48 protein-coding genes, 16 tRNA genes and 1 riboswitch (2 of these 65 only partly in view) are annotated in these 57,671 nt (G+C 28.1%); of the genes, 55 read left to right on the top strand and 9 right to left on the bottom strand.

Features of this window, described 5'->3' with window-relative positions; genetic code table 4:
* Positions 1–293: the beginning of a LysR family transcriptional regulator gene (locus tag ACD762_RS06730; protein ID WP_423363211.1), read on the bottom strand. The gene continues 637 nt to the left of window position 1, outside the view; only the first 293 of its 930 coding nucleotides appear in the window; its start codon is at positions 291–293; the stop codon falls past the left edge of the window.
* Between the two features lie 166 nt (positions 294–459).
* On the opposite strand from ACD762_RS06730, the gene garD reads away from it, so the two are divergent.
* The 5 genes from garD to dapA are packed head-to-tail and all read left to right on the top strand — an operon-like array spanning position 460 to position 6,650.
* The gene (gene garD / locus ACD762_RS06725) at positions 460–1,992 is read left to right on the top strand and encodes a galactarate dehydratase (protein ID WP_423363210.1); all 1,533 of its coding nucleotides are present in this window, start codon (positions 460–462) and stop codon (positions 1,990–1,992) included.
* Positions 1,993–2,013: 21 nt separating this feature from the next.
* The gene (locus ACD762_RS06720; protein WP_423363209.1) at positions 2,014–3,354 is read left to right on the top strand and encodes an enolase C-terminal domain-like protein; all 1,341 of its coding nucleotides are present in this window, start codon (positions 2,014–2,016) and stop codon (positions 3,352–3,354) included.
* A gap of 38 nt (positions 3,355–3,392) precedes the next feature.
* Positions 3,393–4,808, top strand: coding sequence for a GntP family permease (locus ACD762_RS06715; protein ID WP_423363208.1), 1,416 nt, complete (start codon positions 3,393–3,395; stop codon positions 4,806–4,808).
* 42 nt (positions 4,809–4,850) lie between these two features.
* On the top strand, positions 4,851–5,735 hold the full coding sequence (garR, locus tag ACD762_RS06710) for a 2-hydroxy-3-oxopropionate reductase (protein ID WP_423363207.1): 885 nt from the start codon (positions 4,851–4,853) through the stop codon (positions 5,733–5,735).
* Between the two features lie 18 nt (positions 5,736–5,753).
* Positions 5,754–6,650 (top strand): 4-hydroxy-tetrahydrodipicolinate synthase, encoded by an 897-nt coding sequence (gene dapA / locus ACD762_RS06705; RefSeq protein WP_423363206.1) that lies wholly within the window; start codon positions 5,754–5,756, stop codon positions 6,648–6,650.
* Positions 6,651–7,806: 1,156 nt separating this feature from the next.
* On the opposite strand, the gene ACD762_RS06700 is transcribed toward dapA, so the two are convergent.
* Positions 7,807–9,447 carry a M20/M25/M40 family metallo-hydrolase gene (locus ACD762_RS06700; RefSeq protein ID WP_423363205.1) on the bottom strand — a complete coding sequence of 547 codons (1,641 nt, stop codon included), beginning with the start codon at positions 9,445–9,447 and terminating at the stop codon, positions 7,807–7,809.
* Between the two features lie 228 nt (positions 9,448–9,675).
* Between ACD762_RS06700 and ACD762_RS06695 the strand changes: the two genes are divergently transcribed.
* Positions 9,676–11,889 (top strand): S8 family serine peptidase, encoded by a 2,214-nt coding sequence (locus tag ACD762_RS06695; RefSeq protein ID WP_423363204.1) that lies wholly within the window; start codon positions 9,676–9,678, stop codon positions 11,887–11,889.
* Positions 11,890–11,955: 66 nt separating this feature from the next.
* On the opposite strand, the gene ACD762_RS06690 is transcribed toward ACD762_RS06695, so the two are convergent.
* A complete protein-coding gene (locus tag ACD762_RS06690; protein WP_423363203.1) occupies positions 11,956–12,639 on the bottom strand; it encodes a DUF3800 domain-containing protein in 684 nt (227 codons plus the stop codon).
* A gap of 219 nt (positions 12,640–12,858) precedes the next feature.
* On the opposite strand from ACD762_RS06690, the gene ACD762_RS06685 reads away from it, so the two are divergent.
* From ACD762_RS06685 to parC, 3 genes are all read left to right on the top strand, one after another.
* Positions 12,859–13,206 carry a DUF2200 domain-containing protein gene (locus tag ACD762_RS06685; RefSeq protein ID WP_423363202.1) on the top strand — a complete coding sequence of 116 codons (348 nt, stop codon included), beginning with the start codon at positions 12,859–12,861 and terminating at the stop codon, positions 13,204–13,206.
* 207 nt (positions 13,207–13,413) lie between these two features.
* Positions 13,414–15,360: a DNA topoisomerase IV subunit B gene (parE, locus tag ACD762_RS06680; RefSeq protein WP_423363201.1), complete on the top strand. Its 1,947-nt coding sequence runs from the start codon at positions 13,414–13,416 to the stop codon at positions 15,358–15,360.
* On the top strand, positions 15,360–17,879 hold the full coding sequence (gene parC / locus ACD762_RS06675; RefSeq protein ID WP_423363200.1) for a DNA topoisomerase IV subunit A: 2,520 nt from the start codon (positions 15,360–15,362) through the stop codon (positions 17,877–17,879). Before parE ends, parC begins: the two co-directional genes overlap by 1 nt.
* Positions 17,880–18,008: 129 nt before the next feature.
* Here the strand turns inward: parC and ACD762_RS06670 are convergent, their stop codons facing one another.
* Positions 18,009–19,289: an ISL3 family transposase gene (locus tag ACD762_RS06670; protein ID WP_423363199.1), complete on the bottom strand. Its 1,281-nt coding sequence runs from the start codon at positions 19,287–19,289 to the stop codon at positions 18,009–18,011.
* Between the two features lie 697 nt (positions 19,290–19,986).
* Between ACD762_RS06670 and ACD762_RS06665 the strand changes: the two genes are divergently transcribed.
* The 11 genes from ACD762_RS06665 to pepT all read left to right on the top strand — a co-directional run bounded on the left by ACD762_RS06665 (position 19,987) and on the right by pepT (position 30,890).
* Entirely contained in the window at positions 19,987–21,648 is a 1,662-nt protein-coding gene (locus tag ACD762_RS06665) for a Na/Pi cotransporter family protein (RefSeq protein ID WP_423363198.1), read from the top strand.
* 52 nt (positions 21,649–21,700) lie between these two features.
* Positions 21,701–22,405 carry a queuosine precursor transporter gene (locus ACD762_RS06660; protein ID WP_423363197.1) on the top strand — a complete coding sequence of 235 codons (705 nt, stop codon included), beginning with the start codon at positions 21,701–21,703 and terminating at the stop codon, positions 22,403–22,405.
* 218 nt (positions 22,406–22,623) lie between these two features.
* Positions 22,624–23,448, top strand: coding sequence for a phosphate ABC transporter substrate-binding protein (locus tag ACD762_RS06655; RefSeq protein ID WP_423363196.1), 825 nt, complete (start codon positions 22,624–22,626; stop codon positions 23,446–23,448).
* Positions 23,449–23,767: 319 nt separating this feature from the next.
* Entirely contained in the window at positions 23,768–24,592 is an 825-nt protein-coding gene (locus ACD762_RS06650) for a phosphate ABC transporter substrate-binding protein (protein WP_423363195.1), read from the top strand.
* A gap of 1 nt (position 24,593) precedes the next feature.
* The gene (gene pstC / locus ACD762_RS06645) at positions 24,594–25,478 is read left to right on the top strand and encodes a phosphate ABC transporter permease subunit PstC (protein WP_423363194.1); all 885 of its coding nucleotides are present in this window, start codon (positions 24,594–24,596) and stop codon (positions 25,476–25,478) included.
* The gene (gene pstA / locus ACD762_RS06640; protein WP_423363193.1) at positions 25,471–26,289 is read left to right on the top strand and encodes a phosphate ABC transporter permease PstA; all 819 of its coding nucleotides are present in this window, start codon (positions 25,471–25,473) and stop codon (positions 26,287–26,289) included. Before pstC ends, pstA begins: the two co-directional genes overlap by 8 nt.
* 2 nt (positions 26,290–26,291) lie before the next feature.
* Positions 26,292–27,053, top strand: a complete 762-nt coding sequence (gene pstB, locus ACD762_RS06635; RefSeq protein ID WP_423363192.1) for a phosphate ABC transporter ATP-binding protein PstB — start codon at positions 26,292–26,294, stop codon at positions 27,051–27,053.
* A gap of 11 nt (positions 27,054–27,064) precedes the next feature.
* Complete coding sequence (gene phoU / locus ACD762_RS06630; protein WP_423363191.1) at positions 27,065–27,715, top strand: phosphate signaling complex protein PhoU; 651 nt, start codon at positions 27,065–27,067, stop codon at positions 27,713–27,715.
* Positions 27,716–27,729: 14 nt separating this feature from the next.
* Positions 27,730–28,407 carry a response regulator transcription factor gene (locus ACD762_RS06625; RefSeq protein ID WP_423363190.1) on the top strand — a complete coding sequence of 226 codons (678 nt, stop codon included), beginning with the start codon at positions 27,730–27,732 and terminating at the stop codon, positions 28,405–28,407.
* 55 nt (positions 28,408–28,462) lie between these two features.
* Complete coding sequence (locus ACD762_RS06620) at positions 28,463–29,617, top strand: sensor histidine kinase (protein WP_423363189.1); 1,155 nt, start codon at positions 28,463–28,465, stop codon at positions 29,615–29,617.
* Positions 29,618–29,660: 43 nt separating this feature from the next.
* The gene (pepT, locus tag ACD762_RS06615; protein WP_423363188.1) at positions 29,661–30,890 is read left to right on the top strand and encodes a peptidase T; all 1,230 of its coding nucleotides are present in this window, start codon (positions 29,661–29,663) and stop codon (positions 30,888–30,890) included.
* Between the two features lie 89 nt (positions 30,891–30,979).
* Here the strand turns inward: pepT and ACD762_RS06610 are convergent, their stop codons facing one another.
* The 3 genes from ACD762_RS06610 to ACD762_RS06600 are packed head-to-tail and all read right to left on the bottom strand — an operon-like array spanning position 30,980 to position 32,160.
* A complete protein-coding gene (locus tag ACD762_RS06610) occupies positions 30,980–31,465 on the bottom strand; it encodes an NAD(P)H-dependent oxidoreductase (RefSeq protein ID WP_423363187.1) in 486 nt (161 codons plus the stop codon).
* Position 31,466: 1 nt separating this feature from the next.
* Positions 31,467–31,691, bottom strand: a complete 225-nt coding sequence (locus ACD762_RS06605; RefSeq protein ID WP_423363186.1) for a NifU family protein — start codon at positions 31,689–31,691, stop codon at positions 31,467–31,469.
* Position 31,692: 1 nt separating this feature from the next.
* A complete protein-coding gene (locus ACD762_RS06600) occupies positions 31,693–32,160 on the bottom strand; it encodes a divergent PAP2 family protein (protein WP_423363184.1) in 468 nt (155 codons plus the stop codon).
* Between the two features lie 150 nt (positions 32,161–32,310).
* Here ACD762_RS06600 and ACD762_RS06595 point away from each other — a divergent pair, with 150 nt between their 5' ends.
* The 28 genes from ACD762_RS06595 (at position 32,311) to ACD762_RS06460 (ending at position 46,281) form a co-directional block, all read left to right on the top strand.
* The gene (locus ACD762_RS06595; RefSeq protein WP_423363183.1) at positions 32,311–32,679 is read left to right on the top strand and encodes a CvfD/Ygs/GSP13 family RNA-binding post-transcriptional regulator; all 369 of its coding nucleotides are present in this window, start codon (positions 32,311–32,313) and stop codon (positions 32,677–32,679) included.
* A 1-nt stretch (position 32,680) separates the two neighbouring features.
* Positions 32,681–33,949, top strand: coding sequence for a glucose-6-phosphate isomerase (locus tag ACD762_RS06590; protein ID WP_423363182.1), 1,269 nt, complete (start codon positions 32,681–32,683; stop codon positions 33,947–33,949).
* 15 nt (positions 33,950–33,964) lie between these two features.
* Positions 33,965–34,792: an energy-coupling factor transporter ATPase gene (locus ACD762_RS06585; protein ID WP_423363181.1), complete on the top strand. Its 828-nt coding sequence runs from the start codon at positions 33,965–33,967 to the stop codon at positions 34,790–34,792.
* Positions 34,777–35,631 (top strand): energy-coupling factor transporter ATPase, encoded by an 855-nt coding sequence (locus ACD762_RS06580; protein ID WP_423363180.1) that lies wholly within the window; start codon positions 34,777–34,779, stop codon positions 35,629–35,631. The genes ACD762_RS06585 and ACD762_RS06580 overlap by 16 nt, the downstream gene beginning before the upstream one ends.
* Entirely contained in the window at positions 35,615–36,424 is an 810-nt protein-coding gene (locus tag ACD762_RS06575) for an energy-coupling factor transporter transmembrane component T family protein (RefSeq protein WP_423363179.1), read from the top strand. Before ACD762_RS06580 ends, ACD762_RS06575 begins: the two co-directional genes overlap by 17 nt.
* Positions 36,403–37,137, top strand: a complete 735-nt coding sequence (gene truA, locus ACD762_RS06570) for a tRNA pseudouridine(38-40) synthase TruA (protein ID WP_423363178.1) — start codon at positions 36,403–36,405, stop codon at positions 37,135–37,137. Before ACD762_RS06575 ends, truA begins: the two co-directional genes overlap by 22 nt.
* A gap of 10 nt (positions 37,138–37,147) precedes the next feature.
* Entirely contained in the window at positions 37,148–38,851 is a 1,704-nt protein-coding gene (locus tag ACD762_RS06565; RefSeq protein ID WP_423363177.1) for a leucine-rich repeat domain-containing protein, read from the top strand.
* A gap of 275 nt (positions 38,852–39,126) precedes the next feature.
* Positions 39,127–39,203, top strand: a tRNA-Pro gene (locus ACD762_RS06560).
* Positions 39,204–39,219: 16 nt separating this feature from the next.
* Positions 39,220–39,295 (top strand) — tRNA-Ala (locus ACD762_RS06555).
* 19 nt (positions 39,296–39,314) lie between these two features.
* Positions 39,315–39,391: transfer RNA gene (locus ACD762_RS06550), tRNA-Met, on the top strand.
* A 23-nt stretch (positions 39,392–39,414) separates the two neighbouring features.
* A tRNA-Ile gene (locus tag ACD762_RS06545) sits at positions 39,415–39,491 on the top strand.
* 13 nt (positions 39,492–39,504) lie between these two features.
* Positions 39,505–39,597, top strand: a tRNA-Ser gene (locus tag ACD762_RS06540).
* A 33-nt stretch (positions 39,598–39,630) separates the two neighbouring features.
* A tRNA-Met gene (locus ACD762_RS06535) sits at positions 39,631–39,707 on the top strand.
* A 2-nt stretch (positions 39,708–39,709) separates the two neighbouring features.
* Positions 39,710–39,785 (top strand) — tRNA-Asp (locus ACD762_RS06530).
* Positions 39,786–39,787: 2 nt separating this feature from the next.
* A tRNA-Phe gene (locus ACD762_RS06525) sits at positions 39,788–39,863 on the top strand.
* 706 nt (positions 39,864–40,569) lie between these two features.
* Positions 40,570–40,646: transfer RNA gene (locus ACD762_RS06520), tRNA-Arg, on the top strand.
* Between the two features lie 23 nt (positions 40,647–40,669).
* Positions 40,670–40,746 (top strand) — tRNA-Pro (locus tag ACD762_RS06515).
* A gap of 7 nt (positions 40,747–40,753) precedes the next feature.
* Positions 40,754–40,829, top strand: a tRNA-Ala gene (locus tag ACD762_RS06510).
* A gap of 20 nt (positions 40,830–40,849) precedes the next feature.
* Positions 40,850–40,926: transfer RNA gene (locus tag ACD762_RS06505), tRNA-Met, on the top strand.
* A 10-nt stretch (positions 40,927–40,936) separates the two neighbouring features.
* A tRNA-Ser gene (locus ACD762_RS06500) sits at positions 40,937–41,029 on the top strand.
* Between the two features lie 34 nt (positions 41,030–41,063).
* A tRNA-Met gene (locus ACD762_RS06495) sits at positions 41,064–41,140 on the top strand.
* Between the two features lie 2 nt (positions 41,141–41,142).
* Positions 41,143–41,218, top strand: a tRNA-Asp gene (locus tag ACD762_RS06490).
* Positions 41,219–41,220: 2 nt separating this feature from the next.
* A tRNA-Phe gene (locus ACD762_RS06485) sits at positions 41,221–41,296 on the top strand.
* A gap of 150 nt (positions 41,297–41,446) precedes the next feature.
* Positions 41,447–42,253, top strand: coding sequence for a ZIP family metal transporter (locus ACD762_RS06480; protein WP_423363176.1), 807 nt, complete (start codon positions 41,447–41,449; stop codon positions 42,251–42,253).
* A gap of 18 nt (positions 42,254–42,271) precedes the next feature.
* On the top strand, positions 42,272–43,147 hold the full coding sequence (gene zupT / locus ACD762_RS06475) for a zinc transporter ZupT (RefSeq protein ID WP_423363175.1): 876 nt from the start codon (positions 42,272–42,274) through the stop codon (positions 43,145–43,147).
* 307 nt (positions 43,148–43,454) lie between these two features.
* A complete protein-coding gene (locus tag ACD762_RS06470; protein ID WP_423363174.1) occupies positions 43,455–44,000 on the top strand; it encodes a hypothetical protein in 546 nt (181 codons plus the stop codon).
* A 31-nt stretch (positions 44,001–44,031) separates the two neighbouring features.
* Positions 44,032–45,204: a cation:proton antiporter gene (locus ACD762_RS06465; protein WP_423363173.1), complete on the top strand. Its 1,173-nt coding sequence runs from the start codon at positions 44,032–44,034 to the stop codon at positions 45,202–45,204.
* A gap of 81 nt (positions 45,205–45,285) precedes the next feature.
* Entirely contained in the window at positions 45,286–46,281 is a 996-nt protein-coding gene (locus tag ACD762_RS06460; protein WP_423363172.1) for an ornithine cyclodeaminase family protein, read from the top strand.
* Between the two features lie 342 nt (positions 46,282–46,623).
* On the opposite strand, the gene ACD762_RS06455 is transcribed toward ACD762_RS06460, so the two are convergent.
* Complete coding sequence (locus tag ACD762_RS06455; RefSeq protein ID WP_423363171.1) at positions 46,624–47,904, bottom strand: ISL3 family transposase; 1,281 nt, start codon at positions 47,902–47,904, stop codon at positions 46,624–46,626.
* 216 nt (positions 47,905–48,120) lie between these two features.
* On the opposite strand from ACD762_RS06455, the gene ACD762_RS06450 reads away from it, so the two are divergent.
* The 6 genes from ACD762_RS06450 (at position 48,121) to citX (ending at position 55,548) form a co-directional block, all read left to right on the top strand.
* Entirely contained in the window at positions 48,121–48,804 is a 684-nt protein-coding gene (locus ACD762_RS06450; protein WP_423363170.1) for a response regulator transcription factor, read from the top strand.
* Positions 48,794–49,759: a sensor histidine kinase gene (locus tag ACD762_RS06445; RefSeq protein WP_423363169.1), complete on the top strand. Its 966-nt coding sequence runs from the start codon at positions 48,794–48,796 to the stop codon at positions 49,757–49,759. The genes ACD762_RS06450 and ACD762_RS06445 overlap by 11 nt, the downstream gene beginning before the upstream one ends.
* A gap of 123 nt (positions 49,760–49,882) precedes the next feature.
* Positions 49,883–50,626 (top strand): ABC transporter ATP-binding protein, encoded by a 744-nt coding sequence (locus tag ACD762_RS06440; protein ID WP_423363168.1) that lies wholly within the window; start codon positions 49,883–49,885, stop codon positions 50,624–50,626.
* Positions 50,616–52,640, top strand: coding sequence for an FtsX-like permease family protein (locus tag ACD762_RS06435; RefSeq protein WP_423363167.1), 2,025 nt, complete (start codon positions 50,616–50,618; stop codon positions 52,638–52,640). Before ACD762_RS06440 ends, ACD762_RS06435 begins: the two co-directional genes overlap by 11 nt.
* A gap of 269 nt (positions 52,641–52,909) precedes the next feature.
* Positions 52,910–54,265, top strand: a complete 1,356-nt coding sequence (locus ACD762_RS06430; protein ID WP_423363166.1) for a hemolysin family protein — start codon at positions 52,910–52,912, stop codon at positions 54,263–54,265.
* Between the two features lie 23 nt (positions 54,266–54,288).
* The gene (gene citX / locus ACD762_RS06425) at positions 54,289–55,548 is read left to right on the top strand and encodes a citrate lyase holo-[acyl-carrier protein] synthase (RefSeq protein ID WP_423363165.1); all 1,260 of its coding nucleotides are present in this window, start codon (positions 54,289–54,291) and stop codon (positions 55,546–55,548) included.
* Between the two features lie 221 nt (positions 55,549–55,769).
* On the opposite strand, the gene ACD762_RS06420 is transcribed toward citX, so the two are convergent.
* Complete coding sequence (locus ACD762_RS06420) at positions 55,770–56,255, bottom strand: pyridoxamine 5'-phosphate oxidase family protein (protein WP_423363164.1); 486 nt, start codon at positions 56,253–56,255, stop codon at positions 55,770–55,772.
* 241 nt (positions 56,256–56,496) lie between these two features.
* Positions 56,497–56,675, bottom strand: a riboswitch (cobalamin riboswitch).
* A gap of 175 nt (positions 56,676–56,850) precedes the next feature.
* On the opposite strand from ACD762_RS06420, the gene ppdK reads away from it, so the two are divergent.
* Positions 56,851–57,671: the 5' end (the start) of a pyruvate, phosphate dikinase gene (gene ppdK, locus ACD762_RS06415; RefSeq protein WP_423363163.1), read on the top strand. Its footprint extends 1,828 nt past the window's final position; 821 of the gene's 2,649 nt are visible here — the first part of the coding sequence; its start codon is at positions 56,851–56,853; its stop codon lies beyond the right edge, outside the window.

The raw sequence follows: 57,671 nt of genomic DNA, 5'->3' as shown, positions 1-57,671 counted from the left end.
GTAAAACCTATTGAAAGTTCTTGTTTATGAATATTTGCTAGATCTTTAATTTCATTATACGTATCATTTTTAATTGCAATTATTTGTTTTGCAGCACTTATATAAACTTCACCTTCTTGAGTTGTAGTTAATTTATTATGCATCCTATTAAACAAAGATACTCCTATTTCTTTTTCTAATTTTAATAATTGTTGATTCAAAGCTGATTGGGTAATGTATAGTTTTGCAGCTGCTTTTGTTATACTTCCTTCATCAGCAATTTTAATAATATACTCTAAATGTTTTATATCCATTTAATGCACCTCCTATACAAAATAAGATACACCATATTAAATAAATAAGCAAATTTGTTCTTAAATATTTTAAGAGCTCTAGCAGTTTTGCGAAGTTTACTAAAGAACATAGCAAGGTTATACTTGAAGCACAAGAACAAAAAAAATTTAAAGGATGTGAGAAATTGTGAATAGTAAAGAGCAACTTTCTAGAAAATTAGTAAAAGTTAATGAAAAAGACAATGTAGCTATAGCTGTTAGTGAAATTGCAGCAGGTAGTGATGTAGGACTTGATATAGTTACTCTAAATAAAATACCACAAGCACACAAAGTAGCATTAAGTGATATTACAAAAGACCAACCAATAATTAGATATGGAGTAATTCTTGGATATGCTTTAGAAGATATAAAAAAAGGTCAATGGATTAATGAGTTCATGTTAGAGTTACCAACTCCTCCAGCAATTGATGAGTTAGAATTTGGTACTGATCTAAACTATGATCTAGCTAAACCTGAAAGAACAACATTTGAGGGTTATAAAAATCCTAATAATGGTTATGCAGGTACTCGAAATATATTAGCAATTCATACTACAGTACAATGTGTTACTGGAGTATTAAATGTTGCTGTTGAAAAAATGAAGAAAGAACTATTGCCTAAATATCCTAATGTTGATGATATTTTACCAATTAACCATGCATATGGTTGTGGTGTTGCAATCAATGCAAAAGAAGCAATTATTCCAATAAGAACCTTACAAAACATGGTTTATAATCCAAACTTTGGAATGGAAGTTATGGTTGTTGCTTTGGGATGTGAAAAGTTAACTGTTGAAATGTTAATTGAAGAAAAATATAACACACCTGAAAATGTCTTGGTATTACAAGATATTGAAGGTTTTGAAGCAATGATAGATGCTATGATGCAAATGGCAGAAAAAAAATTAAAAAAGCTTAATCAAAGAAAAAGAGAAACTTTGCCTCTTAAAGAACTATTAATTGGTATGCAGTGTGGAGGAAGTGATGCATTTTCAGGAGTTAGTGCTAATCCATCTGCTGGATATGCATCTGATTTACTTATAAGCGGTGGAGCAACTGTTATGTTTTCTGAAGTAACAGAAGTAAGAGATGGAGTGCAGTACTTAGCTTCACGAACTATTAACAAAGAAGTAAAAGACAAATTAGTTAGTGAAATGAAATGGTATGATGCCTACTTAGAAAATGCAGCAGTTGATCGTAGTGCTAATCCCACTCCAGGTAATAAAAAAGGTGGATTAAGTAACATTGTTGAAAAAGCAATGGGTTCTATTGCTAAATCGGGAACATCACCGATTGTAGAAGTTTTATCACCGGGTCAAAGACCTACAAAGCAAGGACTAATATATGCAGCTACACCTGCAAGTGATATTGTATGTGGACCTAGTCAATTAGCATCAGGAATAACTTTGCAAGTATTTATGACTGGTCGAGGAACTCCTTATGGATTAGCTGCAGCACCAGTAATAAAAGTTAGTTCAAGAAATGAAATGAAAGACATGTGGAAAGATTTAATTGATGTTAATGCAGGACCGATAACAACAGGCGATGCAACTATTCAAGAAATAGGTACAGAATTATTTAATAAAATTCTTGATGTAGCAAGTGGTAAAGAACAATCATTTACTGAAAAATACAAAATTCATAATGATCTATGTATCTTTAACCCAGCACCAATTACTTAAAAATAAATAGGAGGAAAGAATATGACACCAACAATTACAAAGATGGAAGTGTTTCCAGTAGCAGGACATGATTGTATGTTACTAAATTTAAGTGGAGCACATTCTCCATACTTCACAAGAAATATTGTTATCTTAACAGATAGTAATGGAAATGAAGGAATTGGAGAAGTTCCAGGTGGAGAAAAAATTACCAAAGCATTAGAAGAAATGGCATCAAAAGTAATAGGAAGTAGTGTAGGAGCATACAAAAATACTCTATTAAAAATTCAAGGGTCTTTAGCTGATGAACAAGATGTTAGAGGAGCTCAAACATTTGATTTAAGAACAGGAGTTCATGTAGTAACTGCAGTAGAAGCAGCACTTTTAGATTTACTTGGAAAACACTTAAATGTTCCAGTAGCAACATTATTAGGTGATGGACAAGTAAGAGATAAAGTATTAATGCTTGGATATCTATTTTATGTAGGAGATCGTAAAAAAACTGATCTTGATTATTTAGTAGACAACAATCCTGCTAATGAATGGTATAAACTTAGAAGTGAAGAAGCTTTAACTCCAGAATCTATTGTAGCTTTAGCAAAAGCATCAAAAGAGAAATATGGATTTAATGATTTCAAGCTTAAAGGTGGAGTATTAAAAGGTAGTGAGGAAATGAAAGCAGTTAGAGCTTTAAAAGAAGCTTTTCCAGATGCTAGAATTACCTTAGATCCAAATGGTGCATGGTCTTTAAAAGAGGCAATTGAAATTTGTAAAGATATGCATGATGTATTGACATACTGCGAAGACCCATGTGGAGCTGAAGGAGTATATTCAGGAAGAGAAATCTTAGCCGAATTTAGAAAAGCTACTGGATTGCCAACAGCTACAAACATGATTGCAACAGACTGGCGTCAAATGCAACATGCAGTAGCATTACACTCAGTAGATATCCCACTTGCAGATCCACATTTTTGGACAATGTCTGGATCAGTAAGAGTAGGTCAAATGTGTAATGAATTTGGACTAACATGGGGATCTCATTCAAACAATCACTTTGATATATCACTAGCAATGTTTTCACATACTGCAGCAGCAGTTCCAGGAAAAGTAAATGCTATTGATACTCATTGGATTTGGCAAGAAGGAGTAGACAGATTAACAAAAAAACCACTACAAATAGTAGATGGTTATGTAGAAATTCCTAAAAAACCTGGATTAGGTATTGAAATTGATCGTGAACAGTTAATGAAAGCTAATGCTTTATATAATGAAAAATGTTTAGGAGCAAGAAATGATGCTGCAGGTATGCAATATCTAATTAAAGACTGGAAATTTGATAATAAAAGACCAGCTTTAGTAAGAGATGAAAAAGATAAACTATAATTTTTAATCAATAATATAAAGGACAGAGGATAAAAAACATGGATGATTCAACAAGAATGCTACTTGGGTTAGCTATTGGTATTATCGTAATGATACTTTTAGTAATGAAAACTAAAGTACATACATTTATTGCATTACTAATTGCAGCAATTATTGCTGGTTTAATTGGTGGAATGTCGCCTGGTGATTTAACATTAGCTGATGGAACTACTAAAACAGGATTGCTAACAGCAATTCAAGATGGGTTTGGAAGTACACTAAAAAGTACGGGTATTATTATCGGTTTAGGTGTAATGATGGGTGGTATCTTAGAAAAATCAGGTGCTGCAGAAAAAATGGCTTATACTTTTATAAAAGCAGTAGGTAGTAAAAGAGAAGAGTGGGCATTAGCAATTACTGGTTGGTTTATAGCAATTCCTGTATTTGCCGATTCAGCATTAGTAATATTTGCACCACTTTGTAAAGCTTTATCTAAAGTTACTGGTAAATCAGTAGTAGGACTTGCCTTATCTATGGCAGCTGGTTTACAGTTAACACATACAATGGTTCCACCAACTCCAGGACCGCTTACAGCAGCTGGAATGCTAGGTGTAGATGTAGGACAAATGATTATTACTGGAGCATTGATATCTGTTCCAATGTTAATTGCTGGAGTTTTATATTCTAAATGGGTTGGTAAAAAAATCTATCAAATTCCATTAGAAAATGGTGAATATGATCGTAAAGAGTTTAAAGAAGAGTACTTAAAATCAATGGAAGAGCTTGATAAATTAATGGGTGAAAAAAACTTACCACCTTTATTAAATTCAATCGCTCCAATAATTGTGCCATTAATTTTAATACTTGCAAAAACAGTTATTGATTTAATTGGCTTTAGTGGAGGAGATGTATTTGACTTCTTTGTAGCATTCTTAGGTCAACCAATAATAGCTTTAGGAATTGGTACATTACTATCAATTTATGGATTAGTAAGAAAAGATTCAAAATCAGAAGTAATTGGAACTATGGATGCTGCTATTAGAGATACAGGAATAATCATGTTAATTACAGGAGCTGGTGGTTCTTTAGGAAACGTTATTAAGGTAAGTGGAATTGGAGATGCATTAGGTGAATTAGTAATAAATACACCACTTCCAGCCATATTAATTCCAGTAATTATAGCTGCATTAATGAGAATAGCATTAGGTTCTGCAACAGTAGCAATAACAACAGCAGCTTCACTAACAGCACCATTAATGGGAGTATTAGATGTAAATGCTGTACTACTTGCACAAGCATGTTGTATAGGTTCTATTTCATTCTCATACTTTAATGATAGTGGATTCTGGGTGTTCAATGGTATGTTTGGTATTAAAGACATTAAAGATCAAGTGCTCTGCAAATTTGCAATATCAATGATAATGTCTGGTGTTGGAGTTGCAATGCTATTAGTATTACAACTGTTTATAAAATAAGTATAATAAAAATATATAAAGTTTAAGATAGGAGAATGAAAAATGAAAGTAGGATTTATAGGATTAGGAATTATGGGGAAACCTATGAGTATCAATTTATTAAAAGCTGGACATGAAGTTGTAGTTTATAGTATTGGTCAAAAAGAAATAGATGAAGTAGTAGCAGCAGGAGCTAAAGCGGCTAAAAATAATGCAGAAGTAGCAGAACAATGTGAAGTAATTATAACAATGGTACCAAATTCTCCTCAAGTGAGAGAAGTTTGTCTTGGAGAAAATGGAATTGCTTCAAAAGCAAAAGAAGGAACAGTTATTTTAGATATGAGTTCTATTGATCCAGTTGAATCAAAAGCAATTGGTGCAGAACTAGCAACAAAAGGTATTGAATTATTAGATTGCCCAGTTTCAGGTGGAGAACCAAAAGCAATTGATGGTACTTTATCAGTAATGTGTGGTGGAAATAAAGAAACATTTGATAAATATTATGATTTATTAATGAGTATGGCTGCAAGTGTTGTTTATGTTGGTGCTTTAGGAGCAGGTAATACAGCAAAACTAGCAAATCAAATAGTAGTAGCATTAAACATCGCAGCAGTTTCAGAAGCATTAACACTTGCAAAAAAAGCAGGAGCAGATCCTGAATTAGTATTTCAAGCAATTAGAGGTGGCTTAGCTGGTTCAACAGTATTAGATGCTAAAGCTCCAATGATGATTGCAGGAGACTTTGCTCCAGGATTTAGAATTGATTTACATATTAAGGATTTAACTAATGCCTTAAATGCATCTCACAATGTTAATGCAGCTTTACCATTAACAGCACAAATCATGGAAATTATGCAATCACTTAAAGCTGATGGAAATGGTCAAGATGATCATAGTGCAATAGTAAAATTTTATGAAAAAATCTCAAATGTATCAGTAAAAAAATAATAGTTAGGAGAAACATATATGTCATTTAAACCATATGGAATAGTACCACCAGTTATTACACCATTAACTGAAGATGGACAAGTAAACTACCCAGTACTAAAACAAATGATAGATCATTTAATAAATGAAGGGGTTCATGGAATCTTTTCACTAGGAACAACAGGAGAGTTTTATGCATTTGATAATGCAGAGTACAAAAAAATACTAGAATTTACAAAAGAAGTAGTAGCAAATAGAGTTCCTCTATATGCAGGTGCAAACCACATAACTACAAGAGGTGCAATAGAACTTGTAAGAATATGTGATGAAGTACAAGTAGATGCAGTTTCAGTGCTAACACCAATGTTTGTTTCACAAACACAAGAAGAATTATATAAGTATTTTAAAGATATTGCAGAAAGTACAAAACTTCCAATTATCTTATATAATAACGCACCAAAAACTAATGTTACAATTACACCTGCAACAGTTGCAAAACTTGCAGAAATTGAAAACATTGTTGGAGTTAAAGATAGTACAGGAGATATGACAAATTCAGCAGAATATATCAGATTAACAAGACATCTTGAAGATTTCCATGTAATGATGGGTAGAGATACAATTATTTATGCAGGTCTAGCTTACGGAGCAACAGGTGCAATTGCATCATGCGCTAATGTAGCACCTAGAGTAGTTGCTGACATCTATGATAAATACGTTGCAGGAGATTTAGAAGGTGCATTAGAAGCACAATTTAAATTAGCTCCACTAAGAATTGCAACGGCAATGGGAACATTCCCTGCAGTAATTAAAGAAGGATTAGTAATGCAAGGTATTCCAGTAGGAAAATGTTTAGATCCAATTGGAGAATTAACAACAGAAGAAAAAGCTAAATTAAAAGCAATTTTAGTAGATATGGATCTAGTAAAAGAATAAAACATAAATTTAAAAATATACATCAAACAAAGTCCACTACAAAATACTGGTTTTTGTTTGATGTATCAACAAAATAAATTGGCACAAAGTAATTTGCAGGTCAAAAATGAGCACTTAATTCATTTGTTAAGTGCTCATTTTAAGTTTGAAAGTATGTTGTTGTTTAAATGCTTACATTTTATTTGATAACTTTGCATATTTATCTATTCTAGGTATAGATAAGGTTAAAGAGTAATCGTAATAATTACATATAAACCTTATCTTATTAATACAAAGTATAACAAGAGTATCATTAATACTGTGATATTTTAAAGGAGCATGTTTATACTTTTTTATTTCAGGTCTGTGAAGTGACATCATTTATCGCAAGTACAAAGCTTTTTATATTAGAGTATTAGCTTTTACAATTTATATATAAAATGATATTAATGATACAAAATTAAAAGCAGATGTTAGGAGATATAAAAAATGGATCCATTTAATTGAATCCATTTTTTATGAGTGCCATTCAGTATATCTAACTAGTGGAAGTCAGCTAAGTTCATAGTAAGAAAGTAGTCAATGGTACTGAATGACGTAATCTTTGATAGTGAAGGTAGTTGGTATGTACTTGAATAGATCTAGGTGTAGAAGAATGAGCAGCGCGATGAGATTAACTGGGAAACTAGTAATTAAAGAAAATATCAAACTGGCAATAAAGAGAGTTAAAAGTAATAAAGGCGCACCTGGTATTGATAATATGAAGGTGGATAAACTATTCTAAGATTAGAAGCATAAAAGGGTATCTAGATAAATTGGGATAATGGTTAAGACTTTTATTACGATTAATCATCATGAAATAAGGTAATAAAACAACATGAATCTATATCAATTTCATGAAATTGAATAAACTACAAAAGTGTAACTTAGTGATGAAAAAATATATTAAGTGGCTAATTCAAAATTAGGACTATATCATCAATACGGAATGCATGGGGTTAATTTTCTACTAAACCTAAACATCTTATCTATAAAAAAAGGATAGGCCAGGTTTGGTCTATCCTCTTTAATAATATCTAAGTCGTTTGTGAATAATATAAATGTATTATCGTATAAAAGACTTGTACTACGGTGTAATGGAAGAAGGCAAAAGTGTAATTACTTTTCTTCTACCATATTATAAATTATTAAATAAATTTTCAATTAGCTTTTTAAGAACTACAGGTACTACTTCAAATGAGTAATCAACTAGTATTCTTTCAGTATATTTATGTGGGTCACGTCCATGAGGTCCATAGTTAATTACCGGCACATTTATTTTAGAAATATCATCTAAAGGTAAAGTATATGTTTTATCTAAAGTAGGCATATTCGGTTTTAAATATGCTAAAACATCTTCAGCATCTTCTAATGCAAAATAACTTAAATCACATAAACCTTGGAAATAGTTACATTGTTTAATATCAACACCAAATTTTTCTTTTGCATAAGCAATTGTTTCAGTGCTTGCAGCAATAACAGCCTTATGGTTAGGTTTAGAATCATCTAAGCTAACATGTGGATAGTAAGGTGGTGCAAAGAAAACTATAACTTTTGGATTTTTATTACTTGATATCTCTTGCATATATTGGATTAATGAACAAGTTAAATCTCTTTCATCTAATTGTTTTTGTTGAAGTTCTTCTATTTTTGTAGTTAATAGTTCATCAATATTACTAAATTCATTTTTAACTTCATCATAAAAATCAGCATATGTATAAACTTGAGGATTTAAATTTAGTGGAACTAATGGTAGATTAGATAATTCTTTAAATTCTTTATTCATCTCTAATACAAATTCATATGATTCATTGATAGCATCAGTTGCAATTTTAACGCATTTTTCCATATATATTTTTGGAGAATCTTTAAATGTTTGTAAATTATAGTAAATATGTCCTGATAATGGTGTTTGAACATTATATAAACGTTTATGATCTTCCATTTTTAGACTAGTAGGAGGTAGAGTAACTTCTTTTCCAACTTTTTCACAAAAATCTAAATTAAGTTCCATACGTTTAACAATATTAGCTAATATCAAATGAGTATTTAAACCAGCTAAAGACTCACCAACATGAGTTTCCTTTCCTAAAACAAAGAAACCAGCAAGTAATTTTCCAACTGTACCTAAATACATGTATTTATTATCATCATTAGGATAAGATGCAAAATCAGGTTCAGTATCTAATGCTGCAATAGGAACTAAGTCGAATTCTTCGACCATTTTAGCAACTTCACAAACTGCTGCAAGAACACCTTCAGAGTTAGTTTCTTCGTCCCCAACAAAAGAAATTAACAAATTACCATCAAATGAATCGCTATTAGAATAGTATTCTAAGTTTTGCATATGTAAAGCTACACCAGCTTTCATGTCCATTACTCCACGTCCAAATAAATATTCACCAGAAGCTAAATCTTCCTTAGAAGCTGGGTCTAAATTTAATCTACCAATCTGCTTAGTATATTCATCAGGGTTTAAAATATAATCTTTTAAAATACCAGCATCATCAATACCAACAGTGTCAAAATGACCAACACCTAATAATGTATTTTTAGAAGTACCTTTACTCATTAAAGCAACAACAGCTTTTCTTTCAAAGTTTCCTTTTACATCAACTAATCTTAAATGATCAGGATTATTTTTATAGTACTCTAAATTAGAAAGTTGTTCAAAGACATACTTTGCAGCATTCACCTCATCAACAGTAGCTGATATACTTTTAATTGCTACTAATTCTTTCATTAAAGCTAATAACTCTTCTTTTGTCTGCCATTTCATAAATAATTTCTCCTTATCGTATATATTTTCTTAATATGTTTATAAACATATCACTCATAGATATACTGTAACATATAAATGATTGAAATAAAAATATAAAAGCAATAAATAAGTAAAGATAAAATCAACTATATATTAATAGAATATTAAGAATTAAACAAAGTTAATTCGTATTTTGTATTTAAAGTTAATGTTATAATATTGTTAATATAAGTTGGAGGAAAGACAATGAAACATAACCGTATATTAACATTAATAGTATTATTGCTAATGATATTATGTCCAATAAAACTAAGTGCCTTAGATACAGACTTATTTTACGACTCATTAATAATTGAATTAGAAGATGGAATAACAAATGAACAAGAAGTCGAAGAAGAAATAAATGATGAAACAAACAATAGTGTAGAAGAAACTATAGAAATAGATGTTGAAGATGCTGAACTAGTAGAAATAATATTAGAAGATAATACAGATTTAGACAAGACAATAAAGGAATTAGAACAACTAGATACAATAAAAAGTGTAAACCCTAATTTTAAATATAAAATTAATAATTATATGACTAGTTCAACTTGCTCGATAAATAATACTTGGCATTTAAGTAGTAATTACATGAACTACAATTTATTGAGCAATGATTATAGTGGTCATAATTGGGTAGAAGTAGGTATACTTGATACAGGAGTTAATGCTTCTCATAAAGAGTTAAAAGGTTTGGTAAGTTCAAAAAGTTATGATTTTACCAAAAATTCAAAAAAAATAGTTGATAAAGATGGTCATGGTAGCCATGTTGCAAGTACTATTGGTGGTAAAAACATCGGTTTAAATAGAACAACTAAAATAGTATCATATCGAGTTTTAGATGATGATGGATATGGTAGCACTGCAAATCTAATCAGAGCTATAAACAAAGCAAAGAATGATAATATTAAAGTATTAAATCTTTCACTAGGTATTAATTATGCAAGTGGAATTGATAAACTACTCTATAATTCAATTGCTAATTATAATGGTTTAGTAGTAGCTGCTGCAGGAAACTCAAATAGTAAAAATATTGACTATCCAGCAGGCTTTAATCTACCAAATATTATATCTGTTAATTCAATAAGTAAAAATGATAATAGATCATGGTATAGTAACTATAATGCTAAAACAGTAGATATTGCTGGTTATGGAGAAAATATATGTGCTGCAAATGGTAAAAACAATAATGGTTATATTCAAAGTTCAGGAACAAGTATGTCAACACCTATGATTTCAGGCACTGCAGCTAATCTACTATCAATAAAGCCAAACTTATCATATCAATTGATGAAAAATGCGATTCTGGACAACTCTACTAAAATAAAGGCACTATCTTCAAGTAATTTAATGTCATCAAAAGTAGATATGGTTGAATCAGCTAGAGAAATTCAATATGTTAATACTAATATATTTAACTATGCAAAACATACTGCTTTTATAAGTAAAGGAAGTTTATACTTATATGGAGCAAACGACTATGGACAATTAGGAACAGGCAATAAAACAAATAGAACTAAAACAAATGCTCATAAAGTAAGCTTACCATCTAATCAAAAAGTATCAAAATATTATATAACTAGAAAGAATACATTTATTGTTACAAATACTGGAAATGTTTATGTAACTGGTGCTAATGATATAGGTCAGATAAATAATAGTGGAAAAGCTACAACAAAATTTACTAAATATCGAAAACTCAGCAGCAAACATAAAATAACTGCAATGGACTTTCGACTTTTAAATGGAAAATACAATGAAAATAATATAAAATACATATTAAAACAGGGAAAAAATGAAACATATTATAAAGTGGGTTCAAATGTTAAAAGATATAATTCAAATAAAACATATAAAACTAAAACACCAATATATGTAATATTTAAAAATAATGTAAGAGCATCAACATCATATTACACAAACTCATACAAATTAAACAAAAAAGAGACGTGGACATATTCTAGTAAAAGAACTTTAACTAAAAGGACTTTTTATGTAGCATCCAACAAAAAAAGAACACTTACATCATATTGGTATAAAAATAATAAAATATCAAGAAAACAAATTCAAACAAGAAATACAAAAAATAAAAGAATTAAAACATATGACTTAACTTATACAGTTAAGAAAGTAAAAGGATCTAATGTTTATAAAGCTTATCGTAATAAAAGACAAATCAAGAATTATAAAAACGGAACCTTAACTAAGAATACGATTACAAAATACAATAATGTTGGAAAAAGAAAAGCTAATTCAAAATCTAAATCTTATTTAGAAATAAGAACTTATAAAAAGGGTAGACTTAGATTAAGAACAAGAAGACAATATAATAAAAAGGGTAAACTAAGTAAAAGAGGTACTAGAGTTACATACACAAACAAAAGAAAAAAGGCAAATTATAATTATAAATTTGCCTAAATAAACATAAAGATAGGACTAATAAAAAGGATAATAAAATCTAAACTATAGTCCTTTTTTTGTTACCTAAGGTAAATATAGTTTAACATCTAATTTATTATTGATATCATCATATTTATTAAGTAAGAAATCACTTCTAATACTACCAACTAATAAATCAGAAGCTTGTATTAAATAATGATATTTAGAGTTTACATAATTGATATCATAATCAATATTACTTGTAATAATACTATCAACACTAGCTAATACTTCATTTAAATTATAACCTAAATTTAAACTATGAGGCATATTATCAATATCAATTGCTAAATTTAAACGATTATTACAATCAATATTATGATTGTTTAACTCATGCTCAATAACTTTAACAACGATTCTTTTCATAATATATTCTCTAAATTTAAGCTTAAACCCCTTCTCAAGTTTAAAAACCTGCTTTAATTTAGAAACATCAACAATAACAGCATAAGTAGAACAATGTTTAAATATTAGTTCTAATAATAACTGACGATGCCTTGACTCAATATTATAATTTTTAATTTCAGGACACTTTTTGTAACTACAACAACAAATATTTTTATATTGCCTACAATAATGATGTTTAATACTATCAATAATTTCAAAATATTCTTTCAAAAATTTTTTTTGCTTATTTAAATCATTAAACCATATACCACCATAAACTGAACATTTATCCTTTTTATTAATTAATCCTGATTCATCCATGAACATATTTATAACTTGCACTTAATTATTTCCTTTCTTTTATATAGAATAATATAATATGATTAGTTAATATATTTATTGAAATAACATAATATAAAAATAAAATATACCTAATTATGTAAACGTAACTTAGATAATACAGAAACAGTTAAAAAGCTACGATTAATAACAAACTTTTTTAGTTTAATCTTTGTAAATATAGTAATATGTTGATTATAATATAAATAAAGGAGATTGATTATGAGACATAAAATTGAAAATGTAAGCTTTAAAGATATATATCAAATGTATATTAATAAAGTAGAAAAGAAAAATCATACTAAGCAAGAGCTAGACCAAATAATAATTTGGTTAACAGGATATAATCAAAAAGAGCTAGAAAATATCATAACAAGCAAGGAAACAATGCAAACTTTTTTTAATAAGGCTCCTTTAATAAATCCAAATGCTAAATTAATTAAAGGTGTTATTTGTGGCCATAGAGTAGAATTGATTGAAGATGAACTTATGCAAAAAATTAGATGGTTAGACAAGTTAGTTGATGAACTAGCAAAAGGTAAAAAAATTGATAAAATATTAAGAAAATAAAATAAAATTAGAATTTCTAACATACAAGCAAATATGTTAGTTTTTTATTGTAAATAGTTATTAATATATTTAAAAGTCAATGATTATTGAGCTTTAAAATAGTATATAACAAATCTTAGATATAAAAATTATAAAATGACTTGAAATAAAATCATTCTAGATTATTAATAATTCTAATGTTATAATGTATAAGTTAGGAGTGATCAAATGGCAAAGAAAAAATATGATGAATCAACTATCCAAATATTAGAAGGGTTAGAAGCAGTTAGAAAAAGACCTGGAATGTATGTAGGTAGCACGGATTCTCGTGGATTACATCATTTAGTATGGGAAATAGTTGATAATGCAATAGATGAATCACTTGCAGGTTATGGAGATCATATTAGTGTAATTTTAAACAAAGATAATTCAGTTACAGTAATAGATAAAGGGCGTGGTGTACCTACAGGAGTTCACTCAACAGGAAAATCAACACCAGAAGTAATTTTTACAATATTACATGCCGGAGGTAAATTTGGACAAGAGGGTGGATATCAAACATCTGGAGGTTTACACGGTGTTGGATCAAGTGTTGTTAATGCACTTTCAAAAGCAATGCAAGTTACCATTGAAAGAGATGGTTCAATATATGAAATTAGTTTTGAAGATGGAGGTAAAGTTGCTAAACCATTAGAAGTAGTTGGTAAATCAAAAGAAACAGGTACGACAATCACCTTTTGGCCTGATGATAGTATTTTCTCAACAACTAAATTTAGCTTCACAACTATATCAGAAAGACTAAGAGAAAGTGCCTTTTTACTAAAAGGACTTAAAATAGAGTTAACTGATAATCGTCTAGATGAAGTGAAACATGAACTATATCATTATGATAATGGTATAGAAAGCTTTGTAACTTTTTTAAATGAAGACAAAGAAACATTTGGTGATACAGTCTATTTTGAAAATGTTGAAAATGAAATAAATATTGAAATTTCATTCCAATATAATGAAGGCTATTCAGAAAATATTTTATCTTTTGTAAACAATGTTAAAACTATAGATGGTGGAACACATGAAGTAGGTTTTAAAACGGGGCTTACAAAAGTATTTAATGAGTATGCTAAAGAACAAAAATTATTAAAAGAAAAAGATAAAAATCTTGAAGGTAGTGATATAAGAGAAGGTATAACAGCAATTATATCAATAAGAGTACCAGAAAGACTACTAGAATTTGAAGGACAAACTAAATCAAAATTAGGTACGCCTATAGCTAGAAGTAGTGTAGAAAGTACTATATATGAGAAAATGTATTTCTATTTAGAAGAAAATAAAGAATTTGCACATAAACTAGTAAAAAAAGCAATAAAAGCTTCTCAAGCAAGAGAAGCTGCTAGAAAAGCAAGAGAAGACAGTCGAAAAGGTAAAGATGGAGTAAAAAGTAGAATATTAGGTGGAAAATTAACACCGGCTCAATCTAAGAATTATGAAAAAAATGAGTTATTTATTGTCGAAGGTGATTCTGCAGGTGGAAGTGCTAAACAAGGAAGAGACCGTAAGTATCAAGCTATATTACCTTTAAGAGGAAAAGTAATAAATACTCAAAAAGCAAAGTTTGAAGAAATAATGAAAAATGAAGAAATTGCTACACTTGTCTACACTATTGGTGGAGGAGTTGGTAATGATTTTAGTGCAACAGACATAAACTATGGAAAAATAATTATTATGACCGATGCAGATACAGATGGAGCTCACATACAAGTATTGTTATTAACATTCTTCTACAGATATATGAAAGACTTATTTATGCAAGAAAAAGTCTATCTAGCTATGCCACCACTGTACAAATATAATAAAAAGAATGGTAAAAATAGCATTCTAGAATATGCTTTTGATGATGATGAATTAAATGAAATTATTGAAAGAAATGGTAAAGGCGAAATACAAAGATATAAAGGTTTAGGAGAGATGAATGCTTCTCAACTTTGGGATACAACAATGGATCCTGAACATCGCCAACTAATAAAAATAACTATTGAAGATATGGCAATTGTAGATAAAAGAATTACAACTTTAATGGGTGATAAAGTAGAACCAAGAAGAGAATGGATAGAAGAAAATGTTAGTTTCACAATGGAAGATGAGTATGCTAACATGATTAAAGGAGAGCTTAAATAATGAAAGATAATGATAAAAATATTATAGTAAAAGCTCTAGAAGATGTAGTAGGAGATGGCTTTGGTAGATACTCTAAATATATAATACAAGATAGAGCAATTCCCGATGCTAGAGATGGTTTAAAGCCAGTTCAAAGAAGAATATTATATGCTATGCATAAAGAAGGTAATGTTTCAACCAAAGCATATCGTAAATCAGCAAAATCAGTAGGGGTAATAATTGGTAATTATCACCCACATGGAGATAGTAGTGTTTACGATGCAATGGTTAGATTATCACAATCTTGGAAATTAAATTACACTCTAGTAGATATGCATGGTAACAATGGATCAGTAGATGGGGATTCAGCTGCAGCAATGCGTTATACTGAAGCAAGATTGTCACAAGTTAGTGCACTTTTATTACAAGATGTTGAAAAAAATACAGTACCTTTTGCACCAAACTTTGATGATACAGAACTAGAACCAGTAGTACTACCAGCTTATTTTCCCAATTTACTAGTAAATGGAAGCACAGGAATATCTGCTGGTTATGCAACTGACATACCACCACATAACTTAGCAGAATCAATAGATGCTGTAATCTATCGAATGAAAAAGCCAAAATGTCCTTTAGATGATTTGTTAGAAATAGTAAAAGGCCCTGACTTTCCAACAGGAGCTACAATTCAAGGAAAAGAACAAATAAAAAAAGCATATGAAACTGGAAAAGGTCGAGTAGTAGTTAGATCAAAAGTAGAAGTTAAACCAGTAAAAAATATTAAAGTAATAACAATATCACAACTACCTTATGAAGTTAATAAAGCAGAGTTAGTTAAAAAAATAGAAGAAATAAAATATGATAAAATAATTGATGGCATAATAGCAGTAAGAGATGAATCAGATAGAAATGGATTAAGTGTAGTAATAGAATTAAAAAAAGATGCAAACGAAACAACAATTCTAAACTATTTATATAAAACAACAAATTTACAGGTATATTATAACTTTAATATGGTTGCAATCGTTAACAAAACTCCAAAACTATTAGGACTAATTGGAATGCTAGATGCATATATTGAACATCAAAGAGAAGTATTAACAAATTATTCATTATATGAATTAGATACAGCAAACGCTAGAATGCATATAGTAGAAGGATTAATGAAGGCAGTAGATGTAATTGATAAAATTATAGTTATAATTAGAGCAAGTAAGAATAGATCAGAATCTATTACAAATTTAATAACAGAATTTGCTTTTACAGAAAAACAAGCTAGTGCAATAGTAGACTTAAGACTATATCGTTTAAGCAATACAGATGTTATAGTACTACAAGAAGAACAACTAAAATTACAAACATATATTGAATATTTAACAGATATTTTAGATAATGCAAAATCATTAGATAAAGTAATAATAGATCGAATGAAAAAAATAAAAAAAGATTTTGCTGAACCAAGAAAAACAATGATTATAGATGAAATAGAAGATATAAACATAACTAAAGAACAACTAATACAAGAAACAGAAGTAATGATCTCAGTATCAAAAGATGGTTATATTAAAAGATCTAGTTTAAGATCATACTCATCTAGTAATGATGCAATTATTAGAAAAGAAGATGATTTTGTCATAGCTATAACAAAAGCAACAACTCTAAATAAATTATTAGTATTCTTTGATAATGGATATTATGCATATATTCCTGTTTATGAGATAATGGAAACAAAATGGAAAGACTTTGGTAGACATATAAACAACTATGTATCAGGTTTAACTGATGCTAAAGTATTAACAGCAATGATAGTAGATAGTTTTAAATCAGATGCAACCATAGTTAGTGTAACCGAAAATGGTCAAGTAAAACAAAGTAAATTTAGTGATTTTGAAGTATCTAGATATACAAAAGCAATTAAGTATAATAATCTAAAAAAAGAAGACAAAGTTGTTTCTGTGTTCAGTGCAAGTATGTTAGATGACATAATTATGATGAGTAAAAAAGGATATACATTGAGATATCCATTAAACTCAGTATCAATAACAGGTCTTAAAAGTGCTGGAGTAAAAGGTATCAAGTTAGATAATGATCAACTAGTCTCAGCAGTTGGTACTGAATCATTTTCACAAAATCAACTATTTATGATCTTTGAAAATGGAAGCACAAAAAGAATTAGAGTCGAAGAAATAGCTATATCAACAAGAGCTAATAAAGGAACTTTAAGTGTAAAGAACAAGAAAACTAACCCAGACCTTTTAACAAAACTATTCTCAATTAATGATAATGAACAAATATTTGTTTGTGATTCAGGCTTTAATGTTGAAATGATAGAAGCATTTGATACAAAATTAAGTCATGGACATGAAGGAATAAAGAAAAGTATTAAGTTAAAAGATGGTTTAATTATTATAGAGGCATGTATAATACATGATTTACTGCATATACCTCTTATAGTAGAACAAACAAAACAATTTTTAGAAGATTCAAAATATGAAGAATTCACACCAGAACAATTAAGTATTTTTGAAGAAAATGAATAAAAAATAATATTGAAAAAAGATGTAGTGCATTGATTTGGCTCTTTGTCAAATAGGGTGGAATTTTACAATTTGATACATGAGTTAGAACAGGATATAACAGAAATGTTGTATCCTTTTTTTATGCTTTTTCTATACAATTAATAATTCTTGTATTATTATTCTAGTTTTTAATCTTTCAAATCTTCTAAACCCGCAAGATATTGTTTTTAACTTCTTGAATTTAGATATTGTACCTTCTATTATTCCATTATTATACTCAACATCGAAACTATCTTTAATATATTCAAAATACTTAATAAAGGTAGATATACAAGTTTTAATTTTATCTGAAGCTAATTTATTAGGCTGATCAATTGTTTTCTTAAACATTTCCATATTATTGTATTTTAAAGAAAATAGTAAATCTTGATATATTTCATAATTATTTTTAAAGTCCTCATTATTTTCGATTAAATAATTTAGAATTGCTTTATTGTTTGTGAACTTATAATTAAAGGTTGCATGCTTAAACATCACTTCTGAAAGATTCTCTTTTAACTGTAATATAGGTTTCCAAAAATTTTTGAACTTATTTCTGTTTTTTTCATCTGCATTCATAATTGCAACTCTAGTTTTATTAAAGGCTCTAGTTAAATTCTGATAAATATGAAATCTATCTAATATTATTTTAGCATTAGTAAAGACATTTTTAATGATTTCAATATAAGGTGTATACATATCAATTACAATATATTCAACATTATCAATAGCTTCTTTTGTATAGTAGCTAAAATAGTTCTCTAAGTAAGCTTTTTGTCTGTTTTCTACGATATCTAGTAGCTTTCTTTTTTCACCATCCATAATAACAAAGGACATATTGCCATCAGCATCTTTAGTAGATTTAAACTCATCAAAATGAAGTACTTTTGGTAAATAGGATTTAATAGTAGTAGATTTAGCAGCCTCTGCATAAGTATCTAATACTCTAAAAACAGAATGTGTAGATACATTATGATCTTTAGCAATATAAGTACAAGTAAGCATATTAGTTAATTTAAGAGCAATAAGATATTTAACTTTATTAGAAATAAAACATCCAGGATTTGTTAGAGTATTAGCAGGAATAAAAGTTTTATTACATTCCATACATTTGTAACGAGTTTTAGTAAGCTTTAAATAAGCATCAAAACCAGAAACCATAGGTAATTTAATAAGAGATACTTTTTTATTATGTACATAAAATTTATTATGAACTTTATTACATTTAGGACAAACATTATCATTAAAAAATAGAATTCCATAAAATACTTTAGAAATATTATCTTTAATTTTTTCATCTTGAAATTTATATATATTAATATTGGAGTCATTAATTCCAATAATTTCTTTTAATTCTTTATTGTTTTTATTAATTATGTTATTATTAATCATGACATTTATCTCCTTAATTTATTTTAGTCGCTTAAATTATAACAAAGATAAATGTCTTTTTCTTTATATTAACAATTTAAGGGTGGATAACATTTCAAGTAATACTTGAATTTGTTATTCCACCCTATAAATTATAGAACCTATTGATTTTAATCAAACATTACATCTTTTTATGTATATTCATTTCATCTTAATTTTAAAATTAGATAATAGCAAATATAAAAATAGCATATTATAATAAAATTAAAAAAAGACTTTTTTTATAAAAACGACTAGATAACAAGCTAAAATACTGAAAATTTAAATATTTTAGCTAATCAAATAAATGGTAATAAATATACCACTATAAATAATACAAATAAAAGATAAAAATTAATCATGAATCAACAAAATAAATAAAAATTTTTTTATCTCAGATAAGTTAAATAATTAAACTATTATAAATATATTAAGATAAAAAAACAAAAAAAGAAGTGAAAAAATAATAGAATTGATTTCAAAATCATCTCTAAGACAAGTAGGTAGCGCATACATACATATTTAATATGATTTTAGACAAATTTATATAATTAACCTAGTTATAATCAAAATGAAACTAAATTATAAAATTATCCATAATGTTTAAAAATCATCTTGTACATTTTATGGATATTGTTATATAATATTAAGGTAACTTATACATATAGGAGGATTCTCAATGCAAGAATTTATTAGCCAGGCACAAGACGTGAACTTTGATTTATTAAAAGTGTTTGCAGGTCTAGGACTATTTTTATTCGGAATTAAAATGATGGGAGACATGCTTAAGATCTTAGCAGGATCAGGTATGAAATCTCTAATTGACAAATACACAACTAATCCAGTGAAAGCTGTGTTTGTCGGTGCGGCAACAACAGCCCTAATCCAGTCAAGTTCTGGGACAACAGCTTTAACAATTAGTTTAGTTAGATCAGGTTTGATGAACCTAAAACAAGCTATTGGAATCATAATGGGTGCAAATATTGGTACAACAATAACAGCAATCCTAATTGGTTTTAATATGACAGCTTATGCCCCTTACTTTTTAGTAGTAGGAGCATTTATGATGATGTTTTCAAAAAAACCTAAAACAGAGCATATTGCTTCATTAATATTCTCATTTGGTTGTTTATTTTATGGTTTAGATGTTATGGGATCAGCATTAAAAGTACTAGCTGATATGCCATTATTCCATGAATTAACAACACAATTATCAAACCACAGTATTTCAGGAGTACTTCTTGGTGTTGCAATGACATTACTAATTCAATCATCAAGTGCAACAATTGGTATACTACAAAGTCTATACAACGATGGACTTATCGATTTAAAAGGTACATTACCAATATTATTTGGTGATAACATCGGTACAACAATAACAGCAATCTTAGCAGCAGTTGGAGGTACTATAGCAGCCAAACGTGCAGCCACAGCGCATGTTTTATTTAATGTAATAGGTACATCATTCTTTATGCTTATTTATCCATTCTTCTTAAAATATGTAGAATGGGCAGCAGATGGACTACACTTAAATAGAAAAATGCAAATAGCATTTGCCCATTCATCGTTTAACATCGCAACCACGATTGCATTACTACCCTGTATAGGAATAATTGCAGCAATAGTAAGTAAGATATGGAAAGAAAAAAATGAAGATGATTTTGTACCAACAGTTGTCTTAGATACATCTATAATTGCAGAATCACCTAACCTTGCTGTACAATTAGCAAAAAATGCTACAAAAGAAATGTCTCGCATTTGTTTAAAAATGACAAAAAGGACAAAAGAATATGTAGTTTCAAAAGATTACAAATTAGTAGAGAAAATAGAAGGGTATGAAGAAGTAGTAAACGATTTAAACAGTCGTATTTCAGATTACTTAACTGAAATTTCATCATATCCACTAAGTCCAGAAGATAATGCAACCTTAAACGATCTATTATATACATTAAAAGATTTAGAACGTATAGGAGATCACTGTATTAATATAATGGAATCATTTGAAGAAATCTATGGTGCTAAACAAGCCTTAACACCACTAGCACTTGCAGATATGTTAGAGATGTTTGATGTATGTGAAGGAATTTTAGATAACATTAATGAAATTATTGAAACATTTAATCAAGATTTCGCAAATAATGTTAGCGAAAAAGAAGATGTTTTAGATAGCCTTGAAAGAAATGCAAAACAATCTTATATGGAACGTGTTAAGAACAAAGAAAAAATGGATCCAATTCCAGTTACTTTGTATGTAGATATTTTAAGCGACCTTGAAAGAATTGGTGATTTATCATACAATATCTCTTCAAGAGGCGAAAAAAATAAATTTAATAAACATTAATAACAGAAAAAGTGTTTCTAAGTAAACACTTTTTTTAGAGGAGGAACAATAAATGAGTAATGAACTATTATTAATAATAAGTGTCTTTATCTACTTTGGACTATTTTTAGTAATGTACAAATTATTTGGAAAGTATGGATTAGTAGTATGGAATGTAGTTGCCTTATTATTAGCAAATATCGAAGTAATGTTATTAGTAAATGCTTTTGGAATGACCATGACACTTGGAAATGTAGCCTTTGCAACCTCATTTCTAGTATCAGACTTAGTATGTGAAAAGTATGATCGAAAAACTGCCGATAGAATTGTAATGCTTGGATTCATCATTTTACTAGCTTTTATAGCAGCATCACAACTATGGCTACATTTTAGCCCAGCTGAAGGTGATGTAATGATGTCGCACTTTAAACTAGTGTTTTCAAATTCACCAAGAATTATTTTTGCAGGATTGTTTGTCTATGTGATAGTACAATTAATCGATGTAAGATTATATTATATGTGGTGGGGTATTACCAAAAAATTTAATAAAGATGAAAGTAAATACTTATGGATTAGAAACAATGGCTCAACCTTAATATCACAACTATTAAATGCCATACTTTTTAATCTTGTAGCATTTTATGGTGTATTTAGTAATACTGATTTGATAAATGTTATAATTTCTACTTATATAATTTATATATTTACATCTCTAATTGACACACCTTTTCTATATTTATGCCGAAAAATTAAACCAATAAACCTATTAGACATCTAATAAACAGAAAAGAGCTATTAAAGCTCTTTTTTTATAAATTAATTCTATATCGATATAAATAATAATCAAGTTATTGTTAAAATTTAATTATATAAAGCAACTTTAAGTTAAAAATATCTATAAAAAACCATAATATCTAGTTAACTAAAAGTTAACATTTTATTTTTATATCTTTAATTTATAGAGTTTATTATATATGCGAAAAGGAGATGTAAGAAATGAAAAAATTTAAATTAGTAAAATTATTATGTTTTGGTTTAATTGTAGCAAGCATTAGTGCTTGTAGTAGCTCAGCAGCAAAATTAACTATATCTGGATCAACGTCAATGGCGCCATTGATGGAAAAGCTAACAAAAGTCTATTCAGAAAACAGTAATGAAGAAATTGTGTTATCACCTGATGGTTCAAGTGCTGGTATTAAAGCAGCGATTGAAAAAGTATCAGACATTGGTATGAGTTCAAGACCACTAACAACAGAAGAACTACAAAGTGGAGTAGTCGATTACAAAGTAGCAATAGATGCTATAGGAGTAGTGGTTAATAATAAAAACAGTGTTAAAGATTTAAGTATGCAACAATTACATGACATCTTTTCAAAAAAAATTGTGAATTGGAAAGAACTTGGAGGAGAAGATTTACAAATAGTTTTAGTCTCAAGAGAAAGTGGAAGTGGAACTAAATCAGCCTTTGAAGAGACACTAGATTTAATTAAAGAAGACAAGTCAAGTGTTGTAGATTCACTAGGCCCAATAACAGCAAATTCTACTGGTGCAGTTATTGAAAATGTAAGTCAAAAAGAAGGAGCAATAGGTTACATATCTGTTGATTCAGTTGACTCTAAAGTAAAACTTTTATCAATCGATAAAAAAATACCAGCAGAAAAAACAATAAGTGATGGAAAATATCCGTTAAGTAGAGATTTTCACTTAGTATATAAAGAGGAAAATAAAAATGTAAGTTCATTTATAGAGTATTTACAAAGCAATGATGGACAAGAAGCAATTAAAGAAGCTGGATTTGTACCAGTAAAAGCAGGAAAATAAAAGTAATGGTTCCAATAGGAACTTTTTTTGAAAATAACTCCACAAATATAATAAATAACTAAAAGTAGCTTTTATTGCTTAAAATGATTTCTATAAATCAATTTGATAAATAAGTAATAAAGCTTAATCTTTTATTATCAATTTAAATATTATATTAAAAAGTCTATGTTATAATTTCTAAAAATACTATTATATTTAATATGAGAAATCATAACTTATCTATAAGTGAACATAATATTAAATTAACTTAATATTAACTAAATATTTTTTTAAATTTTATGGATTTTAGATATTATTATGACGAAAAGGAGTTGTGTGAATGAAGAAGAAAAAGTTATTAAAATTCTTTAGTATTGCCCTATTAATAGTAGGTTTAACAGGTTGTAGTGAATCATCGATAAAAATGGAAATATCAGGTTCAACTTCAGTTGCGCCATTGATGGAAAAATTAACATCGGCATACACTAAAAAAACAGGCGAAGGAATAGTATTGGCTGCAGATGGATCTAGTGCAGGTATTAAAGCTGCAGCATCAAAAGTCTCAGATATTGGAATGAGTTCAAGACCTTTGGCCGAAGATGAGCTACAATTAGGACTAGTTGATTACAAAATTGCCATAGATGCTATAGGAGTAGTAGTAAGTAATGAAAACAGCATCTCAAATTTAACTGTAAATCAATTACACGACATCTTTTCAGGAAAAATTACAAATTGGAAAGAATTAGGCGGATTTGATGTACCAATAGTTTTAGTTTCAAGAGAAAGTGGAAGTGGTACAAAATCAGCCTTTGAAGAAACGGCTGACTTGATTCAAGAAGACAAATCAAGCATCGTAGATACATTAGGCCCAATCGTTGTGAATTCAACAGGGGCAGTAATAGAAAACATAAGCGAGAAAAAAGGAGCAATAGGTTATATATCAGTTGACTCAGTTGATGAAAAAATCAAGCTAATTGGTGTAAATGGTATTGTTCCAAATGAAGAGACAATTTCAAATAATCAGTACATATTAAGTAGAGACTTTCATCTGCTTTATATGAAAGAAAATACTGATGTCAAACAGTTCATTGAGTACTTGAAGAGTGAAGATGGACAAAAAGAGATTAGAAATTCAGGTTTCATACCTGGGAAAGTAGAGCAATAAAATGAAAAACAGACAACTTAAAGGAACGATTTTTGAAACGTTATTCAAAATAAGTGCTTTATTGGCTGCAATAATATTAATAGTAATTATTGGATTCATCTTTGTATCAGGATTTCCTGCAATGAAAGAATATGGATTCTTTCAAATGATATTAAATGGACGTTGGGCACCAGATGCCTCACCTCAATCATTTGGACTATTAAAAATGATATTAGCAACCTTTGCAACAACAATATTATCATTAGTAATTGCAGTACCAATTGGAATATTATGTTCATTATATTTATCTAAAATAGCAACACCAAAATTAAAAAGTTTTGTAATGTTTTTTGTAGAGTTATTAGCAGGAATACCATCAGTAATATTTGGTTTCTTTATTCTAAAAACCCTAGTGAAATTCATCTATGACAACTTTTATTATATACATGGAGTAGTTGGTAATAGTTTATTAGCAGCAGTAGCAGTACTAACACTAATGAGTCTACCAACAATTATATCAATCTCAGTATCAGCTTTAGATGCTGTTGATAAATCATATAAAGAAGCAAGTTTAGCTTTAGGAGCAAATGAAATTCAAACAATGTTTAAAGTTGATTTAAAAGCAGCTAAAACAGGTATCTTTTCTGCAATAGTTTTAGGAGCAGGAAAAGTTATTGGTGAAACAATGGCTGTAATGCTAGTATCAGGAAATGCGGTAAACAATCCAAGCAATCTTTTGTATCCAGTTAGAACATTAACTTCAAACATTGCAACAGAAATGGGATATGCTTCAGGACTGCATCAAAATGCCTTATATGCAACAGGAATAATCTTGTTTATACTAATAATGATATTAAACTTAATATTATTATATGTAATGAAAAAAGGTGGTGCTAAAAATGCTTAATAGCAAATTAGGAAATAACATTTTAAAAGGACTAATATATTTATGTGTTGCGATATTATTAATTAATGTTGTTGCAATAGTATACTTTGTCTTTTTACAAGGAATAACAAACCTTAATTTAGAGCTACTATTTAGATCATCAGGATTAATAGTTTCAACTTTAATGGTAATCTTAATAGCATTAGTTATTGCAGTACCAATAGGAGTATTTAGTGCAATATACATGCAGTTATATGCTAAAAAGAATAGAGCATTAGAAATAATAAGATTTTCAATTGATTCATTATCAGGAATACCTTCTATCATCTTTGGATTATTTGGATTATCATTCTTTATCTACTTTGTAGGAATGCATCGATCAATATTAGCAGGATCATTAACTGTTTCATTAGTAATATTACCATTACTAATTAAAAATACAGAAGAAGCAATTAAAACAATAGAGCGTTCTCAAATAGAAGCTTCATTAGCTTTAGGAGCTACAAGATTTGATACAGTCGTAAAAGTAGTTGTACCTGGATGCGTAGATGGTATAATAAATGGTATAGTACTAGCTATTGGTAGAATAATAGGAGAAACAGCAGCAATCTTATTTGTAATAGGAAGCTTAGCAAAATTTCCAACATCTATCATGGATCCTGGAGCAACCTTAGCAACACAATTATACTTAATATTACAAGAACCAACATATGCAGAAGGTGGAATAAATGAAGCCTACTCATTAGCATTAATATTAGTTATAATAGTAATTGTATTAAACTTAAGTATTAAACTAATGAAATCACACTTTAAGAAGAAAAGAGGGTACTAAACTTGGATAATACTTTAAAAACAGAGTTTGAAATAAAAAATTTAGATTTATATTATGGAAGTAAACATGCATTACATGGAATATCATTAGATATTTATAAGAATAAAGTCACAGCATTAATAGGATCAAGTGGGAGTGGTAAATCAACATTTCTTAGATGCTTAAATAGAATGAATGACTTAATAGATAGCGTTAGTATAACAGGAGAAATACTTTATGAAGGTAAAGATATTTCTAAAAGTGATGTTTTAAGTTTAAGAAAAAATGTTGGAATGGTATTTCAAAGACCAAACCCATTTCCAATGAACATATATGATAATGTAATTTATGGACCTAAATGTCAAGGAACAAAAGATAAAGCAACTTTAGATAAAATAGTTGAAGATAGTTTAAAAAAAGCAGCTTTATGGGATGAAGTAAAAGATAGATTACATGAATCTGCAATGTCATTATCAGGTGGTCAACAACAAAGACTTTGTATTGCAAGAACAATAGCAATGAATCCAGGAGTAATCTTAATGGATGAACCAACAAGTGCTCTTGATCCAATTGCAACAGCAAAAGTAGAAGAGCTAATTGAAAGTTTAAAAGATAACTATACTATTATAATAGTTACTCACTCAATGCAACAAGCAGCAAGAATTTCTGATTATACAGCATTTTTCTATATGGGCGATTTAATAGAGTACAACAACACTGATACAATCTTCTCAAATCCAGATAAACAAGAAACAGAAGATTATGTAACAGGTAGATTTGGATAGGAGGAAATAAAATGGTAAAAAATTTAATCGATGCAACATTAGAAGAACTACAAGAAGAAGTGTTAAGAATGTTTGAGTTAACAATTAAAAACCACAAAGAATCAGTTGAAGCATTACTACAAGCAGATAATAAAAAAGCAGTAAAGGTAATTGAAAGAGATGATATCATCAATCACTTAGAAGAACAAATCAATTATACAGTAATGGTTTCTCTTGCGAAATATCAACCGATGGCTAAAGACTTAAGAAGATTAATTGCAGCTTTAAAAATATCAAATGACTTAGAAAGAATTGGCGATTATGCAAAGAGTATAGCTAAAACAGCTATAGTAAATACCGACAAAACCTTCCTAACTGAAAGATTTTTAAAAAATACTATGAAAATGTCTAATATTGTTGTGAAAATGTTAGAGAATTGTGTTACTATAATAAATGAAGAAGATGTTAACGCTGCTTACAAGTTAGCTTCTTCAAATGAAATAGATGAAGTATTGAATGAGACTTTAAAAAGTAATCCTTTTGACTTAATAAAAGAGGACAATGTAGAGTCGTATGTCTTATTAATGGGTGTAATGAGAAATCTTGAAAGAGCAAGAGATCACATTAATAATATTTGCGAGGCAATAATATTTATCGCAAATGGTACTTTTGTCGAACTATAATGGGGGATAATACAATGAAAAAAATACTAGTAATTGAAGACGAATCAGCATTACAAATGCTACTTGAGTATGATCTAAAAGAGCAGTATGAATTAGAATTTGCCGATAATGGGCAAGAAGGATTAGAAAAGTTACAAAATAATTTTTATGATTTAGCTATTGTGGATTGGATGCTTCCACAAAGAGATGGTTTTAGTGTAATTCAAGAGATTAGAAAAACAAATGATGATCTAAAAATTATAATGTTAACAGCTAAAAATGAAGAGATGGATATTGTTAGAGCTTTAGATGCAGGTGCAGATGATTATATGACAAAACCATTCTCATCAAGAGAACTAAATGCAAGAATTAATGCACTTTTAAGAAAGACTAAAAAAGGAAATAGCCACATAATTAAATTTGACGATGTTGAAATCGATTTAGATAAACGTTCTACAACAAAAGATGGTCAAGAAATAGTACTATCTAAGATAGAATTTGATATGTTAGTTTATTTAATAGAAAATAAAAACATTGTTATAAGTCGTGAAAAAATCATGGATAAAGTATGGGGTCATGATGAATTAAATGATTTAAGAGTTATTGATGTTCACATATCATCACTAAAAAGAAAATTAGATTTAAAAAATAGAATTTCTTCAAAAAGAGGTGTAGGTTATTTATTCACTGCGTGATTATCTATCTCCGTTTAAGCTCAATAACGATGTAGACGAATTTTTTACGGATAATATAATCCCCAGGGAAACAATGATTATTGTTGTTAACCTGGTTTTTCTCTTTGTCATCATATCGTATTACTTAAGATCAAGATATATAAAAAAGAATGAAGATGATCATCAAAAATTTCAAAGAAACCTAGACGAAAAAGATAGAATCCTAGGGGATATGGTAATTAGTCTACGATCACCTGCAGTAATGATAACTTTTGATAAAAATGTTATCGCAGCAAATACAAGTTTCTTGAAATTACATGATGAAATTGATATAACTCAACAAACATTCTTACAAACAGATAAAACAATCGATGACTTTGTAAGAGGTGGCCACAACAGTATTAGAATAGATAAAATAATTGATGGTAAGGATTATTATGTCGATTTAGATAAAATAGGTCGCAATGATGAAAAAGCAATATTAATATCTTATCATGATGTTACTTCAATAAAAGATTTAAATAGACAACAACAATACTTTATATCAGATTTAAGACATGAGGTTAAAACACCCTTAACAGCAATTATAGGTTTAAGTGATTTAATTGATTCAGGTCGTATTACAGATGAAAAAGAAATAAAAAAAATAATTGGTACAATAAACTCAGAAGCAAATAGAATAAATGGATTAGTAGATAATTTAACAACTACTATGCAAACAGAAATAGATATTGATAAAATATCATTATCTAAACTATTCGATGAACTAAGATTTATTTATGAGGCACAAGAGACTAGAATACCAGTAGAATTTCATAATTATGTAGAAATTCCACTTAATTCAAACTATCAACTTCTAAAACAAATCATAATAAATTTAGTAAACAATGGAATTAAATATACTAAAGAAGGTAGTGTAAGTGTTAGTGCTATGAGAAATAACAGCAAAATTAAAATTGCTGTTGTAGATACTGGAGTAGGTATTTCAGAAGAAGATAAAGCTAAAATATTTGATCGTTTTTATAGAGTAGATAAATCAAGACATCGTGATAGTGGTGGTTTTGGTTTAGGATTAAGTATAGTTAAAAATTTAATAGAAAAACTACATGGTAATATTGAAGTAGAATCAGTAGAAGGAAAAGGATCAACTTTTACAATAGAACTTCCTATTAAAGCTGCTGATAAATTAAAAAATGAACTGAATGATAATATAGAAAATGAAAAAACTAAAATTGAACAAGATAGTTAATATCTTGTTTTTTAATATAAAAATCTAGATTAGGAGAAATAAAATGAACAATGAAAAGCTTTTACAAAGATTTATAAGTTATACCAAAGTAAATACTCAAAGCAATCCCAACTCCACAACAATTCCAAGTACAAAAGAACAGAAAGACTTAGCAAAAATATTAAAAAACCAACTACAAGAGATGAATCTTATAGTTAAAGAAGATAGTAATGGCTATTTAGTCGCAACTCTAAAAAGCAATTTAGATTATAAGGTAGATAAAATAGGATTTGTAGCACATATAGATACATCATCTGATTACAGTGGAGAAAATGTTAAGGCAATTATTCATAGAAACTATAATGGACAAGATATTGTTTTTAAAACAGGGGAAGTAATGAGTGTTGAAAGATTTAATGAATTAAAAAAGTATCAAAATCAAACACTTATAACTAGTGATGGAACTACATTACTTGGTGGTGATGATAAAGCTGGAATTGCTATAATAATGGAAATGTTAGAATACTATAGCAATAATAAAGCTATATTACATGGAGATATAATTGTAGCTTTTACCTTTGATGAAGAAATAGGTAGTGGAATAGATAACTTTGACCTTGAATATTTTAAACCAGACTATGCTTATACAGTAGATGGTGGTGAAATTGGTGAATTAAATTATGAAACATTTAATGCTGCAAGTTTAAAAGTAGAAATACAGGGATTAAACGTTCATCCAGGTAGTGCTAAAAATAAAATGATAAACTCATTAGAAAAAGCATATGAATTTCATAGTATGTTACCAAAAGCTGATAAACCAGAGCTGACAGATAACTATCAAGGCTTTTATATGTTAACTAATATGAGTGGTGATGTTGAAAAAAGTATCTTAGAATATATTATCAGAGATCATAATAGCGATATATTTGAATATCGAAAAAAGTACATATACCAGATTGTTGAACAAATGAAAAAAGAACAGAAAGATCTACAAATAGAAGTTACAATTAAAGATCAATACTATAATATGGCAATTCCAATATTAAAAAATCCAAAATGTGTTGAAATAGCTAAAAAAGCTTTTATAAAAAATGATATCACACCTAATATAAAAGCAATAAGAGGTGGAACAGATGGATCAAAGTTATCATATGATGGAATATTATGCCCTAATATATTTACAGGTGGAAATAACTTTCATGGAAGATTTGAATTTACTGTTTTAGAATCCATGGCCAAAGCAAGAGATATTATAATTGATATTGTAAAAATAGTATCTAAACAAATAGATTAAAGAAATATAATAGCAACACAAAAAAGAACATAAACAAATTGATTGTCTATGTTCTTTTACTTTTAAGATAAAAGTTTAAAGATACTATTTTATTTCACTAAATTAGAAATATTTTTATAAATATTACTATAATCATTTGATAATTCATATGAGTTAATAAATATATTTTCAAGAATATTTGCTTTAAATGAATTTTCAACATTGATTAAGGAATTAAGCGCATAATCATTAGAAAAAGGATTTTTAGTAACATTAATATTAATAATATTTTTATTATCCAACATATCTTTATTTAAACAAGATAACCACTGAAAAAAAGATAACAAAAAAGGAGAAATCATATTATTGTATATAGAAAAGCAAATTATAATATTATGATAATTGCTTAGCATATTATTAAAACCAATAATATCATATGGAATATTACCCTCATTATAAATATCAGGATTAAACAATGGTATTTCTAACATTCTAGTATCAAAAAATTCATAATTATTATTTACTGCTAGCTGAGTAGCAAATAGTTGATTAATGGAATTAATACTATTACTTCCAGCAATAACCAAAGTAGACATATTAAACTTCCTTAACTGCTACAATTCCAGGTATTTCTTCAACCATCATTTCTTCAATAGACATTAAAGTAACAGCACTAGATCCACATCCAGCACACTGACCTAACATTTTAATATAAACTATACCATCTTCAAATTTTACTACTTCAAAGTCGCCACCATCTCTTCTAAGATATGGTCTAATAGTTTCTGTAAATTCATTTATTTGTTGTTCAATTGTTTTCATTTTAAAGACCTCCATTAATAAATATAAATAAACATGTGCTAACAATTATTCCAAGAATAAAGCCACCAAAAACTTCTATTCTTTCATGACCTAATATTTCTTTTAACTTAGTTAAATAAATAGGATCATCTAATTTTAAAGTTTGTAGATTTTTTAAATCATTGATTAATTTTTGCGTTAAAGCAATATGTTTTCCTGCATAAAGTCTAACATTCATAGCATCATACATAATAATACCAGTTAAAGCTAAAGCAAGAAAAAAAACAGAGCTGTCAAAGCCATCCTTAAAACCTAAAGACAAAGTCATTGCTGACATTGTTGAGGCATGAGAACTAGGAAAGCCACCAGCAGCTAATATCTGGTAAGGATCCCAAGTCTTAGTTTTTACATATTTAGTAACAGGCTTAAGCAACTGTGCGATTACATTTGATAAAAGTGATGCAATTAATGGATAAAAAGTATATAACATATTATAACCTCCATTCATATTAATTATAACACATTTAAATATAAAATTAAAATAAGCCTTAAAAAAAATCACTTGATTTTGGTTAGTAATTATCTTTTTTAATGTTAATGTATACTCATTTTATGTTATAATTGTATTCGAGGTGTTAGTATGAAACATAGAAAAGGCGACATAGTCGAAGGTAAGATAATATCAATAAAACCCTATGGTGCTTTTATAGTCCTTGATAATGATGAAACAGGACTTTTACATATATCTGAAATATCTCATGATTATGTGAAAAGTGTTGACTCTCTTTTAAAAATAGGAGACAAAGTAAAAGTTAAAATAATGGATGTGGATACTAGTAATAATCACATTATTTTTTCACGTCGTGCAATTACTAAACCTAGACGTCGTACTAAAAACAAATCTTTATATAATAAAAACAAAGAATTAATTAGCGAAACCAAAAAAGGTTTTGACGAGTTAAGACTGAAACTACCACAATGGATAGAACAGTATCGAAAAGGAGAATAAAATGTTGAAATTTAATGATGAGAATAACTTAATAGACTTTGATCCTAGATACATGCGAAATCGCTATGTAATGATAAGAAAAGGAATGTTAGAAAAAACAGCTTTGGGGGCTGCAGAATTTTTAGGATGGAATGATAGTCTATTAGATTATGACTTTACAGAAGTAGATAATATAATAAAAACAATTGAAAATTTTAAAGCTAAAGCTAAATTGATGATAGTAATTGGAATTGGTGGATCATATTTAGGCAGTAAAGCAGTGTATGAAGCAATGAATGGTCAAGATTTAAATTCAGAATATAAATTAATGTTTGTAGGTAATAATATATCAAGTGACTACTTAGCTCAAATATATGCTTATTGTTGGGATAATGATTTTGTCGTTAATGTCATCTCAAAATCAGGAACAACACTAGAACCTGCAATAGCATTTAGAATATTCAAAGAGTTAATTGTAAAAAAATATGGAGAAGATCAACTAAAAGAGCGAATAATAATTACAACAGATCCAGTCAATGGAGCTTTAAGAGAATTCGCAAACAAAAATGATATCACTTCATTTTCAATACCAAAAGATATAGGAGGACGCTATTCAGTGTTTAGTCCTGTTGGTATAGTTCCACTTGCATTTGCAGGGTTTGCAGTAAAAGATTTCATTAGAGGTGCTATATTAGCAGCAAAAGAAAACTTTATTGAAAGTAATGATAATATAGCCTATAACTATGCAGTTAATAGACTTTTATTAAATACAACAGCATCTAAAAAAATAGAAAATTATGTTGTGTATGAACCTTCATTAAAATATTTTTGTGAATGGTTAAAACAACTGTTTGCTGAAAGTGAAGGAAAAGATGGAAAAGGAATAATACCTACATCAATGACTTTTACAACAGATTTACATTCATTAGGACAAATAATTCAAGATGGTCCTAAAATAATGTTTGAAACAGTATTTAATGTAAGAGATGCTAAATTTAATTTGCATATTCCATTAGAAGAAGATGATTTTGATGGTTTAAACCAATATACAAAATATGGGCTTAATGATATAAATCAAAAAGCAGTCAGTGGAGTTATTAGTGCTCATGTTCAAGGTGAAGTACCAAATTTATTTTTTGAAATCGAAAAAATAAATGAGCATAACTTAGGTTATTTAATGAGTACAATGATGTATGCATGTGCATATTCATCATATTTAATAAAAGTAAATCCATTTGATCAACCAGGTGTAGAATTTTATAAAAAAGAAATTCACAAAAATTTAGAATAAAGCAAGGAGTAACTTATGATTAAAGTAGAAGATGTAAGTTTTAGTTATTTAAGTGGCGATGATGAAGAAGAAAAAATCTTTGAAAACCTATCTTTAGAAATAGATGAAAATATACACACCTGCATTTTAGGACATAACGGTAGTGGAAAATCAACACTTGCAAAAATGTTTATAGGATTGATTAGTCCTAATACAGGTAAAATAATAGTTGATGGGTTAGAGCAATCACCAGAAAATGTTTATAAAATAAGAAGAAAAATAGGAACAGTTTTTCAAAATCCTGATAATCAATTTATTGGTTCAACAGTAAAAGATGATATAGCTTTTGGCTTAGAAAACTATCAAATAGATCCAAGGAAAATGCCCGAAATAATTGAAAAATTTTCAAAAATGGTAGGAATGGAAAGCTATTTAGAACATGAACCAACAAGACTTTCAGGAGGTCAAAAACAAAGAGTTGCAATTGCAGGAGTACTAGCGATGAATCCACAAATATTAATATTTGATGAAGCGACAAGTATGCTTGATCCTGTTGGAGTAAATGAAGTAAACAATAGTATAGCAGCACTACAAAAAAGTGGTGAAAAAACAATCATAAGTATTACTCATGATATAGATTATGCTATGAACACTGATTATGTAATAGTGTTAGATAAAGGTAAAGTAATATTACAAGGTAATCCAGAAACAGTTTTTAAGAATAACTATGAATTATTAGTTGAAATTGGTTTAGATATACCATTTGCCTTGAAAATATCAAACAGACTACAAAAAGATGGTTATAACATCCATAGTAGTATGACTTTAAAGGAGTTAGATGAACAATTATGCCAATCAAGATAGAAAATTTGATATATACATATGGAATAAATACTCCCTTTGAATACAAAGCTTTAAAAGGTATTAATTTAGATATTAATAATGGAGATTATTTAGCAATAGTGGGAAAAACAGGAAGCGGTAAAAGTTCATTAATACAGCATTTAAATGCAATACTAATACCGACTTCAGGAAGTTTAAAAATAAATGAATACACAATTACAAATGATGATAAAAAAACAAGTTATAAACCATTAAGAAAAGTAGTAGGAGTAGTATTCCAATTTTCAGAGTATCAATTATTTGAGGAATCAATAATAAAAGATGTAATGTTTGGACCACAAAACTTTGATGTAAGCGAAGAAGAAGCCCATAAAAGAGCAGTGAAATATTTAAAGCTAGTAGATATAGATGAAGATATATTCGAAAAATCACCATTTAATTTAAGTGGTGGTCAAAAACGACGAGTAGCAATAGCTGGAATATTAGCAATGGAACCAGATGTTATAGTTTTAGATGAACCAACAGCAGGATTAGATCCTCAAGGTATAATTGAAATCATGAGTATAATAGAAACATTAAACAAAGAACATAACAAAACAATAGTTTTAGTAACACATGACATGGATGTAGTATATGATTATGCAAAAAGAGTAATATTAATAAATGATGGCAAAATAATGTATGATGATAGCACCTTAGATTTTTTTAATAGAGAAGATTTGAATAAGTATAATATAGAAAAACCAAAGCTACTACAAGCATATATTCAATGCATGTTAACAAAACCAACAGAAGTGATTAAATTTGAAAAATTAATCCAACTAATTGAAGGAGTTTTAGATAATGGCACTACTAAATAACATTGCAATTGGAACATATGTACCAGCTAAAAGTTTAGTACATCGTCTTAATCCTCTAGCTAAAATAATTGCCATGATTATTTTGTTAGTTGGAATTTTCATCATAAAAGATATAAGTGTCTATGTAGCAACAACAATACTAATAATTATATTAATAAAAATCTCAAAACTATCAGTAATAGAAATGATAAAAAGGCTGAAAATAATGGCTTTTATGTTCGTCTTTTTATTTATAATAAATTCATTTGTCATAAGAACAGGTGACTTACTTTTTGAATTATCATTTTTCAAATTATACACAGGAGCTATCTATCAAACATGTTTAATATTGTTTAGACTTACACTAATGGTTTTTGTCAGTTCACTATTAACAATGACAACTAAACCATTAGATTTAACCTTAGGATTAGAACAAATGTTTAACCCGCTTAAAAAAATAGGCTTTCCAGCTCATGAATTAGCAATGATGATCTCAATAGCCCTACGATTTATACCACTATTAGTAGAAGAAACAAACAAAATAATGGTAGCACAAACATCAAGAGGAGTAGATTTTCAATCTAATAAATTAAGTGTTAAAGTAAAAGCAATAATATCATTGCTAATACCATTATTCACATCATCAATAAAAAGAGCTGAAGATTTAGCAGATGCAATGGAAGCAAGAGGATATAGTCCAGATGCAGAAAGAACAAGATTTAATCAATACAAATGGCAAAATATTGATACCATTGCTATAATAATATCAATCATCTATACAGGAGTTGTAACATGGTATTCAATTACAAATTAACAATTGAATACGATGGTACACTATTTTATGGGTATCAATCACAAGTAAAAGAAAGAAATGTTTCAGATGAATTAGAAAAAGCTATAACAAGACTTAATTCACAAGAAAAGGTAAAGTTAATAGCTTCAGGTAGAACTGATGCCAAAGTCCACGCTAAAGGACAAGTAGTAACCTTTAAATCAACTAAAGAATTTGAGAAGCAATACTTTCTTTTTTCAATAAATAGATTGTTACCAGATGATATCTATGCAAAAGATTTTGAGATTGTAGCTAATGAATTCCATCCAAGATTTAATGCAAAAGCAAAACACTATCAATACAAAATAAATACTAAAGAATATAATGTATTTAAAAAAAATTATGAATTACAATATTGTAAACCAATAAATATATTAAAAATGATTGAGGCATCTAAACATCTAATAGGAAAAAAAGACTTTAGAACCTTTTCAAGTGCAACAATTAACCAAAATAGTATTAAAGAAATACATGAAATAAGATTTAAAGAAGAATCAGGGATATTAATAATCGATTTTTATGGAACAGGTTTTTTAAGATACATGATTAGGAAGTTAGTAAGCATATTATTAGATGTAGCACAAGAGAATAAAAGCATAGAAGAAATGCTAAAACTATTAAATAAAAAACAAATAAGCGCCTACTCTAAAATAGCGCCAGGTTGTGGATTGTATTTGATAGAAGTAAGTTACTAGGAGGGAAAAAATGAAGGGTAAAAAAGTGATTAAAAAGAAAGTATTAACTATTGCTTTAACAGCAATAGCATTATTGAATGTAAAAAGTATTAATGCAGCAACCTTTAAAGCGACATTTCCAACAAATGAAAACTTTGCATCTTGTGTAGCTAAAAACTTGGAAAAAGACCTAAGTGATGAAGTAAAAAATAGTGAAATAGAAAACTTAAAAATATTAAACTGTAGTTCAGCTTCAATTACAAATATAGCTGACATTACCAAATTACCTGCATTAGAAGAAGTAAACTTTTCAAACAATAATATCAAAAATGTTGGAGCAATGGGATATTTAAATAAACTGCATACAATAAATTTAACAAATAATAGAAATATTAATAACCTTAATTCATTGTACTATGTAAGCTCATTAACAAACTTAAATGTTAGAGGAACAAGAGATGAAAATTTAAACATCTTAAGTGAATTCACCAATTTAGAGGCTTTAGATATAAGCAATAATAAACTAGATAATCTTGACTTTATTTTGCGATTATCTAAGTTAAAAGAATTGAATATATCAGATAATGATTTAACAACAATTTCTAGTTTAACTAATTTTACTAAACTAGTAGTATTAGAAGCAGATAACAATAAATTAGTTAAAATAAATAATTTACCAAAAAATATTATCAATTTAAATCTTGCATCAAATAAAATAACAACAGTATTAAACTTAAAAGATTTTCAAAAATTATCATACTTAGATTTAGCTAACAATCAATTGAAAAATATCGATTTTTTAACAGATCAATCTAATATAAGATATCTAGATATCTCAAATAACAATATTACAAGTGCAGTGCCTTTGAATACAATGAACAACTTGCAAGTTCTAACATTAGATTATAACAAAATAAAAGACAGTAATGAACTGAATACCAAAGTAAGAGAATTATATGATAGGAATGCACAAACACAGCCAGAAAGCTCTGAAAACAGCGATGGTGACAAAACAGTGAGTGAATCAGAGAGCCACTGGTACAATATTTTATTAGAAAATAAGATTCCACTAGCAATAGTAGTTTCATTAATAGTAATTGCTATAATTTTTAGTGCAGTAAGAAAGAAAAAGAATAGCAAATATGAAATGTATGAAAGTGATATAGAACCTTCAGTACAACCAGAAGAAAATACCGAAACTAAAAAAATAAATTTTGATGATGAAAATGAAAAAAGTAAATACGAAAAAGAATTAGAAGATAGAGTAAATGCTAACTCACTTGAAAATATTGAAAACAACAATATTATTACAAGTACAAAACCAGTAGATACTCAAGAAGAAAAAAGTGATGCAAGTGTAGATGATTTACCATTAGTTATGGATAAAAAAATGAGTGAAGATTATGCAGATGGAGCATTTAGTCATCCTGCATTAACAATAATAAAACCATTAAAAGTAAAAGAAGAAGAAACACAAATAGAAGAGTTAGAAAATACCAATTTTGATATCAAAACAGTAGTAGAAGAAATTAAGAAAATAAAAAAAGAAGAAAAGAATAACGAATCTAAAAGTGATGATAAAGAATTAGCAGATACAAGTGAACATTTAATGAGTAACATTAATAATAAACTAGAAGAAAATGAAAAAGCAGCTCAAACAAAAAATACTACTTCATATGAAGATAATGACTTAGGAAAATTGTTAGAAGGATTAGATTCAAAAAATAAAGAATAACACATAAATAATGAAGCTATTTTTATAGCTTCATTTATATTTTAATCAATATATAAACATAAAAATATTTAATAGAAGCTGTATAAAACACCTAATATATCAATAATTTTAAGTTTTATCATAAATATTGTTGACATGAAAAAACTATCGTGTATAATAGAGTTTGTTGGTTGCAATAACAAAAAATTAATCAAAAAAATATCTTTAAAAAGTATTGATTTTTAATTAAAAAATATGTTATAATTTCTAAGCAAGTTAATTAAAATCTTAATTAACGGGAAGTAGCACAGCTTGGTAGTGCACCTGGTTTGGGACCAGGGGGTCGCAGGTTCGAATCCTGTCTTCCCGACCATTTTTAAAAATAACATGGGGCCTTAGCTCAGCTGGGAGAGCACCTGCCTTGCACGCAGGGGGTCAGCGGTTCGATCCCGCTAGGCTCCACCATTAATATTATTAGAAACACGGCGGGGTAGCTTAGTTGGCTAGAGCGTTCGGTTCATACCCGAAAGGTCGGGGGTTCAAGTCCCTCTCCCGCTACCAATTTTTAAATTAAATAAATTGATGGACCTATAGCTCAGTTGGTTAGAGCTACTGGCTCATAACCGGTAGGTCGCAGGTTCGAGTCCTGCTAGGTCCACCATCATTTTAAATCCGGAGGAATACCCAAGCCTGGCTGAAGGGATCGGTCTTGAAAACCGACAGGGCTGTTAAAGGTCGCGGGGGTTCGAATCCCTCTTCCTCCGCCATTTAATTTAAAAGAAAAACAGAATAAAAGACATCGCGGGGTGGAGCAGTTCGGTAGCTCGTCGGGCTCATAATCCGAAGGTCGCAGGTTCAAATCCTGTCCCCGCAACCAATGGTCCAGTGGTGTAGTGGTTAACATGCCGCTCTGTCACAGCGGAGATCGCGGGTTCGAGTCCCGTCTGGACCGCCATTGGCTTCGTAGCTCAGTCGGTAGAGCAGAGGATTGAAAATCCTCGTGTCGGCGGTTCGATTCCGTCCGAAGCCACCATTATAAAAACTAAAGCCTATTAAAGGCTTTTTTTGGTTTGTAAATAAAATTGAATTGCACATAATGTTAATAAAAAGTAAAAAGACATTGTCCTTATTATAATAACCAATAAATTCTTCAACAAACATTAAATTACAAATTAAGACATGGACAAATATTGACTATACTGTTAATATTGTTTTTTAAGTTTTAATAACCATCTATAAAAAAGTGATTTGATAAGCATAAAAGATAAATATATAAACAGCGCAATTCTATATATTATAAATAATTTAATTTAAAATATAAAATCAAAAGTTTAGTTTGAAACAACAGTAAAATCAGTTACTATGCTATCGATACTAAAAATTGAATAAGAGTCATTTTAATACTATTTAAAATAATAATACAAAGTATGTTAAAAATGTTAATTATTGAGTTGTATGAAAAAGATAACTTATTAATGTCGAGAAATTAATCAATATAAATCACTTAATTATATGATACATACCAATTTTTAATAGTAATATTAGTCAAAGTTTATAAGAATATTTAATTGAATTATATACTTACACTCATAAAATAATACTATTATAATCGATAATAATTATATACCATTAATTAACACCGTTATAACAAAAAACTATTCGATTTGTAACATTAATAATTGCAAACAGTATTTTACTATGCTATAATATATTAGTCTTAAGTTACAGAACAAATAAATGCGCCAGTAGCTCAACTGGATAGAGTGCCTGACTACGGATCAGGAGGTTGTGGGTTCGATTCCTGCCTGGCGCGCCATTTTTAAATAACATAAGATATGTCGGGAAGTAGCACAGCTTGGTAGTGCACCTGGTTTGGGACCAGGGGGTCGCAGGTTCGAATCCTGTCTTCCCGACCATTTAAATGGGGCCTTAGCTCAGATGGGAGAGCACCTGCCTTGCACGCAGGGGGTCAGCGGTTCGATCCCGCTAGGCTCCACCATTTAATAAAATACAAGAGTTGGCGGGGTAGCTTAGTTGGCTAGAGCGTTCGGTTCATACCCGAAAGGTCGGGGGTTCAAGTCCCTCTCCCGCTACCAATTTTAATACGGAGGAATACCCAAGCCTGGCTGAAGGGATCGGTCTTGAAAACCGACAGGGCTGTTAAAGGTCGCGGGGGTTCGAATCCCTCTTCCTCCGCCATTAAGTTTTATTAAAAAATTGAATATTTATACATCGCGGGGTGGAGCAGTTCGGTAGCTCGTCGGGCTCATAATCCGAAGGTCGCAGGTTCAAATCCTGTCCCCGCAACCAATGGTCCAGTGGTGTAGTGGTTAACATGCCGCTCTGTCACAGCGGAGATCGCGGGTTCGAGTCCCGTCTGGACCGCCATTGGCTTCGTAGCTCAGTCGGTAGAGCAGAGGATTGAAAATCCTCGTGTCGGCGGTTCGATTCCGTCCGAAGCCACCATGTAACAAATGACATCTCTTAGAGATGTTTTTTTATTTTTATGATAAAGTTTCATCTTACTTGTATAAAAGATGTCATTTTAATAAAATAATAGTAGTATTTCCATATAGTCTAGGTTATAATTATTATAAATAAGATTGAGGTGATTTAATGAGTAATGAAATATATGGTTTAATTTATTCAACATTAGCAGGTTGTGCAATGATCGTTGGAGCATTGTTCAGTTTACTATTTAAAGATAAATTAAAAAGCTATACGCATTTATCTTTAGGATTTAGTGCGGGAATAATGATTTATGCAAGTTTAATGGAAGTCTTACCACATGGTATAGAACACCTAAGTGATTCATTAGGATCATCATTTGGTGGAGTTATGGCTATGTTTGCCTTGCTTTGTGGTGTAATCATAGCACACTTACTTGATAGATATTTACCACATTCACATGAACATGCTCATATAAATAGTAATAACGAAAATGATGATAATTCACATATTTTACGATTAGGAGTTATAACAGCAGTTACAATTGCAGTCCATAATTTATTAGAGGGTTCAGCTGTTTATTTATCGTTTATTAGTGAATTTGATACTGGAATTGCTTTAATGATGAGTGTTGCTATACATAATTTTCCAGTAGGAATAGCTATTGCTTTACCAATATACTATGCAAGTAAAAAGCCACTAAAGGCTTTAGGCATAACTACACTGTCTGCATTAGCAACAGGTCTAGGAGCAGTGTTAACACATGTTTTTCTAAAACCATATTTAACTGATAATATATTAGGATTTATCTTTGCTTTAGTCAGTGGGATGATGATATATATTGCATTTGATGAACTATTACCAACAGCAAACAAATATGGTGATAGACATAAAGTTGTATATGGAGTAATAGCAGGAATGATAGTAATGGGTTTAGCTTTAGTACTCTTTAGTCATGGAGTGCATAATCATTAGAAAAAAGGGGGAGATTAAATGTTTGAAACTCATGTAGTTATACAAGCATTTTTAATGACAATGTTTGCCGGTTTAGCAACCGGTATTGGCTCATTAATAGCATTAAGAGCTAAAACTACTAACATGAAGTTTTTAGCTGCATCTTTAGGTTTTTCTGCAGGTGTAATGGTTTATGTATCATTTGTTGAGATATTACCAGAAGGTGTTAAAAATTTAGTAGAATTTTTTGATGGTAAACAAGGTGAGTTATTTGGAGTTTTAGCCTTTTTTGGCGGTATTGCCATAGCAGCTTTAATAGATTTTCTAGTTCCAAATGAAACAAACCCACATGAGCTTGTAAGTCCACAAGAATATGAAATGTATCAAAGTAGTAGTAATGCACAAATGAGTGCCCAAGAAATTGAAAAAGCCATTGGAGCGCATTGTGCTATAAACACAAAAGAAAAGAAGTTGATGAGAGTAGGGATGATGTCAGCAATTGCCATAGCAATTCATAATTTTCCTGAAGGTATTGCAACCTTTGTTGCAGGACTATCAGATCCTCAACTTGGTATAAGTATTGCCATAGCAGTAGCAATCCATAATATACCAGAAGGAATAGCAGCTTCAGTACCAATTTATTATGCTACAAAAGATAAAAAGAAAGCATTTAAATTTTCATTTTTATCAGGTCTTGCTGAACCAGTAGGTGCAATCATAGCATACTTTTTATTAATGCCATTTTTAAATGATGGACTACTTGGAGTAGTATTTTGTGTGATAGCAGGAATAATGGTTTATATTAGTATTGATGAATTACTGCCAGCTGCACATGAATATGGAGACCACCATTTAATTATTTATGGATTTATTGCTGGAATGGCAATAATGGCTCTTAGTTTAGTTTTAATTTAATATTAATAGCATATAGTTTGCCATATGTAAACGAGATGTGTCATAATAGTGTAGTACAAATATTATTAATATTATTTTGGAGATGAATAAATGAAAAGTGAAGTTTATATTATAATTGATGAGTTATGTGTAAAGTTATATTTTGCAAACTTGAAAGCTAATTATATTTTTTCTTAAAAACAGAATATAATGATTTAAACTAGAAATAATACAAATTAGTATATTTCTAGTTTTCTATTTATTATAGTTTAAAAATATTATTAATTTTGTTAAAATAGAAATGTAGTAGAATGAGGGAGAATAAATTATGAAACTAAAAAGAAATTTTGCTTTTTTAATACTAATAACAATATTTTTAATAACAATAAATTCAATTTTAAGTTATACATTTCATGTAGCACTAATTGATAATGTAAGTGTATATGATAAAGTAAATATATATATAACTAATATCTCATTGATGACAAACGGTGGAATAATGTATATCTATAATTTTCCATTTATCTTTTCATCAATTAGTTTTGTAGTTTTAATGGCAGCGATACTATTTTTTGAAAAAACTGATGATACAAAGTATCGTTATATGAAAATAAGTGTAGTTTTAAGCTTTGTGATTTTATTTTTCTATAACCAATATTTTATGGATCAAATAGGTTTTTATTTGAATTCACATAGTATGATAAATAATCAAGTAATGTTTTTATTATTTAACTTTATTACATATAATGGTGAAAGCATAACTGTCTTAGGTGTATCTTTAATAAGTGCTATATTATATATAGTAATATTGACTGCATACCAATTTGATTTAAAGAAAGATAAAAAAATAAGATTTCTACAAAACCTAAAATAGGTTTTGTTTTAATATACAAAGGAGTAATCAAATGTTTTTTGAAAGCATCGCAATAATGATAATAGTAGGTTTAGTATTTGCAAAATTAAGTCAGAAAATAAAATTACCAGGTATTTTTGGAATGATAATAGCAGGTATGTTAATTGGGCCATTTAGCTTAAATCTAATAGATAAACAAGTACTAGATCTCTCAGATGAGATAAAAAAAATTGCTTTAATAATCCTATTACTACAAGCTGGGATTTCACTTAAGATAAAAGATATTTATAAAGTCAAAAAAGCTGCGACACTAATGTCCTTTATACCATCAATATTAGAAATAATAATTGTAAGTCTATCTACATCCTTTATCTTTAATATAAGCATCATTCAAGGATTTCTATGTGGTTGTATTGTTGCAGCATCATCGCCTGCTGTAATTGTACCTAAAATGCTTCAAATAAAAAAAGAGGGCTTAAACAACAAAGGAATAAGTGAAACATTAATATGTGCGACTTCAATAGAAGGTATTTATATTGTTTTGTTATTTGGAATACTAATACAAGCAAATCAGGCTAATAACTTTGAAATAACAAGTATTATAAACATACTAATCGCCTTAATACTTGGTTTAATTTTAGGTTTAATAATAACATATACCTATAAACTGACAACTAAAATATTTAGTTTTTCTAGTATTCAAAAAGTTATCTTAATTATTGCATTGTCATTTGTTGCTATTGGAATAGAAGTAATATTTAGTGATAAAATAAATATAAGTGGCATGTTTGCAGTAGCAATTTTATCATTGTTAATAAGTGGTGAAACCGAATTACAAACCGCAAAGATTCAAGAGTCATTTGCAAATATTTGGGTCTTTGTACAAGTAATACTATTTGTCTTTGTAGGAGCTTCAATAAGTGCATCAAGTCTAATAAAATATGGTATATTTCCATTAATAATAATTTTACTAGGATTATTCATGCGCATTGTAGGAGTGTATATTAGTGAATATAAAGGTAACTTGAATAAAAAAGAAAAACTATTTATTGCAGGTGCCTTTACACCTAAAGCTACAGTACAAGCAGCAATAGCATCTACACCATTAGCATTAGGAATAAGCTCAGGAGAATTACTACAGACAATTGGATTATTATCCATTCTAGTTGCAGCACCAATAGGAGCTGTTTGGATTGATAAAACAAAAGATAAATTATTAGCTTAGAAAAATAGTTAATTAAAGGCTATTTCTTTTAATATGTGATAAAATAAATTTAAGTCAAAAAAAACAAAGGGGGGCATCATAATGCTTTATTTAAACAAACAAACAGTAACCGATTTAATAGATATAAAAGATTCTGTTGCATTAATTGAAGATTTAATGGTGAAGTATGAAGAAGGTAATTACTTAATGCCAAATAGATTAAGAATTACTAGACAAGACCATAATTACTTGTATATGCCATATTTTTCAGATGAGGTAAAAGGATCTAAAATTCAAACTATCTTCCCATCTAATAGAGAACATCAACAGCCTGCAATACAAGGAGTAGTTTTACTAAATAATAGTGAAAGTGGAAAAATAGAATGTATCCTTGATGGAAGTATATTAACATCAATGAGAACAGCTGCAGTAGCTGCTGCTGGTATAAAATATACAACACCAGAAACAGTTGAAAGTCTAGGAATAATTGGAGCAGGTATTCAATCATTTTATCAAGTTATCTTTGCAGTAGTTATGAGACCAAATATTTCAAAAATATACATTTACGACTTATCAGATGAAGCTTCATACATATTAAAACAAAAATTAATAAAAATTGCTGATGATTATGCAAGTGTTGCGAAACTAAAAGATATGGAATTTATCTTATGTGATAGTTCAACTGATGTAGTAAAACAAAGTGAATTAATAATAACAGCAACTTATTCTCAAACACCAGTCATTCCAAATGACCCTGCATTATTTGAAGGTAAATACTTTGTAGGTATTGGTTCTTATCGTCCAGATATGAGAGAATATCCAGATGCTTTATTCACACATCTAAAAAATGCATATACAGATGTTTATTATGCTAGAGAAGAAAGTGGAGATTTAATTGATCCAGTAGACAATGGAATTTTCCCAGCAAATAATATATATACTTTAGGAAATGTTATAAATGGAGTAGTAAAACCAATAAATACTAGAAGAACAACATTCTTTAAAGTAGTTGGTATGGCAATGTTTGATGTAGAGTTAGCAAATATGTTATATAAAATAGCAATAGAAAAAAACAGAGGACAAGAAATGATAGAGTAGTATAAATATTTATTATTTATATATAGAAAAGATATAAGATAAATCAATATAAATCTATTGAATTAACATAAGTATTGGAATATACTTTAAATAGGGAATTATAAAAATTCTCTCTTGTCTAATATATTTTTTAAAACAGTGATTGTAGCACTGTTTTTTAAAACTTCAATATCAAATAGGATAGAAGTTTATTATTTGATGCATGATTTACTCAGGATATAACAATAAATGTTATATCCTTTTTTTAAGGCTCTTTGTCAAATAGGGTGGAATTTTACAATTTGATACATGAGTTAGAACAGGATATAACAGAAATGTTATATCCTTTTTTTTATGCTTTTTCTATACAATTAATAATTCTTGTATCATTTTTCTAGTTTTTAATCTTTCAAATCTTCTAAACCTGCAAGATATTGTTTTTAACTTTTTGAATTTAGATATTGTACCTTCTATTATTCCATTATCATACTCAACATTGAAACTATCTTTAATATATTCGTAATACTTAATAAAGGTAGATATACAAGATTTAATTTTATCTGAAGCTAATTTATTAGGCTGATCAATTGTTTTCTTAAACATTTCCATATTATTGTATTTTAAAGAAAATAGTAAATCTTGATATATTTCATAATTATTTTTAAAGTCCTCATTATTCTCGATTAAATAATTTAGAATTGCTTTATTGTTTGTAAACTTATAATTAAAGGTTGCATGCTTAAACATCACTTCTGAAAGATTCTCTTTTAACTGTAATATAGGTTTCCAAAAATTTTTGAACTTATTTCTGTTTTTTTCATCTGCATTCATAATTGCAACTCTAGTTTTATTAAAGGCTCTAGTTAAATTTTGATAAATATGAAATCTATCTAATATTATTTTAGCATTAGTAAAGACATTTTTAATGATTTCAATATAAGGTGTATACATATCAATTACAATATATTCAACATTATCAATAGCTTCTTTTGTATAGTAGCTAAAATAGTTCTCTAAGTAAGATTTTTGTCTGTTTTCTACGATATCTAGTAGCTTTCTTTTTTCACCATCCATAATAACAAAGGACATATTGCCATCAGCATCTTTAGTAGATTTAAACTCATCAAAATGAAGAACTTTTGGTAAATAAGATTTAATAGTAGTAGATTTAGCAGCCTCTGCATAAGTATCTAATACTCTAAAAACAGAATGTGTAGACACATTATGATCTTTAGCAATATAAGTACAAGTAAGCATATCAGTTAATTTAAGAGCAATAAGATATTTAACTTTATTAGAAATAAAACATCCAGGATTTGTTAGGGTATTAGCAGGAATAAAAGTTTTATAACATTCCATACATTTGTAACGAGTTTTAGTAAGCTTTAAATAAGCATCAAAACCAGAAACCATAGGTAATTTAATAAGAGATACTTTTTTATTATGTACATAAAATTTATTATGAACTTTATTACATTTAGGGCAAACATTATCATTAAAAAATAGAATTCCATAAAATACTTTAGAAATATTATCTTTAATTTTTTCATCTTGAAATTTATATATATTAATATTGGAGTCATTAATTCCAATAATTTCTTTTAATTCTTTATTGTTTTTATTAATTATGTTATTATTAATCATGACATTTATCTCCTTAATTTAGTTTTGTCGCTTAAATTATAACAAAGATAAATGTCTTTTTCTTTATATTAACAATTTAAGGGTGGATAACAATTCAAGCAATACTTGAATTTGTTATTCCACCCTATAAATTATAGAACCTTTTTTAATGATAATATGTCTAAAAATTTTACTAAATTTTAAAATAATGTATAATCAAATAAAGGAGTGATAATTATGTATAAAATAGTATTAGTAGAAGACGATATAGATTTAGCAAATGAAGTAAAAATAGCCTTAGAAAGGTTTAATTATAAAGTATATTTAATAGAGGATTTTCAAAGTATTACCGATTTCATATTAAAAGTAGATCCACATTTAGTAATAATGGATATAACTTTACCATATAATGATGGTTTTTATTGGACAACACAAATTAGGAATAAAAGTACTGTTCCAATTTTATTTATGTCAAGTAGAGATGAAAGACTTGAAAAAGTAATGGCTATGAGTATTGGAGCAGATGATTACATTACTAAACCAATAGATTTAGAGTTAACTATTATAAAAATACAAGCAATACTAAGAAGAGCATATGATTATGAGACATCAACAGAGTCAGCTGATACATTATCATATGAAGGATTAACATTAGATCTTAAAAAATTTGTGATCTCATATGGTAATGAAAAGAAAGATCTAACTAAAAATGAATACAAAATACTTCAAAAATTAATGTTGCACCCTAAACAATATGTAAATAGAGATGAATTAATGAACTATTTATGGGATAATGATTCATTTATCGATGATAATGCCTTTAATGTAAACCTATCAAGACTAAGAAAGAAAATTGTTGATATTTCTGGAGAAGATTTAATTGAGACAAAGAGAAAAGTAGGCTATAGAATTGGAAAATAATAAATTATCCTTTGTTTATTTAACTTTTTTATGGATAGGTAATCTAGGAATATTTGCGATATTTAAAGTTTTTGATGATGATTTTGGCATGACAAGAAACTCTTTTATAAATGTTGTAATATTCTCAACAATATTATATTTAATTTTATTAACATTAAATATAATTAATTATAAGAAGCAGCTTAATATTAAGAATAAACAATTAACTGTATTTGAAGAACATGATTATGTTATAGATGAATATAAAAATAATCAACTGTTACAAGAAATGTTTAAAAAGAATGCTAGACTTAGATCTAAAATGTTATCAATGAATGAAGAACAGAATCGATGGATCCATGATGTTAAAATACCATTATCTACATTAAAATTATTCATTGCAAATAATAAGACTAAGTTTGAAAGTGATGATATACGAATATTAAGTAGTATTGCTACTAAAATAAGTGATGATGTTAATAAAAAAATAATGTTTGATAAAATTGAACTTGAAATAGATGATATTAAACCAGATAAATTTAATGTAAAAGATTTAATTAAAACAATTATTAAAGTAAATAAAGATCAATTCTTTTATAAATCAATGAGTATTAATCTAGATATACCAGATTTTTCTATTTTAAGTGATGAAAGAACACTTAGATATTCTTTAGAACAAATATTTGCTAATGCTTTAAAATATGCAGATGATAAAAGTGAATTATCTATTTACCTAAGTGATAATACTCTTTGGATAAAAAGTATAGGATCACCATTATCAATCCAAGATAGTAAAAGGATATTTGAAAAAGGATATACTGGCTCTAATAGTATAAATAAAGGTATGGCATCAACTGGCATAGGAATTTATATGGTGAAAAAATCTTTAAAATTCTTAGATTTAGATATTAAGGTAAGAGTGTATGATAAAACAACAGAGTTTGGTATTACATTTAATAAATTATATACTGATTAAAAAATGGACTGAAAGGTCTATTTTTTCTTGAATATTACGCTTTTGTAAGATAAATATAAGATTAAATGAATGAAGTAAGAAACAAAATAACCTATAATATAAATACAACAAGGAGGTATTACAATGATTAATGTAGTAGATGTAACAAAATTATATGGTCAAGAATTGGCCTTAGACAATATAAGTTTAGAAGTAGAAGATGGTGAATTTGTAGCGATAATGGGACCATCAGGTAGTGGTAAATCAACATTGTTGAATTTAATGTCTGGAATAGATCAAGCAACAAGTGGTTCAATTATTTTTGATGGAAGACCATATGAAAAGATTAAGAATAATGAAATGGAAAAAATTAGACAACAACAAATGGGATTTATCTTTCAAGAGTATAATGTCTTAAATAGTTTAAATGTTAGAGAAAATATTGCATTGCCTTTAACTATTCAAAAAGTTAAGAAAAAAGAAATCCAACAAAGAGTAGAAAAGATTGCAACAGAATTAGAAATTGAAAAATATTTAGATAAATTACCATATCAATTATCTGGAGGTCAAAGACAAAGAGTTGCAATTGCAAGAGCTTTGATTATTAATCCAAAAATTGTTTTTGCTGATGAACCAACAGGAGCATTAGACAGTAAAAATGCACACAGATTTCTTTCTAATTTAGAACAACAAAACCAAACTAAAGGTATAACAACAATGTTAGTAACACATGATCCTTTTAGTGCAAGTTTTGCTTCAAGAGTAGTTTTTATAAAGGATGGTAAAATATTCCATAGTTTAAGTAAAGGAGCTTTAAGCCGTAAAGGATTTTACGAACAAATAATTAAAGTATCAATGATGCTTGGTGGTGATTTCGATGTTGATTAAACTTGCAACACAAAATATTAAGAGATCACAAGGGTTCTTTTTAGCCTACTCTTTGACAATAGGAGTGCTTTTCACAATAATATATCAATTAACAAATATCGAAGCACAACTTAGCGTTCAACTTGGATTTGAATCAGCTTCAATGGGTGAACTAGATTTAAAATCAGTCTTTGAATTTCTTAAATATTTTATGTATGCAGTAATATTATTCTTCACAGCATACATATCAAGATTCTTTATGAAAAGAAGAAGTAAAGAAATAGCACTATTAAAAACATTAGGTTTAAATAGAAAATCTATTTGGAGTATGTTTTTAATTGAAAACTTAATAATAATTATTTCAGGAGTAGTAATAGGATTGTTTTTAGGCGTTATAACTTCAAGATTATTCTCAATAACTGCTATGAGTTTATTAGGTTTTCAAGCACACGATGTTGGCTTTAGTATTTTATTAAGTGGAATGTCTGATGTAGCAATAATAATGATATTAGTATATATAGTAATGGCAATAGCACCACTTAAAGCTATATCACAAAGTTCAATTGTTCAATTAATGGGTGATCAAGTAAAAGTTGATGTTGTGACTAAAAAACCATATGTATCATTTTTCATCTTTATTATTAGTACAATTATCTTAGTATTCTATTCAATATTTATAATTCCAACTACATTGACATTACCTACTATTGCTCTTTATCTATTACTAGGAATAATTGTAGCAGTAACTTTATATCGAGGTTTTGCCTTAAATTATTTTTATTCATTTACTAAAAAAGGTAAAGGTTTAGGTAAGCCAGTAAGACAACTAGCATTCTCACACTTAGGTGGTAGTGTAAAAGGACTATACAAAATGATGGCATTTATTACAATAATTGCTGCTGTTGTAACTGTAATAATAACAACAACATTTGGTTATTTAGATTCAGTTCTTACTAAAGCAGATGGTTTTGTTAAAAATCCTCTAATGGTTGTAAGTGATTCACAAAAAGCAACTGAAAAATATGCAAATTTAATGAGCGAAAACGATATAAATAACAAATCATATGAAATACTTAATTCAAGTGATGTTCAATTTAAAAATGATAGTGATGATAATCAATATAGCTATACAACAACATCTCAAAATTTACTTATTATAAAAGCTTCAACATTTAATGATTATGCTAAATTTAGAGGTAGTAAGGTTGTAATAAATAAAACAACTTCTAATGTAAATGAAAAAGACTGTAATTTAATGCAAGATTATTGTAATTTATTAGCTAGTGAAAACTTAAATAAAGTAGCTTATAATGATGAAGTAGGAAGATTATTGACAGCACAACTAAGCAGTAATTACTTTAACTTATATGATCCAGATACAATGCAACATACAAATGAACTATCAAATAACTTTATTGATCCAACAATAATAGTACTTTCAGATGCTGATTATGAAAGTTTAAATAAAAGTGATTATACACCATATTATGTTGTTTCAGGAGATAAACTACCACAAAAAAATGAATTCTTTAAATATAATAATATGTTTTTAACAGATCCAGTTTTAAATAATAATAAAGTTGCAGTTATAGATCAAACACCAATTACTTTAATGCTTAGTAATGTTGCAATTGGATTATTTCAATTAATCTTACTTCTTGCAAGTATTATAACTTCAATAGCATTAATGATGGCAATATTCTTTAGAACATTAGAAAATATGGAAAAAGGAATAAATGAATATGTAATTGCTAAACAGATAGGAATGTCTAAAAAACAAATATTACAAGCAACATCATTAGAAGCATTTATTTCACAATTAGTACCATTTGCAATAGGAGTAATTGTATCATTGTTTATGTTTAATCAAATGTTTCAAGTTGCTTTTGATGAAAATACAACAATATTTACAATACTGTTCCAACCATCAAATATAATGATATTAGGTGGATTATTCTTAATGTTAATAATTTTAGTATTAATACTTGTATTCTTAATTAACACAAGAATAAATGATCAAAAGAAAATGAACTAATATTAAATACCTCTTTAGTTAAAAAACTATAGAGGTATTTTAAATTACAACTAGAAAATGTTACTCATAATTGTAAATAAGTAAACCTACTTAATTATGAAGGATCAATGATTAGTTTGTTAAATGATTTAAAAAGATATAAATAAGCTTTAATTAAGTAATTAAATATAAGTAATATCATATATATAAATAATGTGTTTGCTTGTATATAAGGCTTAAAAATGGTAAGATACATAATATATATTTTATAAAAATAAAGGAGAATGAAAATGGAATTTGACCCTGGGTCCATAATGCAAGTAGCATTAATTATCATATTGATCATTGTAAATGCTTTTTTTGCTTCAGCAGAGATGGCAATTGTTTCAGTGAACAAAAACAAAATTAGTACATTAGCAGAAAAAGGAAGAAAAGATGCAATTAAGTTAATGAATATTTTAAAAGATTCAACTAGTTTTCTATCTACAATTCAAGTAGGTATTACATTAGCCGGATTTTTATCATCAGCATTTGCTTCAACTACTTTATCAGCGCCATTAGAGGCAGTGTTTACTAATCTAGGAATGCCTAGAAATAGTGCTAACACTTTAGCAATTGTACTGATTACTATTATATTAGCATTTTTTACTTTAGTATTTGGAGAGCTTATTCCTAAAAGAGTAGCTTTACAAAATTCAGAAAAAATCGCCTTAAAATCAGTTGGTATTATTTCTGTAGTATCTAAATTTACAGCACCTTTTGTAAAAGTGTTGAGTTGGTCAACTAAGTTTTTCATGAAAATATTTGGTATAAATACTGAAAATATTGAAGAGCAAGTAACCGCAGAGGAAATTAATTCATTGTTAGAAGTAGGAAAGAAACATGGCTTAATTAATGATACAGAAAAAGATATGATTGATTCTATAATCACATTTGATAATAAAATAGCTAAAGATGTTATGACACCAAGAAAAAATATGTTTTTCATGGATATAGATACACCTTTAAGTGAATACTATGATGAGTACTTTGATATGATGTATTCAAGAGTACCAGTGTTTGAAGATGACAGCGATAATGTTATAGGTATTTTATATTTAAAAGACTTAATGCATAAAGCATATGAAGTAGGATTTGAAGATATAAATATTAGAGAGATATTACAAGATGCCTATTTTACTTCTGAAAGAAAACCAATTGATATCTTATTTAAAGATTTACAAGAAAATCAAAAACACATTGCAATCTTAGTTGATGAATATGGTGGAGTTTCTGGTATGGTAACAATTGAAGATGTTATTGAAGAAATAGTTGGTGAAATAGAAGATGAATATGATCAAAATGATGATATTCAACAATTAAGTGATGATACATATTTAGTAAAAGGATATGTATCAATTATAGACTTAAATGAAGCATTAGATTTAGAATTAGATGAAAATGCTGAAGAATATGATACAATTGCAGGTTTAATAATAAATGAATTAGGTGATTTACCTGATAATATTGAAGATAAAGATGTTACTTTTGAAAATCTAGACTTACATATAGAAATACTAGATGACAATAGAATAGATTTAGTTAAAGTAACAGTACATCCAATTCATCATGAAGATGAAGAAAATAATGAACAGGAAAGTGCTTAGCACTTTCTTTTTTAGGAGGATATATGGAAGACAACTTAAATATAGAAATTAATAAACTACTTCAAGATAGAGAACAACGCAGTATTTATCAAAAAAAACTTCAAGAAAATAATGAAACATTATTAGTAATAAAAGCTAATTATGTAGGGGCTAATAAAAACAATCATTACACAGCATATGCAGTAATTAAGGCTTATATGATATTAGCTAATAAACTTAATATTAACGATTTTTATATGACTTCTGATAATGAAGGTTTAATAATGTACATACTTAGTAGTGAAGAAGTTAAAAGTGCTAAATTAAAAGCGATTGAAGTAGAAGATAGCTTCATAGGACGTTTAATAGATCTAGATGTATACTATCAAGATATTCAATATTCTAGAAAAGACTTTAACATTGCGGCAAGAACATGTTTTATATGCGATGAAAATGCTAAAATATGTGTAAGAAGCCAAAGACATTCATATGAACAGTTAAAAGAATATTTTGAAAAAATAATAATAGAAGATATTTTTAATAATAAAGCTGAAGTGTATAGCAATTTAGTTTTATATGGCTTAATAAATGAAATAAATAAACCCTACAATTTTGGTTGTGTAGGAATTAAAACACAAGGTTCACATTCTGATATGGATTATAAAACATTTATAAAAAGTATAAGTGTATTAGCACCATTATATAATAAATTAACAGATATAAACCTTAAAGACTTTCAAGAGTTAAGAATATTAGGAATTGAAATGGAAAAAGCTATGTTTAATGCAACTAATAAAATTAATACTCATAAAGGTGCTATTTTTACCATACTAATGATTTTAGCTGGTTTAAGTATAAGTAGTAGTTACACAGATGCAAGTGCTGCAATAAAAACTCTATCTAAAGACATATTTACTGACTTTGAAGCACTTAAAAATAATAGTGCTGGAATAAGTATTTATAAACAACATGGAATAGGTGGAATAAGAGAGTATGCCTATAATGGATATGATATTCTTTTTGATAAAATAGTTCCTTATTATTTAACTACAAGAGATGATACTAAAACATATTTATTACTTATTTCTCTATTACAAGATACTACTATTATTAAAAGAAGTAGTCTTGATCATTTAAATAAACTACAATCATTAGCAACTAACACTAATGATTATGATTATATACAAAAGTATTGTTTAAAGCATAATATAAGTTGTGGTGGAAGTGCAGATATGTTAGCAGCAACTTTCATAATAGCTTTAATAAAAGATAATTATCAATTATTTAAAATAACAATAAAATAATTTGTATTATAAATGTTTTAAATATTAATTCTTTTAACATTATTGTATAATTATAATATACATACGAAAGAGTTGATTATATGAGCAAAATTCAAAAGAAAATTTTAAATTTTATTCAATTATTAACAATTATTATAATGGTATCATTATTTGTAATTAGTTATAGTAAATAAAAATCTAAAAAAGGCCTACATCATTTTGTAGGCCTTTTACTGTTAAAATTATTTATTCATCATTAATTTTGTAGATTCTTTTCCAGTTATGTGTTCAATCTCTAATTCAAACATTTGAAAGAAATTCCACTCATCATCAATTAGTTTATAAGCTTCTTTCATATATTTACTAGAATACTTTAAAGAGAGTAATTCAATGGTTTTCTGTTTTAAAACATCATCACAAATTAAAGTAACCTTTCCAAAAGCAACAACACTTCTAAACTTTGATGTAAATTCTTTAGCTACAACATCATCTTTATCAATAACACAAAAAGATGCTTTAGAACTATTGTTAATAGCATCAATCTTGTGCCCAGTTTTTGCACCATGGAAAATGATCTTACCATCATGATAAACATAGTTTAAGGGTACAGTATATGGATAACCATCATCACCATTTAAAGCTAAAACACCAGAACTGTTTCTATTTAAAACCGCATCAATTTCCATTGTTGCTAAACCTTGCTTAAATCTTCTCATTTCTCTAAACATAAGAAAAACCTCCATTCATAAACTAATAATAGCAATAAAAATAAGACAAAACAATAGAAGTATAAAAAAAGTTTGCTTTGGATGGAAGCAAACTTTTTTAAAATATATAAACAGCATAAACTGCCTTTTTGTAATAACTTTCCTGAATATATTTATTTCAGAGAGTATTTTTGAGTTGTTATTTTTTGTGAGCTTAGAATGAGTAAAGTCCTAAGTTCAAGTTTTAATAATATTGTCATACCCAGGACGATTCAATAAGGTAGGTCTACTGGCTTGGTTTCACTTCATATATAACCTTCCCAAGTTAATAATTAACTCAGTGGTATACTAATATATGATCCACTTTACAGTTGCTGGGACAGCTCTAGCATTTCTAGATTCCCTTTTAAGTCTTTCAACACCTTACATGTTATTACACTAATATTATAGCACTGCAGTTTACAATATGCAATAACAAACAGTAGTTGTGTCCTAGATATAAAAAGTAGTTATCATAGAAGGCAAAAACTATTTCAAAAAATTATAGCTATATCTATTGTAAGCGTTTACAATTTGTGATAGACTATAAATGTAAAATATTTGAGAGGTGAAAACAATGGCAACAATTAAGTATACATACTTGTTTAATCAAGGAAATAGATCAATGGTAAATCTATTAGGAGGAAAGGGAGCTAACTTAGCATATATGGCTAATAAAGGCTTACCAGTACCACCAGGATTTACAATTACAACTCAAGCTTGTAATGAATATTATGCAAATGACAAAACAATTTTTAGTGAATTACAATTACAAATAGATTCAAGTTTAAAAGAAGTAGAACAAGCAACTGGAAAATTATTTGGTGGTATTGATAATCCATTATTAGTTTCAGTACGTTCAGGTGCTCCTGTTTCAATGCCAGGAATGATGGATACAGTACTAAACTTAGGTTTAAATGATGTAACAGTAGAGGCTTTAGCTAAAAAAACAAATAATCAAAGATTTGCTTATGATAGTTATAGAAGATTTATTCAAATATTCTCTGATGTAGTTCTTGAAATAAAAAGAGATATTTTTGAACATAGATTAGCAAAGATTAAAGCTAAATATAATGTAGTTCATGATAATGAACTATCAGTTGAAGCACTTGCAGAAGTTATTGAAGCTTTTAAGGAAATTGTAAAAGAAAACAATAATGGAATTGCATTCTATCAAGATGTATATGTGCAACTTAAAATGGCAATTGAAGCTGTGTTTAGATCATGGCAAAATGAAAGAGCTATAATTTATAGAGATTTGAACCATATTTCACATACAATTGGAACAGCAGTTAACATCCAATCTATGGTATTTGGTAACTTCTCTGACAATAGTGGTACAGGAGTTTTATTTACAAGAAATCCAATAACAGGAGATAATGAATTATTTGGTGAATA

Origin of the sequence: Mycoplasma sp. P36-A1 (assembly GCF_049478495.1) — a bacterium.
Classification (GTDB): Bacteria; Bacillota_I; Bacilli_A; order JAJDGJ01; family JAJDGJ01; genus P36-A1.
This window is presented reverse-complemented; position numbering and strand designations above follow the sequence as displayed.